Below are 56,528 nucleotides of genomic sequence, written 5' to 3'. Positions count from 1 at the left end.
GCGTCGGATTGCCGCGCCGGTCGTCCGCCATCAGTAACTCATCGGGTTTCTCGGCCCGGGCCAGGAAACGCCCGAGGGTGCCGTCGACGCTGTCATCGAGCAGCCAGCCAAACCGCAGCAGCACATGCTGCGGGCACGTAGCGCGCACGCTTTGTTCGATACGCCACAACGCCTGGCCGCGCAGGCCCAGGGGCACCGGCTCGTCTTTCTCGCTGTAGGCCGTGGCGCGGGAGCCATCGAACACACGATAGCTGGACGGTTGCAGCAGGGTGATGCTGTGGTGCTGGCACAGTTCGGCCAGGCGCTCGATGGCGAATTCCTGGCCGGCCAGGCGGGTTTCGCTTACGGCTTCGGCCTGGAACCAGTCGAAATAGTAGGCGAGGTTGATCAACGCATCGGGACGGGTGTCGTCGAGCAATTGGGTGAGGCTTGCGGCATCCCAGCCGTCTTGGGGCGGTTTGGGGGCGAGGAAACCGATGTCTTCCTCCGCACCGAGGCGAATCAGCGCCTGCCCGAGGGCATTCCCGCCGCCCAGTAACATAAGGCGCATTCGCATAGATTGAGCAGGCCCGGTCTGTTTGGAACGATGGTTATTAACGACAGGCATGTGCGCCTTGCCGTAGGTAGTTGCCAGAATCGTTGCATTTTGCGGGTTTGTAGCGCAACCGTCACGGATAAAGTGCGGGGGTTGCAACTTGGCCCCGCCGGTTGCATATAGGGTGAATGAACCTTCCCGAATCAACGGACAAGGGTTTGCACGGCTTTCACCCCGCCGTCAGCACTTGGTTCCGTAGTACCTTTCCTTCGGTGACCAACGCCCAGGCCCAGGCGTGGCCGTTGATCCGCCAGCGCCGCTCGACGCTGATCGCCGCGCCCACCGGCTCCGGCAAGACGCTGACGGCCTTCCTGGCAGTGCTGGACGACCTGGTGCACCAAGGCCTGGCCAACGGCGGCGAACTGCCGGACCAAACCCTGGTGGTGTATGTGTCGCCGCTCAAGGCGCTATCCAACGATATCCAGATCAACCTGCAAAACCCGCTGGCCGGCATTACCGAACATCTAGAGAAGCGGGGGCTGCCGCCGCTGGTAATCCGCACCGCTGTGCGCACCGGCGACACCCCGCAAAAAGACCGCGCCCAGATGCGCAAACGCGCACCGCATATCCTGGTAACCACTCCTGAATCGCTCTACGTGCTGCTCGGCTCGGATTCCGGCCGGCACATGCTCGCCAGCACACGTACGGTGATCGTCGATGAGATCCACGCCATCGCCGCTGGCAAGCGCGGCAGCCACTTGGCCTTGAGCCTGGAGCGCCTGCAAGGGCTGTGTGCCGAGCCATTGACCCGTATCGGCTTGTCGGCCACGCAAAAACCCATCGAAGCCGTCGCGCGCTTTTTAGTCGGCACCGAACGTGATTGCGCCATTGTGGATATCGGCCACGCCCGCCCCCGTGACCTGGCGATCGAAGTGCCGCCGGTGCCGCTCTCGGCGGTGATGGCCAACGACGTGTGGGAGTTGGTCTACGATCGCCTCGCGCAATTGGCCCGTGAACACCGCACCACCCTGGTATTCGTCAACACCCGGCGCCTGGCCGAACGCCTGGCCCGGCACTTGAGCGAGCGCCTGGGCAAGACCGCCGTGGCCGCTCACCACGGCAGTCTGGCCAAGGAGATGCGCCTGGAGGCCGAACAGCGCCTCAAGGCCGGCGAACTGCAAGTGTTGATCGCCACGGCGTCCCTGGAGCTGGGGATTGATATCGGCGAAGTGGACCTGGTGTGCCAGATTGGCTCACCCGGTTCCATCAACGGCTTCCTGCAACGGGTCGGCCGTTCCGGGCACCAGGTCGGCGGCACGCCCAAGGGGCGCCTGTTTGCCACCACCCGCGACGACCTGATCGAGTGCGCCGCGCTGCTCGACTGCGTGCGCCGTGGCGAGCTGGATACCTTGCATATTCCGGTGGCACCGCTCGATGTACTCGCCCAGCAGATCATCGCCGAGGTCAGCGCCCAGGAATGGCCGGAACAGGCGCTGCTGGCGCTTATCCACCGCGCCGCGCCTTATGCCGAACTGGATGAACGCCACTACCAGGCCCTTTTGCAGATGCTCAGCGAGGGCTACAACGGCCGCCAGGGCATGCGCAGCGCCTACCTGCACCGCGACGCCGTGGCCCACACCCTGCGCGGCCGCCGTGGCGCCAGGCTCACGGCGGTAACCAGCGGCGGCACGATCCCCGACAATGCCGACTACAGCGTGTTGCTGGAGCCGCAAAGCCTGAATATCGGCAGCGTCAACGAAGACTTTGCGGTGGAAAGCATCGCCGGGGATATCTTCCAGCTCGGCAATACCTCCTATCGCATCCTACGGGTCGAAGCCGGCAAGGTGCGGGTCGAAGATGCCCAGGGCCAACCCCCGACCATTCCGTTCTGGTTGGGTGAAGCCCCCGGGCGCAGCAACGAGTTATCGGTGGCCGTGGCCCGCTTGCAAGGGCAATTGGACAGCTTGCTCGGCGCCACGCCCGGCGACCTGCAACCGGCCCTCGACTGGCTTACCGGCACCCTGGGTCTCAATGTCGCCAGCGCCGACCAACTGTTGGATTACCTCGCCCGGTCGCGCCAGGCCCTGAGCGCCTTGCCGTCCCAGGACACATTGATCATGGAACGGTTTTTCGATGCGTCCGGCGGCACCCAACTGATCATCCACACGCCGTTTGGCAGCCGCATCAACCGCGCCTGGGGCCTGGCCTTGCGCAAGCGCTTTTGCCGTACCTTCAATTTCGAGCTGCAAGCGGCGGCCAGTGAAAATGCCATCGTGCTGTCGTTGTCCACCAGCCACAGCTTCGCGCTGGATGAGGTGTGGCGTTACCTCAACAGCAACAGTGCCGAGCACATTTTGATCCAGGCCGTGCTGGATGCGCCACTGTTCGGTGTGCGCTGGCGCTGGAATGCCGGCGTGGCCCTGGCGCTGCCGCGTTATACCGGCGGGCGCAAGGTGGCGCCGCAGATCCAGCGTATGAAGAGCGAAGACCTGATCGCCAGCGTATTTCCCGACCAACTCGCCTGCCTGGAAAACCTCGCCGGCGAACGCGAAATCCCCCACCACCCGCTGGTGGAGCAAACCCTCGACGACTGCCTGCACGAGGCCATGGACAGCGACGCCTGGCTGGCGCTGCTGCGGCGCATGGAACGCGGCGACGTGCGGTTGATTAGCCGCGACCTGCCCGCGCCCTCGCCCATGGCCGCAGAAATCCTCAGCGCTAAACCCTATACCTTCCTCGACGACGCCCCCCTGGAAGAGCGCCGCACCCAGGCCGTGCTCAACCGCCGCTGGAGCGACCCGCAGAGCACTGACGACTTGGGCGCCCTGGATGCCGACGCCATCGCCGGTGTACGCGAAGAAGCCTGGCCGGCGCCCAATGGCCTGGATGAAATGCATGAAGCGTTGATGAGCCTGGCGTGCATCGCAGCGGGCGAAGTTACGCCGCAATGGGCCCAATGGTTGCAGGCCTTGCGCAAGGCCGGGCGGGCCTATCAGTTGCCCAACGGAATGTGGAGCGCCGTAGAGCGCTTGAACTGTTTGCAGGCGCTGTATCCCAACGATCTGCCGTTGCTGCCGGGGTTCGATGAGCCCTGGTCCTTTGATGAAGCGCTGGTGGAAGTGCTACGTGCGCGCCTCAGTGGTTTTGGCCCACTGACCCTGGTCGAGATCGCAGCGCCCCTGGCATTACCGGTGGTGGCGCTTACCCAGGCCCTGGCACGCCTGGAACAAGAAGGCTACGTGCTGCGCGGTCACTTCAGCCCCGGCGTGGGTGAAGAACAATGGTGCGAACGTCATTTGCTGGCGCGCATTCATCGCTACACGGTCAAGCGCCTGCGCCGGGAAATCGAGCCGGTGGCATTGCAGGATTTCATGCGCTTTCTGTTCGATTGGCAGCACCTGTCCGACAGCACACGCGGCCAGGGCAGCGCCGTGTTGCCGCAAATCGTCGGCCAGTTCGAAGGCTATGCCGCCGCCACGTCAGCCTGGGACACAGACCTGCTCAGCGCCCGCATCAAGGATTACTCATCGACCTGGCTCGATGACCTGTGCCGCAGCGGCAAGCTGGTCTGGACGCGCCTGAGCAACAAGGCCGGCGCCATGGCGTTGCGCAGCACCCCGGTGGTTTTGCTCCCCCGTAGCCAGGTAGCGTTGTGGAGCGGGCTGACCGAGCCTGCCGACAGCACCACCTTGTCGCCCAAGACGCAGAAGGTCCACCTGGCCCTGCGCGAACATGGCGCGCTGTTTTTCGATGAACTGGTACACGAGGCCCATTTGCTGCGCAGCGAGCTGGAGACAGCCTTGCAGGAATTGGTAGGCGCCGGCTTGGTGAATGCTGACAGCTTCGCCGGCCTGCGCGCCTTGACCACCCCCGCCAGCAAACGCCAGGCGCGCAGCAGTCGACGTGGGCGCGGGGCGTTTGTCGGCGGTATGGACGACGCCGGGCGTTGGGCCTTGGTTCGCCGCTCGGCGACCGCCGCCGGCGCGCATACGGCCGAGACCCTGGAGCATGTGGCGATGACCCTGCTGCGCCGCTATGGCGTGGTGTTCTGGCGGCTGCTGGAGCGCGAGGCGGATTGGTTACCGAATTGGCGCGAGTTGCTGCGCACTTTCCATCGGTTGGAGGCGCGAGGCGAGATCCGTGGCGGGCGGTTTGTCAGTGGGTTGGCGGGAGAGCAGTTTGCATTGCCGGAGGCGATACCGTTGCTGCGCGAGGTGCGGCGACGGCCCCATGACGGGAGTTTAATCGCGGTGTGTGGGGCGGATCCGTTGAATCTTGTCGGCACGCTGTTGCCGGGAGCCAAGGTGCCAGCGGTAAGCGGTAACCGGGTTGTGTACCGTGATGGGGTGCCGGCGGCGGTGATGGTAGGGGGCAAGCAGCAGGTTTTGTTGGAGGTGGATCAGCAGGCGGTGCAGGAGAAGTTGATCAGGCGCTGACCTTGAGGGCCTCATGATTGAGACCTGGGCTGCTCCGTCAACACCACCGCATCCTGCTCATGCTCCTGCGCCACACGCTTAGGCAACAACACCTGCTGTGGATAAGTTTGCGCAAAATGCACCTCATCACAGTTATCCACAAGCTTTTTCAAGCGCTGATTAAACGCCCGGCTGACTGCGTATTGGCCACCCGAAACCGTGCGGAACTGCGCGGTGAGCACCACGCCATTGAGGTCCATCTTGTCCACGCCAAATACTTCAAGCGGCCCTTGCAGGTTGTACTTGAGGAACACGTCGTCGCGGATCGACTGGCCGGCCTCGCGGATCAGCTCCACGGCCCTGTCCACGTCGGTGTCGTAAGTGAACTGCACTGAGAAGAAGGCATAGGCGAATTGACGCGACTGGTTGGTGACCGCCTTGATCTGCCCGAACGGCACCGAATGCACAAACCCCTTGCCGTCACGCAGGCGCAGGGTGCGGATGGTCAGGCCCTCCACGGTGCCGGCGTGACCAGAGTCGAGCACCACCCAATCGCCGATGGACAGGGTGTCTTCGATAATGATGAACAGGCCAGTAATCACGTCCTGCACCAGTTGCTGGGAACCGAAACCGATCGCCAGTCCCACCACGCCGGCGCCCGCCAGCAAAGGCGCGACATTGATGCCCAGGTTGGCCATGGTGGTAATCGCGCAGATCACCACCAGGATGATCTTCACTGCATTGCGCAGCAGCGGCAGGATGGTTTTGACCCGGGTGCTGGGCTGGCGACTGGAGCGTTTATTCACCGGTGGTTTGAGGGCTTCCTGAATCGCGGTGTCGAGCACCACCCAGAACAGCCAGGTCACCAACAGGATCAGGCCGATGCTGCTGAGGGAGTCACTGATGGCCCGCCCCACCGAGTTGCGCTGGGCGAATTCGAACAGCGAAACGCCCCAGATACGCCCGAGTATCTCGATAAACGCGATGGCCATGACGATACGCAAAATCGCGTGCAGCAAACTCAGAAAGCGTTCCTTGTAGGCGCTGCTGCGTTGGATCGATACCTGGCTGCGGGACTTGAACAGGTGTTGCAGCACGGTGCTGAGAAACACCGTGCCGATCAGTAACAAGGTGGTGAGCAACGCGCAGCGCAGGGCCTCTTGGTTGTCGTCACCGGCGCCAATCAGGTTGACCGCCGACACCAGCACCATCAACAGAATCGGCCAGTACCAGAGCCCGGAAAACACCCGCAGCGACTGTTGCAATGCTGGATGTTTGAGACGCTGGGCCAACGGCCGATTGCGGATCAAATGGGCCACCGGCCGCCGCAGGCGTACCACCAGTACGCCAAAGATGACCGCGGCAAACAGGCCGGTAAACACGGCGATGCTGCTGGTGATATTGCCGCCCAACTGACGAGCGATTTGCGGGCTGGTCAGTGCATCACTGAGGGCCGCGAGAAAGCCGATCAGGAATAGAGGCTTGGGGCAATAGTCACGAATGATCCGCACGGCAGGCCGCTTGTGGCCGACGTTGAACATGACAATGACGCACAGCAACAGCGAGGTGGAAAAGATGCCACTACTGGTGGCGTAGGCAAAACACAGTGCCAGGGCTCGGCCGACAGACGTGGGTAAAAAGTGACTGACATAAAGGGTCAGCGGCAGGCAGATCAGCGCTGGAATCGTGTAGGGAACTACATAGCCCAGCAAGCCTTGCAGCCGTTGGCGCCGCGCGAGGAATGGGCGGCGGCTCGAGCGTTGCACAACCAGGCGCCCAAGTATCGTCAAGACCGCAAAGGCACCGACCCACACCCCAGACAACAGCAGGAAATCGCCCGCCACGCTCCACGGCGAGCGTGCGGCTGTCTGGTCTACCAGGCGCCCTACTTCGTCCGCGGCGCGATCAGCACGCAGGCGCCAGGCGTCGATGAGGTTCTGGTCGAGGTCGAGCTTGTTCTGCACGTCGTCGATGCTTGAACTGATGGCCCCGAGCAGCCCGCCTTCTACCAGCAGTTCCGGCTTGGCCGGCGTTTCGGCAGCGGGCGCCGTTGCCGCGGCTTGCAGGGCGCCATTGCCGCAGAGCAGCAGCGCGACGAGCAGTAATGCAGTCTTTGGATTCAGCAAAACAGCAAGCTCCTTCAGCAGGGTCTGTAAGGAACTGACGAGCTTGGGCCCTTATCGTTCCCTGCGTTTGCAATGCCCCTCCCACATTTCACCCCCTGTACCGCCTGTAGGAATGTGGAAACTTTCAGCCAAACAGCGCAGTCATCCCATAACGGAGGTCACCTCACCCACCATCCACGGGAGCACACATGGCGGCGATTCACATCGGCATTTCCGGCTGGCGCTACACGCCCTGGCGCGGGGACTTTTACCCCGAAGGGCTGACCCAGAAACGCGAGTTGCAGTTTGCGTCACGCGCCGTCAACAGCATCGAAATCAACGGTTCGTTCTACGCGCTGCAAACCCCCAAGCGCTATGCCGAGTGGTATGCCGATACGCCCGAAGGTTTCCTGTTCAGTGTCAAGGCGCCCCGTTTCATCACGCATATCCTGCGCCTGCGGGACGTGCACAAGCCGATGGCAAATTTCTTCGCTTCCGGGGTGCTGGAACTCAAAGAAAAACTCGGCCCCATCCTCTGGCAGTTTCCGCCCAGCTTCAAATTTGACGCCACGCTGTTCGAAACCTTCCTGGCCCAATTACCCACCGATACCCAACAGGCGGCGGCCCTCGCCCGCCAGCATGAGCCACGCCTGAACGGCAAGGCGAGCATGAAGGCCTATGCCAAGAAACCTTTGCGCCATGCCGTGGAGATTCGCAACATGAGTTTTGCCGTACCGGAGTTCATCCAGATGCTGGATAAACACGGAGTGGCCCTGGTGGTCGCGGACACCGCAGGCAAGTGGCCGTACATGGAAGACGTGACCGCCAACTTCATGTACCTGCGCTTGCACGGCGATAAGCAGCTATATGCCAGCGGTTATAGCGCCGAAGCGCTCCAGCGCTGGGGTGACCGCATCGAACGCTGGGCCCAGGGCAAGCAGCCTGCCGATGCACACCTGGTCGACCCGCACCACACACCCCGCAGGCGTAAACAGCGCGATGTGTTCTGTTTTTTCGACAACGACATCAAAGTTCGCGCCCCCTTCGATGCACGCCAATTGCTGCAACGCTTCGGACTGGACGAACACCTGCTCACCGAGCCTGGCCGACTGCCGGAACCAGGAGTATTGCCATGACGCATCCAGAGCTGATCCCCACCCCGCCGACCACCGCCATCACCCGTTTCACGGTGCTGACGGTCAATATCCACAAGGGTTTCACCGCACTGAATCGCCGCTTCATCTTGCCCGAACTGCGTGAAGCGGTGCGCAGCGTGGGCGCCGACATGGTGTTCTTGCAGGAGATCCATGGCACTCACGAACGCCATCCCCAGCGCTACAGCGACTGGCCAAAAATGCCGCAGTATGAGTTCCTGGCCGACAGCATCTGGCCGCAGTTTGCCTATGGGCGCAATGCGGTGTACCCCCATGGCGACCATGGCAATGCACTGCTGTCAAAATTCCAGATCATCCGCTACGACAACCTCGACATTTCGCAAAGCGGCCATGAAAACCGCGGCCTGCTGCATTGCGTGTTGCGCCTGCCGGGCGGCGGCCAGCAGGTGCACGCGATCTGCATCCACCTGGGCTTGCGCGAGGTGCATCGCCAACAACAATTGCGCTTGCTGGAACAACGTATCAGCGAGATTCCGGCCGATGCGCCGTTGGTGGTCGCTGGCGATTTCAACGACTGGCGGCAAAAAGCCGACCTGAGCCAAAGCGGTTTGCAGGAAGTGTTCATGCACACCCTTGGCAAACCGGCGCGCACCTTCCCGGCACGCCTGCCGTTGCTGCCGCTGGACCGCATTTATGTGCGTAACTTGACGGTGCACAACCCGCGCGTACTCACCACTCGCCCTTGGTCCCATCTCTCAGACCATGTGCCGCTGTCGGTGGAGGTTGAGCTATGAACGTCGCGGTAGACCATATCGCCACAGACCAACCGCCAGATGACAGCAAAGCGCGGGATCTGGATTACGGCTGGCAGAGCGGCAACCAGGTGGCGTTGCTGGAGAACGGCGAGGCGTACTTTCCCGCTGTGTTCGAGGCTTTGCGGGCGGCAGAGCGCGAGATCCTGCTGGAGACCTTCATCCTCTTTGAAGACAAGGTCGGCTTTGAGCTGCACAGCATCCTCATCGAGGCGGCCAAGCGTGGGGTAAAGGTGGTGGTCAGCCTCGACGGTTTTGGTTGCGGCGAGCTGAGCCCGGGCTTCCTGCGGGAGTTGGCCGAAGCCGGGGTGATGGTGCAGATGTTCGACCCGGCGCCCAAGACCTTCGGCATACGCACTAACTGGTTTCGCCGCCTGCACCGCAAGATTGTCGTGGTGGATGCCCGCGTGGCGTTTATCGGCGGGATCAATTTTTCTGCTGACCACTTGGCGGATTTCGGCCCCGAAGCCAAGCAGGATTACTCAGTACAGGTGATCGGCCCGGCCGTGGCCGACCTGCACCATTTCGCCCTCGCCCAAAGTGGCCGCCAAGTGCGCAGCCGTCGCGGTTGGCGACGGCGCCAGCAACGGCCTTCGCCCTGGACGAGCGAGCCAGGCGACGGCCTGGTGCGCCTGATTTATCGCGATAACATTCAGCATCGTGACGATATCGAAGACGCGTATATCCACGCCTTGAGCCAGGCTCGGCGGCGCGTGGTGATCGCCAACGCGTATTTCTTCCCCGGCTATCGCCTGCTTCGCGAGATCCGCAACGCGGCGCGCCGTGGCGTGCAGGTGCAGTTGATCATGCAAGGCCAGCCGGACGTGCTGTTGGCGAAACTCGCTGCGCGCATGCTCTATGACTACTTGCTCAAGGATGGCGTGGTGATTCACGAATACTGCCAACGCCCGCTGCACGGCAAGGTGGCGCTGGTGGATGACGAATGGAGCACCGTCGGTTCGAGCAACCTGGACCCACTGAGCCTGGCATTAAACCTGGAAGCCAATGTGCTGATTCGCGACCGGGCTTTCAATCAGCAGCTCTACGAACGCCTGGAAGCCCTCGCCCACAATCATTGCCAGACCATTCCGGAAAAGCGCAAGCCACGTCTGTGGCTCTGGCGCTTGACCGTGGGTTTCCTGGTGTTTCATGTGATGCGCCATTTCCCGGTACTGGCCAGTTGGTTACCGGCCCACAAACCGCGCTTGAAACCTTTTGAGGCCACGCCCCATGACGTCTGAAGCCCGCCCCCAAGCGCAAGCCTCTGGGTTCAAGCGCTGGAAGAAACCGCTGACGATCGCGTTCTTCGTGCTGCTGATCGTGTTGTTTACCCTGCTGGCCCGGCGCATCGACTGGAGCGAAGTGTTCCAGACCCTGAGCGAGTTCAAGCTGCGCACATTGTTCATCGCCGGCGCGCTGACGCTGTGCAGTTTTATCGTCTATGCGTGCTTCGACTTGATCGGCCGCACCTACATTCGCCAGCCGTTGCGTTGGAAGCAGATATTGCCGGTGGGTTTCATCAGCTACGCGTTCAACCTCAACCTCAGCGCCTGGGTCGGTGGCATCGCCATGCGGTATCGGCTGTATTCGCGCCTGGGCGTGAGCACCAGCAATATCGCCAAGATCCTCGGCCTGAGCCTGGCCACCAATTGGTTTGGCTATATGGCGTTGGCCGGAGTGGTATTCAGCAGCGGGTTGGTGACCCTGCCGCCGGGCTGGAAGCTCAGCAGCGGCGCCTTGCAAGGGGTCGGGGGGTTGTTGGTGCTCGCGAGCCTGGGCTACCTGGCGGCGTGCCGGTTTTCGAAAAAGCGCGCGTGGTCGATCCGCGGTATCGAGATCAACTTGCCGTCGCTGCGTATGGCCTGTTTGCAACTGGCCCTGGGTGCGTTGAACTGGTCGTTGATGGCGGCGGTGATATTTGCCTTGTTGCCCGCCAAACTGGATTACCCCCTAGTGCTGGGGGTGCTGTTGATCAGCGCAATTGCCGGGGTGGTCACCCATATTCCCGCCGGCTTGGGGGTTTTGGAGGCGGTGTTCATTGCGCTGTTGCAGCATGAGGCGTCGCGGGGGAGTTTGCTGGCCGGGCTGATCGCGTACCGGGCGATTTATTTTATCTGCCCGTTGTTGATTGCACTGGTGATGTATTTGGGGGTGGAGGCCAAGGCCAAGGCGTTGCGGGTTAAGAAAACTGCCTGATGAGACGGTGGTGACGGTGGAATCGCTTTCGCGGGCAAGCCCGGCTCCCACAGGGGAATGCATTCCCAGATGGGAGCCGGGCTTGTCCGCGAAAGCGATCATAAGGGCAACGACTATCGAGCCTGAATGATGCTCAACCGCTCCCCTACCACCATCTCGGTAATCCAGTCCACCAGGATCGAGGTGTAGGCCTGTTGCGACACCGGGTCGCTCAAGGAATGGTCGGCGCCGTCGATGATGCGGTGGGTCAGGGAGTGGGTTTGCTGGCACGCCGCGCGGTAACTCATGATGGTGGCGTGGGGCACATGGTCGTCGGTTTCCGATTCGACAATCAGCACATCGCCGGTAAATTGCGCGCAGGCATGCAGGGCACGGTTGGTTTCGGCGTGCACGAGGGTGCCGCGGTAATCCATCAGGTCGGCTTTATCCAAGTCGCGCTTGGGCTTGAGCCATTCCTGATCGCGGTACAGCGCCGGCACTCGCAGCGCCAGCCAACGTACCGGGCGCAATGAGGTGAGGATCGCCGCGAGGTACCCGCCATAACTGGTGCCCACCACTGCCACCGCCGAGGTGTCGATAGCCGGGTGGGACAGCAGGCGATCGTAGGCGGCCAACAGGTCGCGCAGGTTGTCTTCGCGGGTGACGCGCGACAAAGGGATGCCGGTGCCAGCATGGCCACGCAGGTCGAAGGTCAGGCATACACATCCAAGGCCTGCGATACCTTTGGCCCGCTCCAGGTCGCGCTCCTGGCTGCCGCCCCAGCCGTGCACGAACAACACGCCGGGCACTTTGGACTTGGGACTGAGGAATGTCCCGCTCATCTGTTCGTCGTCTATATCGATGGTGATGCTCTCGCTTCTAGCCGTCATAAGTCTTGACCGTCACATACTTGAGTAGAAAGTCGCTGTTTTCGGCCGGGCCTCGGTATACCTCGATGGCATCCGCCGGCAGCGCCTGGTCTACATAGGTTTCTACCGAGGACACACGGATGGCCTTAAGGCCCGGATGGTTTATAAAACTCTGCAACGCCGCGACTTCCGCGCTGCTGGCCCCGCCCATGCGCCAGGATTGTTCGAGCACACCACTGCGGCGCTGGCCTGTGCTGTCCAGGCCTTGGGCGATGTCGTAGTTGCGGCGCGAGGCGAAGAAGCTTGGGTAGGCTTCGTCCGCAGCACGGTCGAAAACCAGCGCCTGTTCAATGGCCTCACGCACGTCTTCACGCAGATCCAGTTTGAGCAGGGCAGCATAATCACCGGGGACGACCAGCAGATCGGAACCGCCGTAGACCTCTTCCCCCTGCCCGTCTTGGGTCAGGTGCTGCTCGCCGCAGTAGCTAATGAGGTGATCGCCAATAAAACTCTGGCCCACGCTGTGGGTGACCACCGCGTGCAGGTCTTGTTCCAGCACCACGCCTTCATTGAACATTCGGGCCGCTTCCGGGCGCGCCACTATCGCGTCGAACTCATCCAGGCTGTGGATAACTTCCTGCCCGCGCCCTGCACAGGCGTTCACGGGTTTCAGACGAATCGGGCCACTGTAGAGCAAGCGGGTCGCGGCAGGCCGCGCGTCCTCAAGGGCGAACACACTCACGCCGTCCAACACTACGTCACGCACGCGCTCGCAGAATGTCGGCGACCAGCCTTCGGGCGCCTTGGCCTCGGGACTCAGCAGGCCACGCGTGATGGCCTTGGTGCAGATAAAAGCGTGATCGACATAGCCGCCCCACAGATCGCCAGGCCCCTTGATATTGAGCTGGCGCGCTTGGGCTGGCCCGACCAGGGTTTGCGTGGGCAGCAGATACAATTCCCGGCCCGCATGCAAGGCCGGGTCGTAACTGCCACCGAACTTGAGCCCCAGCATCTGCGCCAGCCAGCGTGCGAGGGCGCGGTTGGTTTCGATTTCATGCAGGGGCGCCCCCTCTCGCATGGAGTGGGCGACCACCAACTTCTTGCGACTTATGGGGGTCATGCGGTCCCCTTTTCCATCAACCTTTGTGTAGCAATGAGGTTGCATGGATCAGGCCAACGCTGTGATTGAGCGGATAGTTGTTAAATCAATCAGTTGCGCAAAAAGTGATGGCCGTTAGCCTGTTTTATTCTGCACGACCCGGGGGCGAACCCTGCGGCGTTCTGCACGATTCAAACCCCAAAGCGGTTGCGGTAATCGCTGGGGGACAGGCCGGTGATTTTCTTGAAAATGGTACGAAAGGCACCGGGGTCTTGATAGCCCACGGTCCAGGCAATGTGATCGATGGTGCCGTTGGTGAACTCCAGCATCTGCCGCGCCTTGCCGACCCGCAGGTGTTGGCAGTACTCGGTGGGTTTCAATCCCGTGGCGTTGCGAAAGCGCCGCAGAAAGGTGCGCTCTTCCAGGTTCGCCTCCTGCGCCATCGCTGCCACGGACACGTCCACCGCGCCACTGGCTTGCAGCCAATGCTGGACCTTGAGGACCGCACCATCACCGTGCCTGAGAAGCGGCGCAAAGTTACTACCACATTGGCTGGCGCTGGCGCTGTGTTCGATCACCAGAAAACGCGCCGTATCGGCCGCCACGCTCGGGCCCATCAGCCGGTCGACCAGGCGCAGGCCCAGTTCGGACCAGGCCATCAGCCCCGCGGAAGTGATCAGGTCGCCGTCATCGACAATGGGTTTATCCGCTTCCAGGCGCACCGCCGGGTAACTGGCCGCAAAAGACTTCGCGGAGGACCAGTGGGTGGTGGCGCTGCGGCCATCCAACAGGCCGCTGCGCGCCAGCATGATCGAGCCGATGCACACGCCGCCAAGCACGGTGCCGCCCGCATGTTGCAGGCGCAGCCATTCCAGCAGCGCCGGCGGCGCCTGGTCTTCGGTGAACTCTGCAATCGAGGGCGGCACCAACACGGCCATCATCGGTTGGTCGGGGCCTGGGTGGCTGTCGAACGTGCGCGCGGGCGTGCCGTGGGCATCTACCTGCCAGTGGCTGACCCGCAGCAGCGGCAGTTGCGCAGAGTCATGCTCGGCGGCGATGCGGTTAGCGACCCCGAACAGGTCAGTCAGCCCGTGGACTGCGGCGAGTTGCGCACCTTGGTAGATCAACACACCCAGCTCGACAGTGCTGCGTTGCGCGGCCATTGTCAGTTTTCCCCCTGTTATTGTCGGTGCGGCCAATTCTCGGCGTGATCGCCAGCTAAGATACTAGGCCCATCAACCCATCACGAGGCAACACACATGGCCAAGCAGGCGCTCATCCTAATCGATATCCAGAACGACTACTTCCCCCAGGGCAAGTGGCCGCTCGACGGCGTGGAAGCCGCAGCGGACAAGGCAGCGCAGGTGCTACAGGCGTTTCGACAAGCAGGCGATGCGGTGATTCATGTACGGCATGAGTTCGCTGGCGACGACGCACCGTTCTTCACACCGGGCTCCGAAGGCGCGCACTTGCATGCCAAGGTGCTCAACGAGGGCGAGGAACCGGTGGTGCTCAAACACTTCGTGAATGCGTTTCGCCAAACCAACCTGCGCGAACTGCTGGAACAGCGCAGCATCACCGACGTGGTGGTGGTAGGCAGCATGAGCCATATGTGCATTGACGCCGTGGTACGGGCGGCGGCGGACCTGGGCTACAAGGTTACGGTGATCCATGATGCCTGCGCGACCCGCGACCAGGAATTCAACGGGCAGGTGATTCCGGCGGCGCAGGTGCACGGGGCGTACATGGCCTCCCTGGCCTTTGGCTATGCGGGTGTGGTGTCGGCAGAGGAATATTTGAAGGCCCAAGCAGCGGCCGCGTGACCGCCAATCAGGCCGATCGCTTTAGCGTGTGGCGATGATGAACAGGCGCGGAAAGGGCAACAACACCGTGCCATCGGCCAGGGCGGGATAAGCCTGGGTAATTCGCGCCTGGTATTGCTGCAGGAAGGCGGCTTTTTCATCGTCGGTCAACGGCGCAAGAAAAGGCCGCAATGCCGAAGCCTTGAACCACTCCACCACCGCCGTGTGGTCCGCCAACGGGTGGTGATAGGTGGTGCGCCACACATCCACGGTGCTGCAATGCTTGCTCAGCAGCTCGTAGTAGTAACTGGCGGTGTGCCGCTCATTGTGTTTGACCGCCGCTATCTTCGCCGACCACGGGCCATCGGCCGCAACTTCACGGGCCAGGCGATGGGCGGGCTCGTCAAGGTTGTCCGGGGTTTGCACCGCCAGCGTACCGCCTGGATTCAGTTGGTGGACCAAATGCGGGTAGAGCGTGGCGTGGTCGGGCAGCCATTGCAGCGAGGCATTGGCCAGAATCACATCCAAGCGTTGCGCAGGGTGCCAGGCGCCGATGTCCGCCAGCTCGAAGTTCAACCTGGGCAGGCGCTTGCGGGCGTCTACCAACATATCATCGGAGCTGTCCATGCCAGTGACGTGCGCTTGGGGGAAACGCTCGGCCAGCACTTCGGTGGAGTTTCCCGGCCCGCACCCCAGGTCGACTGCGGTGCCCACGTCGGTGTTGGGAATTGCCGCAATCAGGTCACGGACAGGGCGAGTGCGCTGCTGTTCGAACATCGTGTACTGCTTGGCGGACCAAGTCATCACAGCTTTCCTTCTTTCTTAGAGGTGGCGACAGCCTAAATCTTGTGAGCCATGAGAACAAATGCTGGGGTTGGTGTGCTGCCTGCAAAAAGGCAGCGCGTGCACCGACGCCTGTTCATCGCCCATAAAAAAACCCCGATGCTTTCGCTATCGGGGGTTTTGTTTGTTCAGGGTCGGTCTTGGACCTTAGAACGGGATATCGTCATCAAAGCTGTCGAAATCCGGAGCCGGTTGCGGAGCAGCCTGTTGTGGTGCTGGGCGCGACTCACGCTGTGGCTGCTGGCTTGGCTGCGGACGCGACTGCTGTGGGCGCGGTGCCGAGTTGGACATGCCGCCCTGGCCCTGTTGGTCGCCCTGTGGACGGCCGCCCAGCAGTTGCATGGTGCCTTGCATGTCGACCACGATTTCGGTGGTGTAACGCTTGATGCCGTCTTTTTCCCACTCACGGGTTTGCAGTTTGCCTTCGATGTAGACCTGCGAACCTTTGCGCAGGTATTCACCGGCGATCTCTGCGACCTTGCCGAACATCGACACGCGGTGCCATTCGGTCTTCTCGACCTTCTGGCCGGTCTGCTTGTCGGTCCATTGTTCGCTGGTCGCCAGGCTCAGGTTGGTCACGGCGTTACCGTTAGGCAAGTAGCGAACTTCGGGATCCTGGCCGCAAGTACCGACCAATATGACTTTGTTAACCCCACGGGCCATAACGTTCTCCTAGGCTGGGCGCGCTGTCGGCACTGGGTTGACCAGTTGCTCGAGCGTCGCGCGATCCAATAATTCGGTGTCCAATTTGATGTAAATGGCCGCCTCTTCAGCGACCACGACTGCATCCGTTACCCCTACGACAGCCTTCAGGCGCTCTACCAGGCCGGCTTCGCGGATCGCCTCGGGCGATAGCGGCAAACGCAGACTGGTGACGTAGGGAGGTTCGCGCATGGTAACAGCAAAGACCAGCCAAAGTGCAGCCAGCCCGGCGCATCCGAGGAACACAACCGACAAACCGCCATGCTGGAACATCCAGCCGCCCATGATGCCGCCCAACGCGGAACCCAGGAACTGGCTGGTGGAATATACCCCCATGGCCGTGCCCTTGCCGCCTGCCGGTGAAACTTTACTGATCAGTGACGGCAACGACGCTTCGAGCAGGTTGAAGGCGGTGAAAAACACCACCGTACCGATCACCAATGCTCGCAGGCTGTCGCCGAACTGCCAGAAGAATAGTTCAGTGAGCATCAATGTCGCGACGGCGCCGAGTAAAACTCGTTTCATTTTGCGTTTCTTCTCGCCATAGATGATGAACGGGATCATGGCGAAGAACGAAATCAACAGCGCAGTGAGGTAGACCCACCAGTGCTGTTCCTTGGGCAGGCCGGCTTTTTCCACCAGGGCCAGGGGCAAGGCGACGAAGCTGCACATCAGCATGGCGTGTAATACGAAGATACCTAAATCCAGGCGCAGCAGGTCCGGGTGCTTGAGCGTCGGCAGCAACGCCTTGCGTGCGACGCCCGATTCACGATGCTGCAGGGTGCCGGTGGAGCGCGGCACCATAAAAGCCACGATCAGGATGCCGAACAACGCCATGCCGCCCGTGGCCAGGAACAGCCCATGCAAGCCGAACGCGCGCGTGAGCAAGGGGCCGACCACCATGGCCACGGCAAACGACAGGCCGATGGTCATGCCGATCATCGCCATGGCCTTGGTGCGGTGTTGTTCGCGGGTCAGGTCCGACAGCAGCGCCATCACGGCGGCGGAAATCGCACCGGCGCCCTGCAGGATGCGTCCGGCGATCACGCCCCAGATCGAATCGGACTGGGCCGCTAGCACACTGCCAAGGGCGAATACGATCAGCCCGAGATAGATCACCGGGCGACGGCCAATGCGGTCGGAAATAATCCCGAACGGAATCTGGAAAATTGCCTGGGTCAGGCCATAGGCGCCAATCGCCAGGCCGATCAAGGCGGGGGTCGCCCCTGCGAGATCCATCCCATAGGTGGCCAGCACCGGCAACACCATAAACATGCCCAGCATACGGAAGGCGAACACCAGGGCCAGACCGCTTGCCGCTCGGGTCTCGCCGCTACTCATGCGTTCGCTGTGGGGATCGTGCATGGAAAAACCTCGTGTGAACCGGCGGCGATTCTACCAGTCCCATCGATTGAGAGGGTATATGCGGCGCTTTGCCGCGCAGCTTTCATGTAAGGCTGCAAGCGGCGTTTTGACAGTGTATATTCATCCAGTCTTTAGCCGTATACTCCGGCATCATTTACGCCCGCCGTGCGAGGCCATCTTGGACAAGATCCTGATTCGTGGGGCTAGAACCCACAACCTGAAGAACATCGACCTGACCCTGCCCCGGGACAAACTGATCGTCATCACCGGCTTGTCCGGCTCCGGCAAATCGTCCCTGGCGTTCGACACGCTGTATGCCGAAGGTCAGCGTCGCTATGTGGAATCCCTGTCGGCCTACGCCCGGCAGTTCCTGTCGATGATGGAAAAGCCCGATGTCGACACCATTGAAGGCCTGTCGCCGGCTATTTCCATCGAGCAGAAATCCACGTCCCACAACCCGCGCTCCACCGTGGGTACCATTACCGAAATCTACGACTATCTGCGCCTGCTGTATGCGCGCGTGGGCATTCCGCGCTGCCCGGACCACGATATTCCCCTGGAAGCCCAGACCGTCAGCCAGATGGTCGACCTGGTACTGGCCCAGCCAGAGGGCGCCAAGCTGATGCTGCTGGCGCCCGTCATTCGCGAGCGCAAGGGTGAACACCTGTCGGTCTTCGAAGAACTGCGTGCCCAGGGCTTCGTGCGGGCGCGCATCAACGGCAAGCTCTATGAGCTGGACGAAGCGCCGAAGCTGGACAAGCAGAAAAAGCACTCCATTGATGTGGTGGTCGACCGATTCAAGGTGCGCGCCGACTTGCAGCAGCGTTTGGCGGAATCGTTCGAAACCGCGCTGAAGCTGGCCGATGGCATTGCCCTCGTAGCGCCGATGGACGACGAGCCGGGCGAAGAGATCATCTTCTCCGCGCGCTTCGCCTGCCCCATCTGTGGCCATGCCATCAGTGAGCTGGAACCCAAGCTGTTTTCCTTCAACAACCCGGCCGGCGCCTGCCCGACTTGCGACGGCCTGGGTGTGAAGCAGTTTTTCGATATCAAGCGCCTGGTCAATGGTGACCTGACCCTGGCCGAGGGGGCGATACGCGGATGGGACAGGCGTAACGTCTACTATTTCCAGATGCTCGGGTCATTGGCCTCGCACTACAAGTTCAGCCTGGAAGTGCCGTTCAACCAGCTGCCGGCAGACCAGCAGAAGGTCATTCTGCATGGCAGCGGTTCGCAGAATGTCGACTTCAAGTACCTGAACGACCGTGGCGACATCGTCAAGCGCTCGCACCCGTTCGAAGGCATCGTGCCGAACCTGGAGCGTCGCTACCGCGAGACCGAATCGGCAAGCGTGCGTGAAGAACTGGCAAAATTCCTCAGTACTCAGCCTTGCCCGGATTGCCGTGGCACCCGCCTGCGTCGTGAGGCACGTCACGTGTGGGTAGGCGAAAAGACCCTGCCAGCAGTAACCAACCTGCCAATCGGCGATGCGTGTGAATACTTTGGCGTACTCAAGCTCACCGGGCGACGCGGGGAAATTGCCGACAAGATCCTCAAGGAAATTCGCGAGCGTCTGCAGTTCCTGGTCAACGTTGGCCTGGATTACCTGTCGCTGGACCGTAGCGCCGATACCTTGTCGGGCGGTGAAGCACAGCGAATCCGCCTGGCCAGCCAGATTGGCGCGGGCCTTGTGGGCGTGCTGTATATCCTCGATGAGCCGTCGATTGGCTTGCACCAACGGGATAACGACCGCCTGCTGGGCACGCTGAAACACCTGCGCGATATCGGCAATACCGTGATCGTGGTCGAGCATGATGAAGACGCTATCCGCCTGGCGGACTACGTGGTCGATATCGGCCCGGGCGCGGGTGTGCATGGTGGCCATATCGTTGCCGAGGGCACGCCTGCCGAAGTGATGGCACATCCGGACTCGTTGACCGGCAAGTACCTGTCTGGCCGGGTGAAGATCGAAGTGCCCGCCAAGCGTACGCCGCGCAACAAAAAGATGGCTCTGCACCTCAAGGGCGCGCGCGGGAACAACCTGCGCAATGTCGACCTGGAGATTCCGCTGGGCCTGCTGACCTGCGTGACCGGTGTTTCCGGTTCGGGCAAGTCGACGCTGATCAACAACACCTTGTTCCCACTGAGTGCCACCGCCCTGAACGGCGCGACCACTCTGGAAGCTGCGGCCCACGACAGCATCAAAGGCCTGGAGCATCTGGACAAGGTCGTCGACATCGACCAGAGCCCGATTGGACGCACACCGCGTTCCAACCCAGCCACCTACACCGGGCTGTTTACGCCTATCCGCGAGCTGTTCGCTGGCGTACCCGAGTCGCGCTCACGAGGTTATGGGCCGGGCCGGTTCTCGTTCAACGTCAAGGGTGGGCGCTGCGAAGCCTGCCAGGGCGACGGCCTGATCAAGGTGGAGATGCACTTCCTCCCCGACATCTACGTGCCGTGCGATGTGTGCAAGAGCAAGCGCTACAACCGCGAGACCCTGGAGATCAAGTACAAGGGCAAGAGCATCCATGAAACCCTGGAGATGACAATCGAGGAAGCTCGCGAGTTCTTCGACGCCGTGCCGGCGTTGGCGCGCAAGCTGCAGACGCTGATGGATGTAGGCCTGTCGTACATCAAGCTGGGGCAATCAGCGACCACGCTGTCGGGTGGTGAAGCGCAGCGGGTCAAGCTGTCTCGCGAGCTGTCCAAGCGTGATACCGGCAAAACCTTGTACATCCTCGATGAGCCGACCACTGGCCTGCACTTCGCGGATATCCAGCAGTTGCTGGACGTACTTCACCGCTTGCGGGACCACGGCAATACCGTGGTGGTGATTGAGCACAACCTTGATGTGATCAAGACGGCCGACTGGTTGGTAGACCTGGGGCCGGAAGGTGGTTCGAAGGGTGGCCAGATCATCGCAGTGGGCACGCCAGAGCAGGTTTCCGAAATGCCGCAGTCGCACACCGGTTACTACCTGAAACCATTGCTGGAACGCGATCGGGCCTGATCTTTTCATCGTCCAATAAAAAGCCCCTGCCACTTTGCGGTGACAGGGGCTTTTTTATAGCCGGGAATCAGAACTGCGATTGCAGGTAATTCTCCAGGCCGATCAGCTTGATCAGGCCCAACTGCTTTTCCAGCCAGTAGGTGTGATCTTCTTCGGTGTCATTCAACTGCACCCGCAGTATTTCCCGGGTGACATAGTCGTTGTGCTGCTCACAAAGCTCGATGCCCTTACAGAGTGCAGCACGGACCTTGTACTCAAGGCGAAGATCGGCAGCGAGCATGTCAGGCACTGTGGTACCCACGTCCAGATCATCAGGACGCATACGCGGCGTGCCTTCGAGCATCAGAATGCGGCGCATCAGGGCATCAGCGTGCTGTGCCTCTTCTTCCATTTCGTGGTTGATACGCTCGTAGAGCTCGGTAAAGCCCCAGTCTTCGTACATACGCGAATGGATGAAATATTGGTCACGAGCTGCCAGTTCGCCCGTCAGCAACGTGTTGAGGTAATCGATTACGTCGGGGTGACCTTGCATCGCCCTACATCTCCCTGCTTGAAAGACTGTAGTTTGAACCATGCTGACTTGAAGGTCACGGGACAAACGGCAGAAAAGTGAAGATTTCCGGAGAAAAGTAGCTGAAATAACGCAAAAACCGCCCAAATGAGGGCGGTTCTGCTTATCGTTTAGAGTCAGTTAAGCGATACACCCAGTGCCTTTGCGATTGCTTCTCCATAAGCCGGGTCGGCCTTATAGAAGTGCTGCAGTTGACGCTGGACCACATCGCTGGAAACGCCACCCATAGCACCGGCGATGTTATTGGTGAGCAGGGCTTTCTGCTCATCATTCATCAGACGGAACAGCGCTCCGGCGTGGCTGTAGTAGTCCGTATCTTCGCGATGATCGTAGCGATCAGCCGCGCCGCTCAGGGTCAATGCTGGCTCTGCATACTGCGGGGCTTGCTTGGGCGCATCGGCATAGCTGTTTGGCTCGTAGTTCGGAGCCGCACCGCCGTTACTACCGAAAGCCATGGAGCCGTCACGCTGGTAGCTGTTAACCGGGCTACGTGGTGCGTTCACCGGCAGTTGCTGGTGGTTGGTGCCCACACGGTAGCGGTGCGCATCGGCGTAGGCAAAAACCCGACCTTGCAGCATACGGTCCGGCGACAGGCCAACGCCTGGGACCATGTTGCTTGGGCCAAATGCGGCCTGCTCGACTTCGGCGAAGTAGTTCTGCGGATTACGATTGAGCTCCAACTCACCCACTTCAATCAACGGGAATTCTTTTTGCGACCAGGTCTTGGTCACGTCAAACGGGTTCTCGTAATGGGCGTTCGCCTGTGCCTCGGTCATGATCTGGATGCACACGCGCCACTTGGGGAAGTCACCGCGCTCGATTGCACCAAACAGATCACGCTGGGCGTAATCAGGATCGGTTCCCGCCAAGCGGGCGGCCTCGGCCGGCGCCAGGTTCTTGATGCCTTGCTTAGTCTTGTAGTGCCACTTCACCCAATGACGCTCACCCTGGGCATTGATCAAACTGTAAGTGTGGCTGCCGAAACCATGCATGTGGCGATAGCCGTCCGGGATGCCACGGTCCGAAAACAGAATGGTGACCTGATGCAGCGCCTCTGGTGAGTGCGACCAGAAGTCCCACATCATCTGCGCGCTTTTCAGGTTGCTCTGCGGCAGGCGTTTCTGGGTGTGGATAAAATCCGGGAATTTCAGCGGATCACGAATAAAGAACACGGGAGTGTTGTTACCCACGATGTCCCAGTTACCCTCTTCGGTATAGAACTTCAGGGCAAAGCCACGTGGATCACGTTCAGTGTCAGCAGAACCGCGCTCACCGCCTACAGTGGAGAATCGCAGGAATGTCGGCGTTTGCTTGCCAACAGATTCGAACAGCTTGGCGCTGGTGTATTGGGTGATGTCCCGGGTGACTGTGAACGTACCGTAGGCGCCCGATCCTTTGGCGTGCACGCGACGCTCAGGGATGTTTTCACGGTTGAAGTGAGCGAGCTTCTCGATCAGGTGGAAATCGTCGAGTAACAACGGACCACGAGGGCCCGCGGAACGGGAGTTCTGGTTATCCGCAACGGGAGCACCGCTGGCGGTGGTAAGGACTTTATTCTGGCTCATGCTCAATCTTCCTCAGGTCGGACTTGGAACTGCCGGCTAATCGGCTTGGAGGGAGTATTGATCATCAACACCACGCCTACAAATTCATTAAATTGCAGGCATCGATAGAGAATAACTAACAACACTCCGTTCGCTATAGTGCAGCGCCCGGCCTATGGAAGCTTGTATAAGTTGCGCTTTTGTTACGCGCACAAAAAACCGGGCACTAGGCCCGGTTCTTCGTTGCAGCTTGTCGTCTTACTCGGCGCTTACAGCTTCGCCGGCAGTAGCACGATCAACCAACTCGACGTACGCCATAGGCGCGTTGTCGCCAGCGCGGAAACCGCACTTGAGGATGCGCAGGTAGCCACCCTCACGGGTAGCGTAACGCTTGCCCAGGTCGTTGAAGAGCTTACCAACGATAGCTTTCGAACGAGTACGGTCGAAAGCCAGACGGCGGTTAGCCAGGCTGTCTGTCTTGGCCAAAGTGATCAGCGGCTCAGCAACGCGACGCAGTTCTTTAGCTTTCGGCAGTGTAGTTTTGATCAGCTCGTGCTCGAACAGCGACACCGCCATGTTTTGGAACATGGCCTTGCGGTGCGAGCTGGTACGGCTCAGGTGACGACCACTTTTACGATGACGCATGGTTCATTCCTTACCAAACTCACGTTCGGTGATTACGACGATCAGGCAGTCGCCTTGTCGTCCTTCTTAAGACTTGCAGGCGGCCAGTTGTCGAGGCGCATGCCGAGGGACAGACCGCGGGAGGCCAGAACGTCCTTGATTTCAGTCAAGGATTTCTTGCCCAGGTTCGGAGTCTTCAACAGTTCTACTTCGGTGCGCTGGATCAGGTCACCGATGTAGTAAATGTTTTCCGCCTTAAGGCAGTTAGCCGAACGTACAGTCAGTTCCAGATCGTCAACCGGGCGAAGCAGGATCGGATCGATCTCGTCTTCCTGCTCGATTACCACTGGTTCGCTGTCACCTTTGAGGTCGACGAACGCAGCCAACTGCTGTTGCAGAATGGTTGCAGCGCGGCGGATAGCCTCTTCAGGATCCAGGGTACCGTTGGTTTCCAGATCAATAACCAGCTTGTCCAGGTTAGTACGCTGCTCGACACGGGCGTTTTCCACCACGTATGCGATACGGCGAACCGGGCTGAACGAAGAGTCAAGCTGCAAGCGACCAATGCTGCGGCTTTCGTCTTCATCGCTCTGACGCGAGTCGGCCGGTTCATAACCACGACCACGAGCTACAGTGAGCTTCATGTTCAGGGCGCCGTTAGACGCCAGGTTAGCGATTACGTGATCGGGGTTAACGATCTCGACATCATGATCCAGCTGAATATCGGCAGCGGTAACCACCCCCGAACCCTTCTTCGACAAGGTCAGCGTAACTTCGTCACGGCCGTGCAGCTTGATAGCCAGACCTTTAAGGTTCAACAGGATTTCAATTACGTCTTCCTGTACACCTTCGATGGCGCTGTACTCGTGGAGCACACCGTCAATCTCGGCCTCGACTACTGCACAGCCGGGCATTGAGGACAACAGGATGCGGCGCAGCGCGTTGCCCAGGGTGTGGCCAAAACCACGCTCGAGAGGCTCGAGAGTAATTTTGGCGCGGGTTGGACTGACAACCTGCACATCAATGTGGCGGGGTGTCAGGAACTCATTTACCGAAATCTGCATGGATGCACCTATTTTCTAGCCCTTACTTGGAGTAGAGCTCGACAATCAGGCTTTCGTTGATGTCGGCGGACAGATCACTGCGAGCAGGAACGTTCTTGAAAACGCCCGACTTCTTCTCAGTGTCTACTTCTACCCATTCTACGCGGCCACGTTGGGCACACAGATCGAGAGCTTGGACAATGCGAAGTTGGTTTTTTGCTTTCTCGCGAACTGCGACCACGTCACCAGCACGAACCTGGTAGGACGGAACGTTTACGGTCTGACCGTTAACGCTGATCGACTTGTGCGATACCAGCTGACGGGATTCGGCACGAGTCGAACCGAAGCCCATACGGTATACAACGTTGTCCAGACGGCATTCGAGCAGTTGCAGCAGGTTTTCACCGGTTGCACCTTTCTTGCCAGCAGCTTCTTTGTAGTAGCCGCTGAACTGACGCTCGAGAACGCCGTAGATACGACGGACCTTCTGCTTTTCACGCAGTTGGGTGCCGTAGTCGGACTGGCGACCGCGGCGTTGGCCGTGGATACCAGGTGCTGCTTCAATGTTGCACTTCGATTCGATCGCGCGCACGCCGCTCTTCAGGAAGAGATCGGTGCCTTCGCGACGAGCGAGTTTGCATTTTGGACCAATGTAACGAGCCATTCTTTACAATCTCCTGGATTACACGCGGCGCTTCTTCGGCGGACGGCACCCGTTGTGCGGGATTGGCGTCACGTCGGTGATGCTGGCGATCTTATAGCCACAGCCGTTCAAAGCACGGACAGCAGACTCACGACCTGGACCTGGACCCTTGACGTTAACGTCGAGGTTTTTCAGGCCGTATTCCAGCGCAGCTTGACCAGCACGTTCAGCAGCTACTTGAGCAGCAAACGGGGTGGACTTGCGGGAACCGCGGAAACCCGAACCACCGGAGGTAGCCCAAGAAAGCGCGTTACCTTGACGGTCGGTGATGGTCACGATTGTGTTGTTAAAAGATGCATGGATGTGGGCGATGCCATCAACCACTGTCTTTTTAACTTTTTTACGAGGACGAGCAGCAGGTTTTGCCATGATAATTTTCCTGTCGATTCGCTGGGGCGATTACTTGCGGATCGGCTTACGCGGACCTTTACGGGTACGCGCGTTAGTCTTGGTACGCTGACCGCGTACTGGAAGACCACGACGATGACGCAGACCGCGATAGCAACCGAGGTCCATCAAACGCTTGATTTTCATGTTGATTTCGCGACGCAGGTCACCTTCAGTGGTGAACTTCGCCACTTCGCCACGCAGCTGTTCAATCTGCTCGTCGCTCAGATCCTTGATCTTAGCGGCTGGGTTTACCCCAGCAACTGCGCAAATTTTCTGCGCAGTAGTGCGACCAACACCATAGATGTAGGTCAGCGAGATAACAGTGTGCTTGTTATCTGGAATGTTAACGCCTGCAATACGGGCCATTCAGTGGGACTCCAATTGACAGCTACCTACGCCCCGGAAGCCAAGAAATAGGGCGCGAGATAATATCGCTGTAATAACAAATAATCAACCCGGCAGCGCACTAGCTGCCGGGCTTCAAGCGGATCACACTCAGCCTTGGCGCTGTTTGTGACGCGGTTCCGCGCTGCAAATTACTCGAACAACACCTTCGCGGCGAATAATCTTGCAGTTACGGCACAGCTTTTTCACCGATGCACGAACTTTCATCACCAACTCCTCGAACCTTATGGGGTACTCAGCGCAACATGCCGCTGCCGTAGCCCTTCAGGTTGGCTTTCTTCATCAGGGATTCGTACTGGTGCGAAACGAGGTGCGATTGTACTTGGGACATGAAGTCCATCACAACCACGACCACGATCAGCAACGAGGTCCCGCCAAGGTAGAACGGAACGTTTGCTGCAACCACCAGGAACTGGGGCAACAAGCACACGGCCGTCATATATAGAGCACCGAACAGGGTCAAACGAGTCAGAACGCCATCAATGTAGCGTGCCGACTGCTCACCTGGACGGATGCCCGGAATAAAGGCACCGGACTTCTTCAGGTTTTCCGCTACGTCTTTCGGATTGAACATCAACGCCGTATAGAAGAAGCAGAAGAAAATAATCCCTGCACTAAACAGCAGAATATTCAACGGCTGACCAGGAGCGATCGACTGAGAGAGGTCCTGCAGCCAGCCCATATTTTCAGACTGACCAAACCAGGTACCCAACGAAGCCGGAAACAGCAAGATGCTGCTCGCGAAAATTGCCGGAATAACACCGGCCATATTCACTTTCAGCGGCAAGTGGCTGGTCTGCGCAGCGAAGACCTTACGGCCCTGCTGACGCTTGGCGTAGTGAACAGCAATACGACGCTGGCCACGCTCAATGAACACCACAAAACCGATAATCGCTACTGCCAGCAAACCGATGGCAACCAAGGCGAAGATATTGATATCACCCTGACGCGCAGACTCGAAAGACTGCCCGATTGCTCTCGGAAGACCGGCGACGATACCTGCGAAAATCAACATCGAGATACCGTTGCCAACACCACGCTCAGTAATCTGCTCACCCAGCCACATCATGAACATCGCACCAGCCACAAACGTGGATACCGCGACGAAATGGAAGCCAAAGTCACCAGTGAACGCAACGCCCTGCCCCGCCAGGCCAACGGACATGCCGATAGCCTGAACCAGGGCGAGGACGACAGTGCCGTAGCGGGTGTACTGGCTAATCTTGCGACGGCCAGCTTCACCTTCCTTCTTCAACTGCTCCAGCTGCGGGCTGACGGCTGTCATCAGCTGCATGATGATCGATGCCGAAATGTACGGCATGATCCCCAGTGCAAAGATGCTCATCCGCTCCAGCGCGCCGCCGGAAAACATGTTGAACAAGCTAAGAATGGTCCCCTCATTCTGTCGAAACAGGTCTGCGAGTCGGTCCGGGTTGATACCTGGAACCGGGATGTGTGCGCCTATTCGGTAGACGATAATCGCCAGGAACAGAAAACGCAGACGAGCCCAAAGTTCAGACATACCGCCTTTGCCGAGCGCTGAGAGAGCACCTTGCTTAGCCATTTATTCCTCGAACTTGCCGCCAGCTGCTTCGATAGCCGAACGCGCACCTTTGGTGGCGCCGATTCCCTTGCCGATAGTGACAGCGCGAGTCACTTCACCGGACAGCATGATTTTCACACGCTGTACGTTGACGTTGATCACGTTGGCATCTTTCAGGGTCTGCACAGTAACGATGTCGCCTTCCACTTTAGCCAGCTCGGACAGACGCACTTCTGCGCGATCCATGGCTTTCAGGGATACGAAACCGAACTTAGGCAGGCGACGATGCAGCGGCTGTTGACCGCCTTCAAAGCCTGGAGCAATGGTGCCACCGGAGCGGGAGGTTTGACCCTTGTGGCCACGGCCACCGGTCTTACCCAAACCACTACCGATACCACGGCCCGGACGATGCTTTTCGCGACGGGAACCCGGCGCTGGACTCAGATCATTGAGTTTCATCGATTAACCCTCTACACGCAGCATGTAGTAAGCCTTGTTGATCATCCCGCGATTCTCGGGAGTATCCTGGACTTCTACAGTGTGACCGATGCGACGCAGACCCAAACCTTTAACGCACAATTTGTGGTTAGGGATGCGGCCGGTCATGCTTTTGATCAGCGTTACTTTAACGGTAGCCATGATCAGAAGATCTCCTTGACAGTCAGACCACGCTTGGCAGCGATGGACTCAGGAGATTGCATAGCCTTCAGACCCTTGAAAGTGGCGTGAACCACGTTTACCGGGTTAGTCGAGCCATAGCACTTGGCCAGAACGTTCTGAACGCCAGCAACTTCGAGGACAGCACGCATAGCGCCGCCAGCGATGATACCGGTACCTTCAGAAGCAGGCTGCATGTACACCTTCGAAGCGCCGTGAGCGGACTTCATTGCGTACTGCAGAGTGGTGCCGTTCAGATCAACTTGGATCATGTTGCGACGAGCAGCTTCCATTGCCTTCTGGATCGCGGCAGGCACTTCACGTGACTTGCCACGGCCGAAGCCAACACGCCCTTTACCATCACCCACCACGGTCAACGCGGTGAAAGTGAAGATACGGCCGCCTTTAACGGTTTTGGCTACGCGGTTAACTTGAACCAGCTTCTCAATGTAGCCTTCGTCGCGCTTTTGGTCGTTATTTGACATAACTTAGAACTCCAGCCCAGCTTCACGAGCAGCATCAGCCAGCGCTTTCACGCGGCCGTGGTACTTGAAGCCAGAGCGGTCGAAAGCCACTTGCGAGACGCCAGCGGCCTTAGCACGCGTAGCGACCAGCTGGCCAACCTTTGTGGCCGCGTCGATGTTGCCAGTGGCACCATCACGCAGTTCTTTATCCAAAGTCGAGGCGCTTGCCAGGACTTTGTTGCCGTCGGCCGAGATGACCTGGGCGTAGATGTGCTGCGACGAGCGGAACACGCAGAGACGCACGACTTCGAGTTCGTGCATTTTCAGGCGTGCTTTGCGAGCGCGACGCAGTCGAGTAACTTTTTTGTCGGTCATTTGCTATGCCCTACTTCTTCTTGGCTTCTTTACGACGGACGACTTCGTCCGCGTAGCGCACACCTTTGCCTTTGTACGGCTCTGGTGGGCGGAAGTCGCGGATCTCAGCGGCCACTTGACCTACCAGCTGCTTGTCGATGCCCTTGATCAGGATATCGGTCTGGCTAGGAGTCTCAGCAGTGATGCCCGCTGGCAGTTCGTAATCCACTGGGTGCGAGAAGCCAAGGGCAAGGTTCAAAACCGTGCCTTTTGCTTGCGCTTTGTAACCAACACCGACCAGCTGGAGCTTACGCTCGAAGCCTTGGCTTACGCCTTGGACCATGTTGTTTACCAACGCACGCGTGGTACCGGCCATTGCGCGAGTTTGTTGATCGCCATTGCGAGCAGCGAAACGCAGCTCACCAGCTTCTTCAACGATCTCAACGGACGAATGGATGTTCAGTTCAAGAGTACCCTTGGCACCCTTCACCGAAAGCTGTTGGCCTGCGAATTTGACTTCGACACCGGCTGGCAGCTTAACGGGGTTCTTAGCGACGCGAGACATGCTTATCCCCCCTTAGAACACAGTGCAAAGAACTTCGCCGCCGACACCGGCAGCGCGCGCAGCACGATCCGTCATCACACCTTTGTTGGTGGAGACGATAGACACGCCCAGACCGCCACGAACTTTCGGCAGATCTTCAGCGGACTTGTACTGACGCAGGCCTGGACGGCTAACGCGCTTCACTTCCTCGATGACCGAACGGCCTTCGAAGTACTTCAGCTCGATGGACAGCAGTGGTTTGATTTCGCTGCTGATCTGATAACCCGCAATGTAGCCTTCGTCTTTCAGGACTTTGGCAACAGCTACCTTCAACTTGGAAGATGGCATGCTTACGACGGACTTTTCAGCCATCTGGGCATTACGGATACGAGTTAGCATGTCCGCTAACGGGTCCTGCATACTCATGGGCTAGACGCTCCTAATACAAAAAAATTAGCCTTGCGGCTACATATGTCGCCGAGAATCTCCGAGCACAAAAAACACGGGCTCAGGCGAGCCGCGTATTTTAGACATACTCCAGAAATGAAACAAGCCCCAAAAGGGGCTTGATCCAGATTCAAGGTCACCGGCGGTCAGTATCTTGCGATTCCGACCACCTGGACGTTGAAAGTACTTACCAGCTGGCTTTAACCAGACCTGGTACGTCACCACGCATTGCCGCTTCACGCAGTTTGTTACGGCCGAGGCCGAACTTGCGGTAAACGCCGTGTGGACGACCGGTCAGGCGGCAGCGGTTACGCATGCGCGAAGCGCTTGCGTCACGTGGCTGCTTCTGCAGAGCAACTGTAGCTTCCCAACGCGCTTCTGGACTTGCGTTCAGATCAACGATGATTGCTTTCAGTGCTGCACGCTTCTTGGCGTACTTGGCAACCGTGAGCTGACGCTTCAGCTCGCGGTTTTTCATGCTCATCTTGGCCATGGTCCTACTCCAATCAGTTGCGGAACGGGAATTTGAACGCACGCAGCAGAGCGCGGCCTTCATCATCGTTCTTGGCAGTGGTGGTCAGGGTGATGTCCAGACCGCGGAGAGCATCGATCTTGTCGTAGTCGATTTCCGGGAAGATGATCTGCTCTTTCACGCCCATGCTGTAGTTACCACGACCATCGAAGGACTTGGCATTCAGGCCGCGGAAGTCGCGGACCCGAGGCAGGGAGATCGACAGCAGACGATCCAGGAATTCGTACATACGCTCACGGCGCAGAGTCACTTTGACGCCGATCGGCCAACCTTCACGGACTTTAAAGCCAGCGATGGATTTCCGAGCGTAAGTCACAACGACTTTTTGACCGGTGATCTTTTCCAGGTCAGCAACAGCGTGCTCGATGACTTTTTTGTCGCCGATCGCTTCGCCCAGACCCATGTTCAGGGTGATTTTGGTGACGCGCGGAACTTCCATCACGTTCCCGAGCTTAAGTTCTTCCTTAAGCTTAGGGGCGATTTCCTTCCGGTAAATCTCTTGTAGTCGTGCCATGGTCTAATCTACCTAGCAGTGTTCAAGCATCAACCGCTTTTTGGGTCGACTTGAAGACACGAATTTTCTTACCGTCTTCTACTTTGAAACCAACGCGGTCAGCCTTGTTGGTTTCGCCGTTGAAGATGGCGACGTTAGAAGCGTCCAGCGGAGCTTCTTTCTCGACGATACCGCCCTGCACGCCCGACATCGGGTTAGGCTTGGTATGACGCTTGACCAGGTTCAGACCACCGATAACCAGACGGTTATTGGCGAGAACCTTAAGCACCTTACCGCGCTTACCTTTGTCTTTGCCGGCGATCACGATGATCTCGTCGTCACGACGAATCTTTTGCATGTCGGATCTCCTTACAGCACTTCTGGGGCGAGCGAGACGATCTTCATGAACTTCTCAGTACGAAGTTCACGGGTCACTGGCCCAAAGATACGGGTGCCGATCGGCTCTTGCTTGTTGTTCAGAAGAACAGCAGCGTTGCCATCAAAGCGGATAATGGAGCCATCAGCACGACGTACGCCGTGACGAGTGCGGACTACAACAGCAGTCATCACTTGGCCTTTTTTCACCTTACCGCGAGGAATTGCTTCCTTCACGGTAACTTTGATGATGTCACCGATACCAGCGTAACGACGATGGGAGCCACCCAGCACCTTGATGCACATAACACGGCGAGCGCCGCTGTTATCGGCCACATCGAGCATGGATTGAGTCTGAATCATATAATTTCTCCGACCCCTAGTCCTTAGACTTCCACAGCGCGTTCGAGAACATCAACCAGTGCCCAAGACTTGGTCTTGGCCATCGGACGAGTTTCACGAATAGTGACCTTGTCGCCGATGTGGCACTGATTGGTTTCGTCGTGCGCGTGCAGCTTAGTCGAACGCTTAACATATTTACCGTAGATCGGGTGCTTAACGCGACGCTCGATCAAAACGGTGATGGTTTTGTCCATCTTGTCGCTGACAACACGGCCAGTCAGCGTACGGACAGTCTTTTCGGCTTCAGCCATGATCACTTACCTGCCTGCTGGTTGAGCACAGTCTTCACGCGAGCGATGTCACGCTTAACTTGCGAGAGCAGATGAGACTGCCCCAACTGGCCAGTTGCTTTCTGCATACGCAGATTGAACTGGTCGCGCAGCAGGCCGAGCAGTTGCTCGTTCAGCTGCTGTGCGGATTTTTCACGAAGTTCATTCGCTTTCATCACATCACCGTCCGTTTAACAAAGGAGGTGGCGAGCGGCAGCTTTGCAGCAGCCAGGGCGAAAGCCTCACGCGCCAGCTCTTCAGAAACACCCTCGATTTCATACAGGACTTTGCCTGGCTGAATCTGGGCTACCCAGTATTCCACGTTACCCTTACCTTTACCCATCCGAACCTCGAGAGGCTTTTTGGAGATCGGCTTGTCCGGGAATACACGGATCCAGATCTTGCCGCCACGTTTTACGTGACGGGTCAGAGCACGACGCGCTGACTCGATCTGACGAGCGGTGAGACGACCACGAGCTACAGACTTCAGCGCGAACTCGCCGAAGCTGACTTTGCTACCGCGCTGAGCCAGACCACGGTTGTGGCCTGTCATCTGCTTGCGGAACTTCGTACGCTTAGGTTGCAACATTTGGCGTACCCCTTACTTAGCAGCTTTTTTACGAGGCGCTGGTGCTTGTGGTTTCAGTTCTTCTTGGCGACCACCAATTACTTCGCCTTTGAAGATCCAAACCTTTACACCGATCACACCGTAAGTGGTGTGAGCTTCGTAGTTGGCATAGTCGATGTCGGCACGCAGGGTGTGCAGTGGCACACGACCTTCGCGATACCATTCAGTACGTGCGATTTCAGCACCGCCGAGACGACCGCTCACTTGGATTTTGATGCCTTTGGCACCAATGCGCATGGCGTTCTGTACGGCGCGCTTCATAGCGCGACGGAACATTACGCGACGCTCCAGCTGCTGAGCTACGCTCTGCGCAACCAGCATACCGTCGAGCTCCGGCTTGCGGATCTCTTCGATATTGATGTGCACAGGCACACCCATTTGCTTGGTCAGGTCCTGACGCAGTTTCTCAACATCTTCACCTTTCTTCCCGATAACGATACCTGGACGAGCGGTGTGGATGGTGATACGTGCAGTTTGGGCCGGACGATGGATATCGATACGGCTTACGGACGCGCTTTTTAGTTTGTCTTGGAGATACTCACGCACCTTCAGATCAGCGAACAAGTAGTCCGCATAAGTCCGACCGTCTGCGTACCAGACGGAGGTGTGCTCCTTGACGATTCCCAGGCGAATGCCAATGGGATGTACTTTCTGACCCATCTCTTCGACTCCGTTACTTGTCAGCAACCTTGACAGTGATATGGCAAGACCGCTTGACGATGCGATCAGCACGGCCTTTGGCACGTGGCATGATGCGCTTCAGCGAACGCCCTTCGTTGACGAAAACGGTGCTGACCTTCAGGTCATCAACGTCTGCGCCTTCGTTATGCTCGGCGTTGGCTACGGCCGACTCCAGCACTTTCTTCATGATCTCGGCGGCTTTCTTACTGCTGAAAGCCAACAGGTTGAGCGCTTCGCCCACCTTCTTCCCGCGGATCTGGTCGGCGACCAAGCGGGCTTTCTGGGCGGAGATTCGAGCGCCCGACAACTTAGCGGCTACTTCCATTTCCTAACCCCTTAACGCTTGGCTTTCTTGTCTGCCACGTGCCCACGATAAGTGCGGGTACCGGCAAACTCGCCCAGTTTGTGGCCGACCATGTCTTCGTTAACGAGAACTGGGACGTGTTGACGACCGTTGTGTACTGCGATGGTCAGACCGACCATTTGTGGCAGGATCATCGAACGACGCGACCAGGTCTTAACTGGTTTGCGATCGTTCTTTTCCGCCGCCACTTCGATCTTCTTCAGTAGGTGAAGATCAATAAAAGGACCTTTTTTCAGAGAACGTGGCACTGTCGTATCCCTCTATTTACTTGCGACGACGGACGATCATTTTGTCGGTACGCTTATTACCACGAGTCTTCGCGCCCTTAGTCGGGAAGCCCCATGGCGATACCGGATGACGACCACCAGAGGTACGACCTTCACCACCACCGTGTGGGTGGTCAACCGGGTTCATGGCAACACCACGAACGGTTGGGCGAACGCCACGCCAGCGTTTGGCACCAGCTTTACCCAACGAACGCAGGCTGTGCTCGGAGTTCGAGACTTCGCCCAGGGTCGCACGGCATTCAGCCAGTACTTTACGCATCTCACCAGAACGCAGACGCAGGGTCACGTAGACACCTTCACGAGCGATCAGCTGAGCCGAAGCACCAGCGGAACGAGCGATTTGCGCGCCTTTACCTGGCTTCAATTCGATGCCGTGTACGGTGCTACCAACTGGAATGTTACGCAGTTGCAGAGCATTGCCCGGCTTGATCGGTGCCAAAGCACCTGCGATCAGCTGGTCGCCAGCACTTACGCCTTTAGGGGCGATGATGTAGCGACGCTCGCCATCTGCGTACAGCAGCAGAGCGATGTGAGCAGTACGGTTTGGATCGTATTCAATACGCTCGACAGTGGCAGCGATGCCATCTTTGTCGTTGCGACGGAAATCGACCAGACGATAATGCTGCTTATGGCCACCACCGATGTGACGAGTGGTAATGCGACCATTGTTGTTACGACCACCAGACTTCGATTTTTTCTCGAGCAGCGGTGCGTGAGGAGCGCCTTTATGCAGCTCCTGGTTGACCACCTTGACCACAAAACGGCGGCCAGGGGAAGTCGGTTTGCATTTAACGATTGCCATGATGCACCCCTTCCTTACTCAGCACTGCTGCTGAAATCGAGATCTTGGCCTGGCTGAAGGGAGATAACTGCCTTCTTCCAGTCATTACGCTTGCCCAGACCGCGAGCAGTGCGCTTGCTCTTACCCAGAACATTCAGGGTAGTAACACGCTCTACTTTCACGCTGAACAGGCTTTCGACGGCCTTCTTGATTTCCAGCTTGGTTGCGTCAGTTGCAACCTTGAAAACGAACTGGCCTTTCTTGTCAGCCAGAACCGTAGCCTTTTCGGAAACGTGCGGGCCAAGCAGAACTTTAAATACGCGTTCCTGGTTCATCCCAGCAGCTCCTCGAATTTCTTCACGGCCGACACGGTGATCAACACCTTGTCGTATGCGATCAGACTAACTGGATCGGAACCTTGCACGTCACGTACATCAACGTGTGGCAGGTTGCGAGCAGCCAGGTACAGGTTCTGATCAACAGCTTCAGACACGATCAAAACATCGGTCAGGCTCATGTTGTTCAGTTTGCCCAGCAGATCTTTGGTTTTTGGACTTTCAACAGCGAAGTCCTGAACCACGACCAGACGATCAGTACGCACGAGTTCAGCAAGGATGGAGCGCAGAGCTGCGCGGTACATCTTCTTGTTGAGCTTCTGAGAGTGATCCTGTGGACGAGCTGCGAAAGTGGTACCGCCGCCACGCCAGATTGGGCTACGGATAGTACCGGCACGAGCACGGCCAGTGCCTTTCTGACGCCAAGGGCGCTTACCGCCACCACGTACGTCGGAACGGGTCTTTTGCTGCTTGCTACCTTGACGGCCGCCGGCCATGTAGGCCACGACTGCTTGGTGAACGAGCGTCTCGTTGAATTCGCCGCCAAATGTCAGTTCGGAAACTTCGATCGCTTGAGCGTCATTTACATTTAATTGCATGTCAGCTTCCCCTTAACCGCGAGCCTTGGCCGCTGGACGTACAACCAGGTTGCCGCCAGTAGCGCCAGGAACAGCACCCTTGACCAACAACAGATTGCGTTCAGCGTCGACGCGCACTACTTCGAGGGACTGCACGGTCACGCGCTCAGCGCCCATATGACCGGACATTTTTTTGCCCTTGAATACACGACCAGGAGTCTGGCACTGGCCAATAGAGCCCGGGACGCGGTGGGAAACGGAGTTACCGTGAGTGTTGTCTTGACCACGGAAATTCCAACGCTTGATCGTACCCTGGAAGCCTTTACCCTTGGACTGACCGGTTACATCAACCAGTTGACCAGCGGCGAAGATTTCAGCGTTGATCAGATCGCCAGCCTGGTAGTCGCCGTCTTCAAGACGGAACTCCATAACAGTACGACCAGCTGCAACGTTTGCTTTAGCGAAGTGACCTGCTTGAGCAGCAGTCACGCGCGAAGCACGACGCTCGCCGACAGTGACTTGCACTGCACGATAGCCATCGGTTTCTTCAGTTTTGAACTGGGTGACGCGATTCGGTTCGATCTCAATGACCGTGACCGGAATGGAGACACCTTCTTCGGTGAAAATACGGGTCATACCGCATTTACGACCGACTACACCAATAGTCATGTTGTAAACCTCATGAGTGTACGGGGCTTTCACCCGCTATGGCCGCCCATTTCAGAGCGTTACACGACTAAGACCCAAGTCTTAGCCGAGGCTGATCTGTACTTCCACACCGGCCGCCAGATCGAGCTTCATAAGTGCATCAACGGTTTTATCCGTTGGCTGGACGATGTCCAGTACGCGCTTATGAGTACGGATCTCGTACTGGTCACGCGCGTCTTTGTTGACGTGCGGGGAGACCAGAACGGTGAACCGCTCTTTACGGGTAGGCAGTGGAATTGGACCACGCACTTGAGCACCAGTACGTTTCGCGGTTTCCACGATTTCCTGGGTGGATTGGTCGATCAGGCGATGGTCAAAAGCCTTCAACCTGATACGGATTTGCTGATTTTGCATTGGATTTCAGACTCCGGCTGCTATTCCCACCGGGCGCAATACGCCCGTTAAAAGGAGGCGCAATTCTATAGACGCCCTAGATAGGTGTCAACCCAATAAAAAAGGCCCCCGCTAAGCGGGGGCCTTCTCAAAACATCAAAGCTCACTCGAAAGAGAGATTACTCGATGATTTTAGCTACAACGCCAGCACCAACGGTACGGCCGCCTTCACGGATTGCGAAGCGCAGACCGTCTTCCATTGCGATGGTTTTGATCAGGGTAACAGTCATTTGAATGTTGTCACCTGGCATTACCATTTCAACGCCTTCTGGCAATTCGCAGTTACCGGTCACGTCAGTAGTACGGAAGTAGAACTGTGGACGGTAGCCTTTGAAGAACGGAGTATGACGGCCGCCTTCTTCTTTGCTCAGAACGTAAACTTCTGCGGTGAACTTGGTGTGCGGCTTGACCGAACCTGGCTTAACCAGAACCTGGCCACGCTCAACGTCGTCACGCTTGGTACCACGCAGCAGAACGCCGCAGTTCTCGCCAGCACGACCTTCGTCGAGCAGTTTGCGGAACATTTCAACACCGGTGCAGGTGGTGACAGTAGTGTCACGCAGACCAACGATTTCCAGTGGATCCTGAACGCGAACGATACCGCGCTCGATACGACCAGTCACAACAGTACCGCGACCAGAGATCGAGAATACGTCTTCGATTGGCATCAGGAACGGCTTGTCGGTCAGACGAACTGGTTCTGGGATGTAGCTGTCCAGAGTTTCAACCAGTTTACGAACGGCAGTGGTGCCCATTTCGTTTTCGTCATTGCCTTCCAGAGCCATACGAGCAGAACCGATGATGATCGGAGTGTCGTCACCTGGGAAGTCGTAAGTGCTCAGCAGATCGCGCACTTCCATCTCAACCAGTTCCAGCAGCTCAGCGTCGTCTACCAGGTCAGCCTTGTTCAGGAAAACCACGATGTACGGAACGCCAACCTGGCGGGACAGCAGGATGTGCTCACGGGTTTGTGGCATCGGACCATCAGCGGCCGAGCAAACCAGGATCGCGCCGTCCATCTGGGCAGCACCAGTGATCATGTTCTTCACATAGTCAGCGTGACCTGGGCAGTCAACGTGAGCGTAGTGACGAATAGTCGAGTTGTACTCAACGTGCGCGGTGTTGATGGTGATACCACGAGCTTTTTCTTCTGGTGCGCTGTCGATCTTGTCGAAGTCAACACGAGCCGAACCGAAAACTTCGGAGCAGACGCGAGTCAGAGCAGCGGTCAGAGTGGTTTTACCGTGGTCAACGTGGCCGATGGTGCCAACGTTTACGTGCGGTAGGGAACGATCAAATTTTTCTTTAGCCACGACAATTAACTCCTTGCCTAAAGGACTGAATCAGCCTTGTTTTTTGGATACAGTTTCAGCGATGTGCGCCGGAGCTGTGTTGTATTTTTTGAATTCCATAGAGTAGCTTGCGCGACCCTGGGACATGGAGCGAACGTCGGTCGCATAACCGAACATCTCACCCAACGGAACCTCGGCGCGAATCACTTTGCCGGAAACCGTGTCTTCCATACCCAAGATCATGCCGCGACGACGGTTAAGGTCGCCCATGACATCACCCATATAGTCTTCAGGTGTAACAACTTCTACCGCCATGATTGGCTCAAGCAACTCACCACCGCCCTTCTGGGCCAGTTGCTTGGTTGCCATGGAAGCAGCCACCTTAAACGCCATCTCGTTGGAGTCGACGTCGTGGTAAGAACCGTCAAAAACGGTTGCTTTCAGGCCGATCAGCGGATAGCCGGCAACAACACCGTTCTTCATCTGCTCTTCGATACCCTTCTGGATAGCAGGGATGTATTCCTTAGGAACAACACCACCTACTACTTCGTTCACGAATTGCAGACCTTCCTGACCTTCGTCAGCAGGAGCAAAACGGATCCAGCAGTGACCGAACTGACCACGACCGCCGGATTGACGAACGAACTTGCCTTCGATTTCGCAGTTCTTCGTGATGCGCTCACGATAGGAAACCTGAGGCTTACCGATGTTGGCTTCGACGTTGAACTCACGGCGCATCCGGTCAACCAGGATGTCCAGGTGCAGCTCGCCCATGCCAGAGATGATCGTTTGACCAGTCTCTTCATCAGTTTTGACGCGGAAAGATGGATCTTCCTGAGCAAGCTTGCCCAGAGCGATACCCATTTTTTCCTGGTCATCCTTGGTTTTAGGCTCTACGGCAACCGAGATAACCGGCTCCGGGAAGTCCATGCGAACCAGGATGATTGGCTTGGCAGCGTCGCACAAAGTTTCACCAGTGGTGACGTCCTTCATGCCGATCAGGGCCGCGATGTCACCAGCGCGCACTTCCTTGATCTCTTCACGGGCGTTTGCGTGCATTTGCACCATACGACCCACGCGCTCTTTCTTGCCTTTAACCGAGTTGATCACGCCGTCGCCGGAGGCCAACACGCCCGAGTAAACGCGGACGAAGGTCAAAGTACCCACGAATGGGTCAGTAGCGATCTTGAACGCCAGAGCCGAGAACGGCTCGTTGTCGTCAGCATGACGCTCCATCTCTTCTTCCTCGTTATCAGGGTTGGAACCCTTGATAGCAGGAATGTCGGTTGGAGCAGGCAGGTAGTCGATAACGGCGTCGAGAACCAGGGGAACACCCTTGTTCTTGAACGAGGAACCGCAAACAGCCAAGACGATCTCACCAGCGATAGTACGCTGACGCAGAGCGGCCTTGATTTCCACGTTGGTGAGTTCTTCACCTTCGAGGTATTTGTTCATCAGCTCTTCGCTGGCTTCGGCTGCAGCCTCAACCATGTTGTTGCGCCACTCGTCAGCCAGCTCCTGAAGCTCTTCAGGGATAGGCTTGCGAACAGGAACCATACCTTTGTCGGAATCATTCCAGTAAACAGCTTCCATGTTGATCAGATCGATCTGACCCTGGAAGTTGTCTTCGGAACCGATAGCCAACTGGATAGGCACCGGAGTGTGACCCAGACGCTGCTTGATCTGACCAATCACACGCAGGAAGTTGGCACCAGCACGGTCCATCTTGTTTACATAAACAAGACGTGGAACGCCGTACTTGTTGGCCTGACGCCATACGGTTTCCGACTGAGGCTCAACACCCGAGGTGCCGCAGAACACAACGACAGCGCCGTCGAGTACGCGCAGGGAACGTTCAACTTCAATGGTGAAGTCTACGTGGCCCGGGGTATCGATTACGTTGAAGCGATGCTCATCTTTGTACTGCTTCTCGGAACCCTTCCAGAAGGCGGTAATAGCAGCAGAAGTAATGGTAATACCACGCTCCTGCTCCTGAACCATCCAGTCTGTGGTCGCGGCGCCGTCATGCACCTCGCCCATTTTGTGACTTTTGCCGGTGTAAAACAGTACGCGCTCGGTGGTGGTGGTTTTACCAGCATCCACGTGAGCGACGATACCGATGTTACGGTAGCGGCTAATCGGAGTAGTACGAGCCATAAAGCCCTCGCAAAATTAGTGAAGCTAAAATTAGAAGCGGTAGTGCGAGAAAGCTTTGTTGGCTTCAGCCATACGGTGCACGTCTTCACGCTTCTTAACAGCAGCACCTTTACCTTCAGCAGCGTCCAACAGTTCGCCGGCCAAACGCAGAGCCATAGACTTCTCGCCGCGCTTACGGGCGAAGTCTACCAACCAGCGCATTGCCAGAGCGTTACGACGGGACGGGCGAACTTCAACCGGAACCTGGTAAGTAGCACCGCCTACACGGCGCGACTTCACTTCGACCAGCGGAGCGATGGCGTCGAGAGCTTTCTCGAAGATTTCCAGGGGGTCGCTGTTCTTGCGTTCTTTAACCTTTTCCAGCGCGCCATAAACGATACGCTCGGCAACGGCTTTCTTGCCGCTTTCCATCACGTGGTTCATGAACTTGGCCAGGATTTGGCTTCCGTATTTTGGATCGTCAAGCACTTCGCGCTTGGCTGCTACGCGTCTTCTTGGCATGGATAAGCCCTCAAACGGTCTTCAGGTTCGCTCGGAATCGGTGCCCTTTCGGGACGCCTCCGACCTTACTCTTATCGACTCAGAAAATAAGATGATTCAGGTTTACAAAAAGCCGCTACTACTTAGGCTTCTTGGTACCGTACTTCGAACGACCCTGGTTACGACCTTTAACGCCGGAAGTATCCAAGGAACCGCGTACGGTGTGATAACGAACACCTGGCAAGTCTTTTACACGACCGCCGCGGATCAGTACCACGCTGTGCTCTTGCAGGTTGTGGCCTTCACCGCCGATGTACGAGGAAACCTCGAAACCGTTGGTCAGACGCACACGGCATACTTTACGCAGTGCCGAGTTAGGTTTTTTCGGCGTGGTGGTATACACACGGGTGCATACGCCACGACGTTGCGGGCAGTTCTGCAGCGCAGGTACGTCGGATTTCTCGACGATACGCTTACGCGGCTGACGTACCAGCTGGTTGATAGTTGCCATCTACTAGCTCCACTGTTGTCTTGCGACGCTATTGTCTTGCAAGAAAAGCAAAATGGCAGGAACGAATTCCCGCCAAATTTAGGGGTACAAGAGTCTAAAGAGGATCTTGTCCCCAGTCAAGGCAAGGCCCCGACCTCCCCTCGCGTCGAACCGGGGCAAAAATGCCTCGATCCGACGAACGGGAGTGTCAGGGCCCAGACTCATCTATCGCAGAACTCAGTTACCGCTTGAGTTCAGCGCTTCGGTCAGTGCAGCTTCCACTTCACTGGCGCTTACGCGCAGCGGCTTGTCAGCATCACGGCGACGCTTACGCTCGCTGTGATAAGCCAAACCGGTACCTGCCGGGATCAGACGACCCACGACTACGTTTTCTTTCAGGCCGCGCAGGTAATCGCGCTTGCCGGTTACCGCTGCTTCCGTCAGTACGCGAGTGGTCTCCTGGAAGGAGGCCGCCGAGATGAACGACTCAGTGGACAACGACGCCTTAGTGATACCCAGCAACACGCGAGTGAACTTGGAGACAAATTTCTCTTCGTTCGCCAGGCGCTCGTTTTCTACCAGTACGTGAGTCAGTTCCATCTGGTCGCCCTTGATGAAACTGGAATCGCCGGATTCAGCGATTTCAACTTTACGCAGCATCTGACGCAGGATGGTCTCGATGTGCTTGTCGTTGATCTTCACGCCTTGCAGACGGTAAACGTCCTGGATCTCGTTAACGATGTACTTGGCCAGCGCACTCACACCCAGCAGACGCAGGATGTCGTGTGGATCGCTCGGGCCGTCGGAGATAACTTCGCCGCGGTTTACCTGTTCGCCTTCGAACACGTTCAGGTGACGCCACTTCGGAATCAGCTCTTCATACGGATCGCTACCGTCGTTCGGGGTAATAACCAGACGGCGCTTGCCTTTGGTTTCTTTACCGAACGCGATGGTGCCGCTGACTTCAGCCAGAATCGACGCTTCTTTCGGACGACGAGCTTCGAACAAGTCGGCAACACGCGGCAGACCACCGGTGATGTCACGGGTCTTCGAAGTTTCTTGCGGGATACGCGCGATAACATCACCGATCGCGATCTTCGCACCATCCGCTACACCGACCAGGGCGTTGGCTGGCAGGAAGTACTGAGCGATTACGTCAGTGCCTGGCAGCAACAGATCCTTGCCGTTGTCATCGACCATCTTCACGGCAGGACGGATGTCCTTACCAGCAGCTGGACGATCTTTGGCGTCGAGTACTTCAATGTTGGTCATACCGGTCAATTCGTCAGTCTGACGCTTGATCGTGATGCCTTCTTCCATGCCCACGTAGGTCACGGTACCTTTCATTTCGGTAACGATTGGGTGAGTGTGCGGATCCCACTTGGCCACGATTGCGCCAGCGTCGACCTTGTCACCTTCTTTAACCGAAATCACAGCACCGTACGGCAGCTTGTAACGCTCACGCTCACGACCGTAGTCATCAGCGATGGCCAGCTCACCGGAACGGGACACAGCAACCAGGTGACCATCCACTCGCTCAACGTGCTTGAGGTTATGCAGGCGGACGGTACCGCCATTCTTCACCTGAACGCTGTCGGCTGCGGAGGTCCGGCTTGCCGCACCACCGATGTGGAACGTACGCATGGTCAGCTGGGTACCCGGCTCACCGATGGACTGGGCAGCGATAACGCCGACCGCTTCACCGATGTTCACCTGGTGACCACGAGCCAAGTCACGGCCATAGCACTTGGCGCAGATGCCGTAGCGGGTTTCGCAGCTGATCGGCGAGCGAACGATCACTTCGTCGATGCTGTTGAGTTCGATGAACTCGACCCACTTCTCGTCAACCAGGGTGCCGGCAGGAACGATAACTTCCTCGGTACCTGGCTTGAATACGTCACGGGCAATAACACGACCCAATACGCGCTCACCCAGCGGCTCTACAACGTCACCGCCTTCAATGTGCGGCGTCATCAGCAGGCCGTGCTCGGTGCCGCAATCGATTTCGGTTACAACCAGATCTTGTGCAACGTCTACCAGACGACGAGTCAGGTAACCGGAGTTAGCGGTTTTCAACGCGGTATCCGCAAGACCCTTACGAGCACCGTGAGTGGAGATGAAGTACTGAAGTACGCTCAAACCTTCACGGAAGTTCGCAGTGATCGGCGTTTCGATGATGGAACCGTCCGGCTTGGCCATCAGGCCACGCATACCGGCGAGCTGACGGATCTGCGCAGCAGAACCCCGTGCGCCCGAGTCGGCCATCATGTACATCGAGTTGAAAGACTCTTGATCGACTTCGACGCCATGACGGTCGATGACTTTCTCTTTCGAGAGGTTGGCCATCATCGCCTTGGACACTTCGTCGTTGGCCTTGGACCAAAGGTCGATCACTTTGTTGTACTTCTCGCCCTGGGTTACCAGGCCGGAGGCGTACTGGCTCTCGATCTCTTTCACTTCGTCAGTGGCAGCACTGATGATGCGGGCTTTTTCATCCGGGATAACGAAGTCGTTAACGCCGATGGAAACGCCGGAGATAGTCGAGTAAGCGAAACCTGTGTACATCAACTGGTCAGCGAAGATAACGGTCTCTTTCAAACCAACCACGCGGTAGCACTGGTTGATCAGCTTGGAGATCGCCTTTTTCTTCATCGGCAGGTTGACGACGTCGTACGACAGACCTTTTGGCACAACCTGGTACAACAGCGCACGGCCGACAGTGGTGTCGACGATACGGGTGTTGCTCACGCTGCCGCCGTCACGGTCGTTGACGGTTTCGTGGATCCGCACCTTGACCTTGGCGTGCAGTGCGGCTTCGCCGGCACGGAACACACGGTCAACTTCCTGCAGGTCAGCAAACACACGACCTTCGCCTTTGGCGTTGATCGCTTCACGAGTCATGTAGTACAGACCCAATACAACGTCCTGCGACGGAACGATGATTGGCTCACCGTTGGCTGGCGACAGAATGTTGTTGGTCGACATCATCAACGCACGCGCTTCCAACTGGGCTTCCAGTGTCAGCGGTACGTGCACGGCCATTTGGTCGCCGTCGAAGTCGGCGTTGTACGCGGCACAGACCAGAGGGTGCAGCTGGATAGCCTTACCTTCGATCAGCACCGGTTCAAACGCCTGGATACCCAGACGGTGAAGGGTCGGTGCACGGTTGAGGAGAACCGGGTGTTCGCGAATCACTTCAGCGAGAACGTCCCAAACCTCTGGCAGTTCGCGCTCGACCATTTTCTTGGCCGCTTTGATGGTGGTCGCGAGACCGCGCATTTCCAGCTTGCCGAAGATGAACGGCTTGAACAGCTCGAGTGCCATCTTCTTAGGCAGACCGCACTGGTGCAGACGCAGGGTCGGGCCTACAGTAATTACCGAACGACCGGAGTAGTCAACACGCTTACCGAGCAAGTTCTGACGGAAACGACCTTGCTTACCCTTGATCATGTCAGCCAGGGATTTCAGAGGACGCTTGTTCGAACCGGTGATAGCGCGGCCACGACGACCGTTGTCGAGCAGGGCATCGACCGCTTCTTGCAACATACGCTTTTCGTTGCGCACGATGATGTCCGGAGCGGACAGATCAAGCAGGCGCTTCAAGCGGTTGTTACGGTTGATCACGCGGCGGTACAGGTCGTTGAGGTCGGACGTCGCGAAACGACCACCGTCCAACGGTACCAGCGGACGCAGGTCTGGCGGCAGAACCGGCAGAACGGTCAGCACCATCCACTCTGGCAGGTTGCCGGAACCCTGGAAGGCTTCCATCAACTTCAGACGCTTGGACAGCTTCTTGATCTTGGTTTCGGAGTTGGTTTGCGGAATCTCTTCACGCAGACGACCAATCTCGTGCTCCAGGTCGATAGCGTGCAGCAGTTCGCGGACAGCTTCGGCACCCATGCGGGCATCGAAATCGTCGCCGAACTCTTCCAGCGCTTCGAAGTACTGCTCGTCGTTCAGCAGCTGACCTTTTTCAAGGGTGGTCATGCCTGGATCGATAACGACATAGCTCTCGAAGTAGAGAACGCGTTCGATATCACGCAAGGTCATGTCCATCAGCAAGCCGATACGGGACGGCAGCGATTTCAGGAACCAGATGTGGGCAACCGGCGAAGCCAGTTCGATGTGCGCCATGCGCTCACGACGAACCTTGGCCAGCGCAACTTCAACGCCGCACTTCTCGCAGATCACACCACGGTGCTTCAAGCGCTTGTACTTACCGCACAGGCACTCGTAATCCTTTACCGGGCCAAAGATCTTGGCGCAGAACAGGCCGTCACGCTCAGGTTTGAACGTACGGTAGTTGATGGTTTCCGGCTTTTTAACTTCACCGAACGACCACGAACGGATCATCTCAGGCGATGCCAACCCAATACGGATGGCGTCGAACTCTTCGACTTGACCCTGGTTTTTCAGCAAATTCAGTAGGTCTTTCAAGGCCTTTCCTCCTGGCGGAGCAGAGAGCGGGCCAAACGGCCACGCTCTCGATTCGCGTCACGTGTTATTCGGTTTCCAGATCGATATCGATGCCGAGGGAACGAATTTCTTTGATCAACACGTTGAAGGACTCGGGCATGCCCGGCTCCATACGGTGATCGCCGTCCACGATGTTTTTGTACATCTTGGTACGACCGTTCACATCGTCCGACTTCACTGTGAGCATTTCTTGCAGAGTGTATGCAGCACCGTATGCTTCCAGTGCCCAGACCTCCATCTCCCCGAAACGCTGACCACCGAACTGAGCCTTACCACCCAGCGGCTGCTGGGTAACCAGGCTGTACGAACCGGTAGAACGAGCGTGCATCTTGTCGTCTACCAAGTGGTTCAGCTTCAGCATGTACATGTAGCCAACAGTAACCGGGCGCTCAAACTTGTTGCCGGTACGGCCGTCGAACAGCTGCATCTGGCCGCTTTCCGGCAGGTCTGCCAGTTTCAGCATGGCCTTGATTTCGCTTTCCTTGGCACCGTCGAACACCGGGGTAGCCATTGGAACGCCGCCGCGCAGGTTCTTCGCCAGATCCAGGATTTCCTGGTCGGAGAAGGTGTCCAGCTCTTCGTTGCGACCGCCGATCTCGTTGTAGATCTCGTGCAGGAACTTGCGCAGGTCTGCGACCTTGCGCTGCTCTTCGATCATACGGTTGATCTTCTCGCCCAGACCTTTGGCCGCGAGGCCCAGGTGGGTTTCAAGGATCTGACCAACGTTCATACGCGAAGGTACGCCCAACGGGTTAAGGACGACGTCGACCGGGGTGCCATTGGCATCGTGCGGCATGTCTTCAACCGGCATGATCACGGAGACCACACCTTTGTTACCGTGACGACCGGCCATCTTGTCGCCCGGTTGGATGCGGCGACGGATTGCCAGGTAAACCTTGACGATTTTCAGCACGCCTGGAGCCAGGTCATCGCCCTGCTGCAGTTTGCGCTTCTTGTCTTCGAACTTGTCGTCCAGCAGACGGCGGCGATCAACGATATAGGCCTGGGCCTTCTCGAGCTGCTCGTTCAGAGCGTCTTCAGCCATGCGCAGTTTGAACCACTGGCCGTGCTCAAGACCGTCGAGAATTTCGTCGGTGATGTCCTGACCTTTCTTCAGACCTGCGCCGCCTTCAGCCTTGTGGCCTACCAGAGCGGAACGCAGACGTTCGAAGGTCGCGCCTTCAACGATACGGAACTCTTCGTTCAGGTCCTTGCGGATCTCGTCGAGCTGGGTCTTCTCGATGGACAGTGCACGAGCATCACGCTCAACGCCGTCACGGGTGAAGACCTGTACGTCGATGACAGTACCCTTGGTACCGGTAGGTACACGCAGGGAAGTGTCTTTAACGTCGCTGGCTTTTTCACCGAAGATGGCACGCAGCAGCTTCTCTTCCGGCGTCAGTTGGGTCTCGCCTTTCGGAGTGACCTTACCGACCAGGATGTCGCCAGCGCCAACTTCAGCACCTACGTAAACGATACCGGCTTCGTCCAGCTTGTTCAGTGCAGCTTCACCCACGTTCGGGATGTCTGCAGTGATTTCCTCTGGCCCAAGCTTGGTATCACGTGCCACACAGGTCAGTTCCTGGATGTGGATCGTGGTGAAGCGGTCTTCTTGAACCACACGCTCGGACAGGCAGATGGAGTCTTCGAAGTTGAAGCCGTTCCATGCCATGAACGCGATGCGCATGTTCTGACCCAGAGCCAGCTCACCCATGTCGGTGGACGGGCCGTCGGCCATGATGTCGCTACGCTGAACGCGATCACCCTTGCTCACCAGCGGACGCTGGTTGATGCAGGTGTTCTGGTTCGAGCGGGTGTATTTGGTCAGGTTGTAGATGTCGACACCGGCTTCGCCAGTTTCTACTTCGTCATCGGCAACACGAACCACGATACGGCTGGCATCAACGGAGTCGATCACGCCGCCACGACGAGCCACGACGCAAACGCCGGAGTCACGGGCTACGTTGCGCTCCATGCCGGTACCTACCAGCGGCTTGTCAGCACGCAGGGTCGGTACAGCTTGACGCTGCATGTTGGAACCCATCAACGCACGGTTGGCGTCATCGTGTTCCAGGAACGGGATCAGCGACGCTGCAACCGACACTACCTGCTTCGGAGAAACGTCCATCAAGGTGACGTCTTCCGGCGCCTTGACGGTGAACTCGTTCAAGTGACGAACAGCTACCAGCTCGTCGATCAGGACTTTCTTGTCGTTCATCGTGGCCGAAGCCTGAGCGATCACGTGATCAGCTTCTTCGATGGCGGACAGGAACACGATCTCGTCGGTGACCAGAGCGTCTTTCACCACACGGTACGGGCTTTCGAGGAAGCCGTACTGGTTGGTGCGCGCATAAGCGGCCAGGGAGTTGATCAGACCGATGTTCGGACCTTCCGGCGTTTCGATCGGGCAAACACGACCGTAGTGCGTCGGGTGTACGTCACGAACTTCAAAGCCTGCACGCTCACGGGTCAGACCGCCCGGGCCCAGTGCAGAAACACGGCGCTTGTGGGTGATCTCGGAGAGCGGGTTGTTCTGGTCCATGAACTGCGAAAGCTGGCTGGAACCGAAGAACTCTTTCACCGCCGCAGCCACTGGCTTGGCGTTGATCAGGTCTTGCGGCATCAGGCCTTCGCTTTCAGCCATCGACAGACGTTCTTTGACCGCACGCTCAACACGCACCAGGCCAACACGGAACTGGTTCTCGGCCATTTCGCCTACGCAGCGAACACGACGGTTACCCAAGTGGTCGATGTCATCGACGATGCCTTTGCCGTTACGGATGTCGACCAGGGTCTTCAGTACCGCAACGATGTCTTCCTTGCACAGCACGCCCGAACCTTCGATCTCGGTACGACCGATACGACGGTTGAACTTCATCCGGCCGACCGCAGACAGGTCATAGCGCTCAGGGCTGAAGAACAGGTTGTTGAACAGGGTTTCGGCAGCGTCTTTGGTTGGTGGCTCACCAGGACGCATCATGCGATAGATCTCGACCAGCGCTTCCAATTGGTTGCTGGTGGAGTCGATCTTCAGTGTGTCGGAGATGAACGGACCGCAGTCGATATCGTTGGTGTACAGGGTCTCGATGCGAACAACCTGGGCCTTGGCGATTTTGGCCAGGATCTCGGTGTTCAGCTCGGTGTTGCACTCAGCCAGGATTTCGCCTGTAGCCGGGTGAACGATGACCTTGGCGGTAGTGCGACCCAGAACGTAGTCCAGAGGCACTTCCAGCTCTTTGATACCGGCTTTTTCGATCTGGTTGATGTGGCGCGCAGTGATACGACGGCCAGCCTCAACGATGACCTTGCCTTTTTCATCCTGGATGTCCAGGACGGCAATTTCACCACGCAGACGCGAAGCGATCAGTTCCAGCTTGAGGGTTTCATCCTTCAGGCTGAATACGTTGGTGGTATAGAAAGCGTCCAGCACTTGCTCAGTGGTATAGCCGAGCGCGCGCAGCAGTACCGAGGCCGGCAGCTTGCGACGACGGTCGATACGCACGAACACGCAGTCTTTCGGGTCGAACTCAAAGTCCAACCACGAACCGCGGTACGGAATGATCCGCGCGGAGTACAGGAGTTTGCCGGAGCTGTGCGTCTTGCCGCGGTCGTGGTCGAAGAACACGCCCGGGGAACGGTGCAGCTGGGAAACGATTACACGCTCGGTACCGTTGATAACGAAGGTACCGTTCTCAGTCATCAATGGGATTTCGCCCATGTAGACTTCTTGCTCTTTGATATCCTTGATCGCTTTGTTCGACGATTCTTTGTCGAAAATGATCAGACGGACTTTTACCCGCAAAGGTACGGCGTACGTAACGCCACGCAACACGCATTCTTTGACATCAAATGCCGGTTCGCCCAGGCGATAACCGACGTACTCCAGCGCAGCATTGCCGGAGTAGCTGATGATCGGGAAAACGGATTTGAAGGCCGCATGCAGGCCCACGTCGCGGAACTGATCTTTGGTCGCTCCCGCCTGCAAGAATTCACGATACGAATCCAGCTGGATAGCCAGAAGGTACGGGACATCCATGACGTCCGGCAACTTGCTAAAGTCCTTGCGGATACGTTTTTTCTCAGTATATGAGTAAGCCATCAGCGTTCCCCAGCTTGGTCACCTGCTTGTTTGGCCCCTCCGACGGGAGCAGCCAGAAAATCTTGCAAACCCCATGGTTTGCACCACCGCTTCGGGTGGCTACAGCGCGTTAATGGCGGCGACCGAGTCGACAGCCAAGAACGGAAAAAGGCCGGTGGCAAGAGCCACCAGCCATCAGCCTTCAGCTTAACGCTTGGGCTGGAGACGCAAGGTCGATGCTTACTTCAGCTCGACTTTAGCGCCTGCTTCTTCCAGAGTAGCTTTGGCTTTGTCAGCTGCGTCTTTGGCAACAGCTTCCAGAACCATGGCAGGAGCGCCGTCAACTACAGCCTTGGCTTCTTTCAGGCCCAGACCGGTCAGTTCACGTACTGCCTTGATCACGTTTACTTTCTTCTCGCCAGCTTCGGTCAGCATGACGTTGAATTCGGTTTGCTCTTCAACAACAGCAGCAGCAGCAGCTGGGCCAGCGGAAGCAGCGGCAGCGGAAACGCCGAATTTTTCCTCGAAAGCTTTGATCAGCTCAACAACCTGCAGAACCGACATTTCAGCTACGGCGTTGAGGATATCGTCTTGGGAGATAGACATTGCTGTATTTCCTGAATTGGGGGACGGCCTACGCGGCCATCGAAATAAACAAAAATACGCGAGAGAATTTGCTCAGCCTTAGGCTGCGGCAGCTTCTTTTTGCTCGCGAACTGCAGCCAGAGTACGAGCCAGCTTGCTGGTAGCGCCTTGAATCACGCTCATCAGCTGCGAAATGGCTTCGTCGCGGGTCGGCAGTGTTGCCAGTACGTCGATTTGGTTAGCTGCGAGGAACTTGCCCTCGAACGCAGCTGCCTTGATCTCGAACTTATCCTGACTCTTGGCGAACTCTTTGAACAAACGGGCAGCAGCGCCCGGATGATCCTTGGAGAATGCGATCAGAGTCGGGCCAGTGAACACGTCGTTGAGAACACTGTATTCAGTGTCAGCAACGGCGCGCTTGAGCAGGGTGTTACGTACAACACGTACGTATACGCCAGCTTCACGAGCCTCTTTACGGAGTCCGGTCATAGCGCCTACTGTCACACCACGGGCATCAGCCACGACAGCGGACAGAGCAGCTTTGGCAGCCTCGTTGACTTCAGCGACGATGGCCTTCTTGTCTTCGAGATTAATTGCCACGGGTTTAACTCCTGCTTGTTACCGTTTCATCTGGCCGAGGCCGGATGTCGTTTTGGTGTCTGATTCGGTAAGGAACCGGGAGCACCATCTGCGTAGGCTTGTTGGTTTAAGACTTGCGTCGCCTACGGTCTTGGATAGCCCCCGCCAGGCAGGGACCCCAATCTTTCAATTGGCGCAATCGCTTGCGCCAACTTGTGTCTTATACGTCCAGCGAGCCTTGGTCGATGACCAGACCTGGGCCCATAGTGGTGCTCAGGGTAACGCGCTTGACGTAGATACCTTTCGAGGAAGCAGGCTTGATACGCTTCAGATCAGCGATCAGGGCTTCAACGTTTTCCTTCAGCTTGACGGCATCGAAGCCGACTTTGCCAACGGAGGTGTGAATGATGCCGTTTTTGTCGGTGCGATAACGAACCTGACCAGCCTTGGCGTTTTTAACCGCGGTAGCTACGTCTGGAGTTACGGTGCCGACTTTAGGGTTAGGCATCAGGCCACGTGGACCGAGGATCTGACCCAACTGACCTACAACACGCATTGCATCCGGGGAAGCAATAACGACGTCATAGTTCAGGTCGCCGCCTTTCATTTCGGCAGCCAGGTCGTCCATGCCAACGCGATCAGCACCAGCGGCCAGAGCAGCTTCAGCAGCTGGGCCTTGGGTGAAGACAGCAACACGTACAGTCTTGCCAGTGCCGTGTGGCAGCACAGTAGCGCTACGAACGACCTGGTCGGATTTACGTGGGTCAACACCCAGGTTCACAGCAACGTCAACAGACTCGCTGAACTTGACAGTCGACAGCTCGGTCAGCAGGGCAGCAGCGTCTACGAAGTTGTAGGACTTGCCTGCTTCGATCTTGCCGGCGATAGCCTTTTGGCGCTTGGTCAGCTTAGCCATTACACACCCTCCACGTTAAGGCCCATGCTACGAGCAGAACCGGCGATGGTACGCACGGCTGCATCCATATCAGCTGCAGTCAGATCCGCGTTTTTGGTTTTCGCGATTTCTTCCAGCTGAGCACGGGTTACGGTGCCAACCTTAACGGTGTTAGGACGAGCGGAACCGCTGGTCAGACCGGCAGCTTTCTTCAGCAAAACCGAAGCCGGGGTCGACTTGGTTTCGAAGGTGAAGCTACGGTCGCTGTATACAGTGATGATCACTGGAGTCGGCAGACCTGGCTCAAGACCCTGAGTACGGGCGTTGAAGGCCTTGCAGAATTCCATGATGTTCACGCCGTGCTGACCCAGAGCTGGACCGACGGGTGGGCTAGGGTTGGCCTGAGCGGCCTTCACTTGCAGCTTGATGTAAGCGGTAATCTTCTTGGCCATGAGGCACTCCAATTACGGGTTCAAACGCCTCGAAAGGCTCCCCGGTTACTTGCGCGTTTATCCCAGTGACGACAAAACCCCACAGCCTAGGCTGCGGGGTTGGGATGCTTGCCCAGCTAGACCTTTTCGACCTGGCTGAACTCCAACTCTACCGGGGTAGAGCGACCGAAAATGAGCACTGCCACTTGGATCCGGCTCTTTTCGTAGTTAACTTCTTCGACCGTACCGTTAAAATCAGCGAACGGACCGTCTGTAACGCGAACAACCTCACCCGGCTCGAACAATGTCTTCGGCTTGGGCTTGTCGCTACCATCAGCAACACGACGCAGAATTGCTTCTGCCTCTTTGTCGGTGATCGGAGCAGGCTTGTCGGCAGTACCGCCAATGAAGCCCATGACGCGAGGGGTATCCTTGACCAAGTGCCAAGTACCTTCGTTCATGTCCATTTGTACCAGCACGTAGCCAGGGAAGAACTTGCGTTCGCTTTTGCGCTTCTGCCCATTCCGCATTTCAACCACTTCTTCAGTGGGAACCAGAATTTCGCCGAAGCCATCTTCCATGCCTGCCAGCTTTACGCGCTCCAGCAAAGAGCGCATAACATGCTTCTCGTAACCCGAGTAAGCATGCACAACGTACCAACGCTTAGCCACGGGACACCCTTAGCCAACAATCAAGGAAACAAGCCAGCCGAGCAGGGAATCAAGCCCCCACAACAGCAACGCCATAACCAGAACAACAGCCACGACAATCAATGTGGTCTGAGTGGTTTCTTGGCGAGTCGGCCAAACGACTTTACGGATTTCGGTGCGAGCTTCCTTAACCAGTACCGCGAACGACTTGCCTTTGGCAGTCTGCAGGCCTACAAAGGCAGCTACAGCAGCGAGGGCAAGCAAAGCGAGTACACGGTACAGGATCGGCGAAGCAGAATAGTACTGATTGCCAACAACGCCTACGACCACCAAGGCGACTACAGCGAGCCACTTTACCAGATCGAAACGAGAGCTTTGAGCTTCAGCCTTAGGAGTCATCTATGAAGATCCTGTGAAAAGAAAGCCAGACACACCACGTGAATCTGGCAGGTCAGGAGGGAATCGAACCCCCAACCTACGGTTTTGGAGACCGTCGCTCTGCCAATTGAGCTACTGACCTAAAACAAAATCAGGCCGACCATTATGCAGGCCTGAAAAAGACTTTACAACAACCAACCCCACAAGACCTGAAACATCGAACAACATTCAAGCCGAGGCAGCTGTTAAAACAAAGGCAGATATTTTCATATCTGCCTTGTCATATGGAGCTCTTGAGCGGATTTGAACCGCTGACCTCACCCTTACCAAGGGTGTGCTCTACCAACTGAGCTACAAGAGCGAAACACCTTGCACAACCTGCAAACTTGGAGCGGGTAGCGGGAATCGAACCCGCATCATCAGCTTGGAAGGCTGAGGTTCTACCACTAAACTATACCCGCGGAGCTTGCAGCTCACGCTAAAAATGGTGGAGGGGGAAGGATTCGAACCTTCGAAGTCGTAGACGTCAGATTTACAGTCTGATCCCTTTGGCCGCTCGGGAACCCCTCCTAAGCGAGCCGGCATTTTACATCACGCCGACCTTCTGTCAAGCATTTTCTCATTTAAATTATGAGGTTAGCTGCATTGACGGTCGCTTTGCACTGTAGCCCTTAAAGGTCTTCACTGCGAAGCGGGCGCCATTCTATGCAAACTATTCGAGAGTTGCAATGCCTTCACACAGCATTATTTTATGTTTTAACTCATTGAATTCATTAGCAAGGCTTTCAAAGGGCAGATCGTCAGCCAGGCGACGGCTCTCAGGGGCTACACGCAACCAATAACCCGAGGCGTCCGGCGCATTCAGCAACTGTACCTTGACCTTGATATCCAGGCTGGTGAGCCTCTGCTCGAGAGAGGAGGCTTGGCGTCGATCAGTGAACCCACCGATGTACAAGCAGGTATTCTGCGCCTCTGCCGGCCTCGCTCGATCACGCCGCGCCACCGCATCTGCCGACTCACTCAGGAGGCGAATATCTTGTTGTGCCCCCCGATGGAGACTCAAGGGCGTGACATCCTTGGCCCGCAATGGCGCCTCTTGCTGATGCCAGACGTAATAGAAAACATTGAGGACCAGTAAAAGTAAAAACAGCCAGCGCATAATCACCTCAAGACAAAGGACACGCTATTGCCAAACCAACAAACACCAGATCCGGGACCAGCCGAGCCTGAGGCGCAGCATCCCTCACCAGGTCAGCATCGCCGCCAGTGAGGAAGACCGTGAAATCCTCTCCCCAATAGCCTCGCGCCAACTCGAGCTGGGTCAGCACAAACCCTCTAAGCATGAGCGTACACCCACGCTCGACGGCCTCTACGGTCGTACGTCCAGGAGAGAGACGCTCCACAGCCCGCTCAGCGGCCGCGTCGTCATAGCGTATCTTGCGGGTATGGGTTCGCAGTTGATTACGCATAAGCGGCATACCCGGGCAAATAAACCCACCCAGGTGCCCACCGTCCGGACCAATAAAATCTGCTGTCGCCGCTGTACCAAAGTCGAGTACCAGGCATGCACCTGACGCCAACTTGAACGCGCCTAGCATGGCCAGCCATCGATCCATCCCCAGGCGCTGGGAGTCTTCGTAGCCGTTGCGCACTCCGCCCATTTCTTGAGCAGAGGTTGCACAGGAAACAGCAACGCCAAATGCCGCTACCAAGGCAGCTATCAGCTTATCGGTCTCCTCAAGCGCGCGAACACTCACTAACCGACAACGCGTGAGCAATAGACCAGGCAAAGCCACCAAACTATCGATCAGCGCGATATCTGAACCTGCGATACCTTCCGCGCGAACAGTTGCCTCACTCAACTCAAGAACACGCCATTTGATAAAGCTATTTCCACAGTCGAGCTCAAGAATCATCACGCAACCTCAGGCTTAACTCACCACCGCTGTATATTTTCTCAACGCCACCGACATCCAAACGCAAGGCGCCCTGACGATCCACGCCCAGCACAACCCCATCAATCTGATTGACGCCCGCGATAAGCGACACGGACTTCCCCTGCCACGCGTGATGCTGCTCCCATTCGTCTTGCAACCCTGCAAAACCCGCAGCCTTGTGTCGATCTAGGTAGGCTTGGAGTTGCAAACCCAGTCGCGCCACCAGGTGATTGCGATCAACTGAAAAGCCCGTCTCAAGCTGCATCGAGGTCCACTGCTGATCAACATCAGCTGCCCTCTGCATATTCACATTGATACCTATCCCTAGCACAACGTGACAGATATCCGCGGGATCTCCCACCAGCTCAAGCAAGATGCCTGAGATTTTCTTGTGCCCAACCAAGACGTCGTTTGGCCACTTCAAAGCCGCGCCCTGCACACCCGACTCACGCAGAGCCTGCAGGACTGCCAGTCCTACCACCAGACTCAACCCTTCCAGTTGCCGCAGACCACCCTCAATACGCAATACAAGGCTGTAGTAAACGTTTTGCGCAAATGGGCTGACCCATTTACGGCCTCTGCGCCCCCTACCAGCCGTCTGCTGCTCCGCTAGCACAACAAAAGGTGCCGCACTACCCGCATCGACAAGACGTAAGGCCTCGGCATTAGTGGAGTCAATGGAATCGAAAATATGAACGGGCCAAGATAGGGAAGTCGCCTCCCGAGAAACCTCCTGCGCATTCAAAAATACCAATGGCGCAGCCAATCTATACCCACGACCCCGGACCTTATGGATAGGAAGATTCAATTCTGCCTCAAGATGCTGAAGCTGCTTCCACACGGCACTGCGACTAACGCCCAGGGCGGCGCCAAGCGCTTCTCCAGAATGGAACTGACCATCTTTCAGAAGTTTCAACAACGTCAGCATGCACATATCGCCTCAGAATGAGGCACGCATGATAGCCATGCGCAGGGTCATTGCATAGAAAGGGTGGATATCAGTATTGATCGACGCCCCACAAGATTTTCGAGCGTCCAAAACAAAACCCCAACTGCTTTCGCAATTGGGGTTTCGGAATTTAATCTTGACGATGACCTACTCTCACATGGGGAAACCCCACACTACCATCGGCGA

At 57.5% G+C, this 56,528-nt stretch carries 60 protein-coding genes and 4 tRNA genes (1 of these 64 running past the window's edge); 7 read left to right on the top strand and 57 right to left on the bottom strand.

What is annotated here, in order from left to right; genetic code table 11:
* On the bottom strand, positions 1–556 hold the 5' portion of the coding sequence (locus BOP96_RS05615) for a sugar nucleotide-binding protein (RefSeq protein ID WP_072435451.1). Its footprint begins 329 nt before the window's first position; the window shows 556 of its 885 coding nt (coding positions 1–556); it begins with the start codon at positions 554–556; its stop codon lies beyond the left edge, outside the window.
* A gap of 167 nt (positions 557–723) precedes the next feature.
* Between BOP96_RS05615 and BOP96_RS05610 the strand changes: the two genes are divergently transcribed.
* Positions 724–4,971 carry a DEAD/DEAH box helicase gene (locus BOP96_RS05610; protein WP_073452019.1) on the top strand — a complete coding sequence of 1,416 codons (4,248 nt, stop codon included), beginning with the start codon at positions 724–726 and terminating at the stop codon, positions 4,969–4,971.
* A gap of 11 nt (positions 4,972–4,982) precedes the next feature.
* On the opposite strand, the gene BOP96_RS05605 is transcribed toward BOP96_RS05610, so the two are convergent.
* Positions 4,983–7,076, bottom strand: a complete 2,094-nt coding sequence (locus BOP96_RS05605; RefSeq protein WP_019818870.1) for a mechanosensitive ion channel family protein — start codon at positions 7,074–7,076, stop codon at positions 4,983–4,985.
* Positions 7,077–7,264: 188 nt separating this feature from the next.
* Between BOP96_RS05605 and BOP96_RS05600 the strand changes: the two genes are divergently transcribed.
* The 4 genes from BOP96_RS05600 to BOP96_RS05585 are packed head-to-tail and all read left to right on the top strand — an operon-like array spanning position 7,265 to position 11,178.
* The gene (locus BOP96_RS05600; RefSeq protein WP_019818872.1) at positions 7,265–8,191 is read left to right on the top strand and encodes a DUF72 domain-containing protein; all 927 of its coding nucleotides are present in this window, start codon (positions 7,265–7,267) and stop codon (positions 8,189–8,191) included.
* Positions 8,188–8,964 carry an endonuclease/exonuclease/phosphatase family protein gene (locus BOP96_RS05595; protein WP_057975589.1) on the top strand — a complete coding sequence of 259 codons (777 nt, stop codon included), beginning with the start codon at positions 8,188–8,190 and terminating at the stop codon, positions 8,962–8,964. The genes BOP96_RS05600 and BOP96_RS05595 overlap by 4 nt, the downstream gene beginning before the upstream one ends.
* Entirely contained in the window at positions 8,961–10,223 is a 1,263-nt protein-coding gene (gene clsB, locus BOP96_RS05590) for a cardiolipin synthase ClsB (RefSeq protein WP_019818875.1), read from the top strand. The genes BOP96_RS05595 and clsB overlap by 4 nt, the downstream gene beginning before the upstream one ends.
* Positions 10,213–11,178, top strand: a complete 966-nt coding sequence (locus BOP96_RS05585; protein WP_014720143.1) for a lysylphosphatidylglycerol synthase domain-containing protein — start codon at positions 10,213–10,215, stop codon at positions 11,176–11,178. Before clsB ends, BOP96_RS05585 begins: the two co-directional genes overlap by 11 nt.
* Before the next feature lie 113 nt (positions 11,179–11,291).
* Here the strand turns inward: BOP96_RS05585 and BOP96_RS05580 are convergent, their stop codons facing one another.
* The 3 genes from BOP96_RS05580 to BOP96_RS05570 form a co-directional block, all read right to left on the bottom strand.
* Complete coding sequence (locus BOP96_RS05580) at positions 11,292–12,047, bottom strand: alpha/beta hydrolase family protein (protein WP_019818878.1); 756 nt, start codon at positions 12,045–12,047, stop codon at positions 11,292–11,294.
* Positions 12,037–13,146, bottom strand: a complete 1,110-nt coding sequence (locus tag BOP96_RS05575; RefSeq protein WP_073452017.1) for a DUF3182 family protein — start codon at positions 13,144–13,146, stop codon at positions 12,037–12,039. The genes BOP96_RS05580 and BOP96_RS05575 overlap by 11 nt, the downstream gene beginning before the upstream one ends.
* Positions 13,147–13,316: 170 nt before the next feature.
* Positions 13,317–14,288 carry a GlxA family transcriptional regulator gene (locus BOP96_RS05570; protein WP_073452015.1) on the bottom strand — a complete coding sequence of 324 codons (972 nt, stop codon included), beginning with the start codon at positions 14,286–14,288 and terminating at the stop codon, positions 13,317–13,319.
* A 96-nt stretch (positions 14,289–14,384) separates the two neighbouring features.
* On the opposite strand from BOP96_RS05570, the gene BOP96_RS05565 reads away from it, so the two are divergent.
* Positions 14,385–14,948, top strand: coding sequence for a cysteine hydrolase family protein (locus BOP96_RS05565; RefSeq protein WP_014720147.1), 564 nt, complete (start codon positions 14,385–14,387; stop codon positions 14,946–14,948).
* A gap of 21 nt (positions 14,949–14,969) precedes the next feature.
* On the opposite strand, the gene tam is transcribed toward BOP96_RS05565, so the two are convergent.
* From tam to BOP96_RS05550, 3 genes are all read right to left on the bottom strand, one after another.
* Complete coding sequence (gene tam, locus BOP96_RS05560; RefSeq protein WP_073452013.1) at positions 14,970–15,731, bottom strand: trans-aconitate 2-methyltransferase; 762 nt, start codon at positions 15,729–15,731, stop codon at positions 14,970–14,972.
* Between the two features lie 186 nt (positions 15,732–15,917).
* Entirely contained in the window at positions 15,918–16,433 is a 516-nt protein-coding gene (locus BOP96_RS05555; protein ID WP_003232445.1) for a single-stranded DNA-binding protein, read from the bottom strand.
* A 9-nt stretch (positions 16,434–16,442) separates the two neighbouring features.
* Positions 16,443–17,837, bottom strand: a complete 1,395-nt coding sequence (locus BOP96_RS05550) for an MFS transporter (protein WP_014720149.1) — start codon at positions 17,835–17,837, stop codon at positions 16,443–16,445.
* A gap of 178 nt (positions 17,838–18,015) precedes the next feature.
* Here BOP96_RS05550 and uvrA point away from each other — a divergent pair, with 178 nt between their 5' ends.
* Entirely contained in the window at positions 18,016–20,850 is a 2,835-nt protein-coding gene (uvrA, locus tag BOP96_RS05545) for an excinuclease ABC subunit UvrA (RefSeq protein ID WP_014720150.1), read from the top strand.
* A 67-nt stretch (positions 20,851–20,917) separates the two neighbouring features.
* Here uvrA and bfr read toward each other — a convergent pair whose 3' ends face one another.
* The 49 genes from bfr to birA form a co-directional block, all read right to left on the bottom strand.
* Positions 20,918–21,382, bottom strand: coding sequence for a bacterioferritin (bfr, locus tag BOP96_RS05540; RefSeq protein ID WP_003176400.1), 465 nt, complete (start codon positions 21,380–21,382; stop codon positions 20,918–20,920).
* A 155-nt stretch (positions 21,383–21,537) separates the two neighbouring features.
* On the bottom strand, positions 21,538–22,986 hold the full coding sequence (locus tag BOP96_RS05535; RefSeq protein WP_014720152.1) for a catalase: 1,449 nt from the start codon (positions 22,984–22,986) through the stop codon (positions 21,538–21,540).
* A gap of 237 nt (positions 22,987–23,223) precedes the next feature.
* Positions 23,224–23,610: a 50S ribosomal protein L17 gene (gene rplQ, locus BOP96_RS05530; RefSeq protein ID WP_003176402.1), complete on the bottom strand. Its 387-nt coding sequence runs from the start codon at positions 23,608–23,610 to the stop codon at positions 23,224–23,226.
* 41 nt (positions 23,611–23,651) lie between these two features.
* A complete protein-coding gene (locus BOP96_RS05525; protein ID WP_003176403.1) occupies positions 23,652–24,653 on the bottom strand; it encodes a DNA-directed RNA polymerase subunit alpha in 1,002 nt (333 codons plus the stop codon).
* Positions 24,654–24,675: 22 nt separating this feature from the next.
* Positions 24,676–25,296: a 30S ribosomal protein S4 gene (gene rpsD, locus BOP96_RS05520; RefSeq protein WP_003176404.1), complete on the bottom strand. Its 621-nt coding sequence runs from the start codon at positions 25,294–25,296 to the stop codon at positions 24,676–24,678.
* Positions 25,297–25,314: 18 nt separating this feature from the next.
* The gene (gene rpsK / locus BOP96_RS05515; protein WP_002555466.1) at positions 25,315–25,704 is read right to left on the bottom strand and encodes a 30S ribosomal protein S11; all 390 of its coding nucleotides are present in this window, start codon (positions 25,702–25,704) and stop codon (positions 25,315–25,317) included.
* A gap of 30 nt (positions 25,705–25,734) precedes the next feature.
* Positions 25,735–26,091, bottom strand: a complete 357-nt coding sequence (gene rpsM / locus BOP96_RS05510; protein WP_003194635.1) for a 30S ribosomal protein S13 — start codon at positions 26,089–26,091, stop codon at positions 25,735–25,737.
* 129 nt (positions 26,092–26,220) lie between these two features.
* A complete protein-coding gene (gene rpmJ / locus BOP96_RS05505) occupies positions 26,221–26,337 on the bottom strand; it encodes a 50S ribosomal protein L36 (RefSeq protein ID WP_002555468.1) in 117 nt (38 codons plus the stop codon).
* A 28-nt stretch (positions 26,338–26,365) separates the two neighbouring features.
* The gene (gene secY / locus BOP96_RS05500) at positions 26,366–27,694 is read right to left on the bottom strand and encodes a preprotein translocase subunit SecY (protein WP_003194637.1); all 1,329 of its coding nucleotides are present in this window, start codon (positions 27,692–27,694) and stop codon (positions 26,366–26,368) included.
* Positions 27,695–28,132, bottom strand: coding sequence for a 50S ribosomal protein L15 (gene rplO, locus BOP96_RS05495; RefSeq protein ID WP_003176407.1), 438 nt, complete (start codon positions 28,130–28,132; stop codon positions 27,695–27,697).
* Positions 28,133–28,135: 3 nt separating this feature from the next.
* Positions 28,136–28,312 (bottom strand): 50S ribosomal protein L30, encoded by a 177-nt coding sequence (gene rpmD / locus BOP96_RS05490; RefSeq protein ID WP_003176408.1) that lies wholly within the window; start codon positions 28,310–28,312, stop codon positions 28,136–28,138.
* A 2-nt stretch (positions 28,313–28,314) separates the two neighbouring features.
* Entirely contained in the window at positions 28,315–28,815 is a 501-nt protein-coding gene (gene rpsE, locus BOP96_RS05485) for a 30S ribosomal protein S5 (protein WP_003176409.1), read from the bottom strand.
* A 3-nt stretch (positions 28,816–28,818) separates the two neighbouring features.
* The gene (rplR, locus tag BOP96_RS05480) at positions 28,819–29,169 is read right to left on the bottom strand and encodes a 50S ribosomal protein L18 (protein WP_003186037.1); all 351 of its coding nucleotides are present in this window, start codon (positions 29,167–29,169) and stop codon (positions 28,819–28,821) included.
* A gap of 10 nt (positions 29,170–29,179) precedes the next feature.
* Positions 29,180–29,713 (bottom strand): 50S ribosomal protein L6, encoded by a 534-nt coding sequence (gene rplF / locus BOP96_RS05475; protein WP_003194640.1) that lies wholly within the window; start codon positions 29,711–29,713, stop codon positions 29,180–29,182.
* 12 nt (positions 29,714–29,725) lie between these two features.
* Positions 29,726–30,118 (bottom strand): 30S ribosomal protein S8, encoded by a 393-nt coding sequence (rpsH, locus tag BOP96_RS05470; protein ID WP_003176413.1) that lies wholly within the window; start codon positions 30,116–30,118, stop codon positions 29,726–29,728.
* A 208-nt stretch (positions 30,119–30,326) separates the two neighbouring features.
* Positions 30,327–30,632: a 30S ribosomal protein S14 gene (rpsN, locus tag BOP96_RS05465; protein WP_003176414.1), complete on the bottom strand. Its 306-nt coding sequence runs from the start codon at positions 30,630–30,632 to the stop codon at positions 30,327–30,329.
* A gap of 13 nt (positions 30,633–30,645) precedes the next feature.
* A complete protein-coding gene (gene rplE, locus BOP96_RS05460; RefSeq protein WP_003194642.1) occupies positions 30,646–31,185 on the bottom strand; it encodes a 50S ribosomal protein L5 in 540 nt (179 codons plus the stop codon).
* A gap of 22 nt (positions 31,186–31,207) precedes the next feature.
* Positions 31,208–31,522 (bottom strand): 50S ribosomal protein L24, encoded by a 315-nt coding sequence (rplX, locus tag BOP96_RS05455; RefSeq protein ID WP_003176416.1) that lies wholly within the window; start codon positions 31,520–31,522, stop codon positions 31,208–31,210.
* An 11-nt stretch (positions 31,523–31,533) separates the two neighbouring features.
* Positions 31,534–31,902, bottom strand: a complete 369-nt coding sequence (gene rplN / locus BOP96_RS05450) for a 50S ribosomal protein L14 (protein WP_002555479.1) — start codon at positions 31,900–31,902, stop codon at positions 31,534–31,536.
* 23 nt (positions 31,903–31,925) lie between these two features.
* Positions 31,926–32,192, bottom strand: coding sequence for a 30S ribosomal protein S17 (gene rpsQ, locus BOP96_RS05445; RefSeq protein WP_003194644.1), 267 nt, complete (start codon positions 32,190–32,192; stop codon positions 31,926–31,928).
* A 2-nt stretch (positions 32,193–32,194) separates the two neighbouring features.
* Positions 32,195–32,386 (bottom strand): 50S ribosomal protein L29, encoded by a 192-nt coding sequence (gene rpmC, locus BOP96_RS05440; protein ID WP_002555481.1) that lies wholly within the window; start codon positions 32,384–32,386, stop codon positions 32,195–32,197.
* The gene (gene rplP / locus BOP96_RS05435; RefSeq protein ID WP_003176421.1) at positions 32,386–32,799 is read right to left on the bottom strand and encodes a 50S ribosomal protein L16; all 414 of its coding nucleotides are present in this window, start codon (positions 32,797–32,799) and stop codon (positions 32,386–32,388) included. Before rplP ends, rpmC begins: the two co-directional genes overlap by 1 nt.
* Before the next feature lie 12 nt (positions 32,800–32,811).
* Positions 32,812–33,498: a 30S ribosomal protein S3 gene (gene rpsC, locus BOP96_RS05430; RefSeq protein WP_003176422.1), complete on the bottom strand. Its 687-nt coding sequence runs from the start codon at positions 33,496–33,498 to the stop codon at positions 32,812–32,814.
* A 13-nt stretch (positions 33,499–33,511) separates the two neighbouring features.
* The gene (gene rplV / locus BOP96_RS05425; RefSeq protein ID WP_003103908.1) at positions 33,512–33,844 is read right to left on the bottom strand and encodes a 50S ribosomal protein L22; all 333 of its coding nucleotides are present in this window, start codon (positions 33,842–33,844) and stop codon (positions 33,512–33,514) included.
* Positions 33,845–33,855: 11 nt separating this feature from the next.
* The gene (gene rpsS, locus BOP96_RS05420; RefSeq protein ID WP_002555486.1) at positions 33,856–34,131 is read right to left on the bottom strand and encodes a 30S ribosomal protein S19; all 276 of its coding nucleotides are present in this window, start codon (positions 34,129–34,131) and stop codon (positions 33,856–33,858) included.
* Between the two features lie 16 nt (positions 34,132–34,147).
* Positions 34,148–34,972, bottom strand: a complete 825-nt coding sequence (gene rplB, locus BOP96_RS05415; protein ID WP_003186055.1) for a 50S ribosomal protein L2 — start codon at positions 34,970–34,972, stop codon at positions 34,148–34,150.
* A 14-nt stretch (positions 34,973–34,986) separates the two neighbouring features.
* Positions 34,987–35,286, bottom strand: a complete 300-nt coding sequence (gene rplW, locus BOP96_RS05410) for a 50S ribosomal protein L23 (protein ID WP_002555488.1) — start codon at positions 35,284–35,286, stop codon at positions 34,987–34,989.
* Positions 35,283–35,885 carry a 50S ribosomal protein L4 gene (gene rplD / locus BOP96_RS05405; protein WP_003176424.1) on the bottom strand — a complete coding sequence of 201 codons (603 nt, stop codon included), beginning with the start codon at positions 35,883–35,885 and terminating at the stop codon, positions 35,283–35,285. Before rplD ends, rplW begins: the two co-directional genes overlap by 4 nt.
* Before the next feature lie 12 nt (positions 35,886–35,897).
* Positions 35,898–36,533 (bottom strand): 50S ribosomal protein L3, encoded by a 636-nt coding sequence (rplC, locus tag BOP96_RS05400; RefSeq protein ID WP_003194649.1) that lies wholly within the window; start codon positions 36,531–36,533, stop codon positions 35,898–35,900.
* An 81-nt stretch (positions 36,534–36,614) separates the two neighbouring features.
* Positions 36,615–36,926, bottom strand: coding sequence for a 30S ribosomal protein S10 (gene rpsJ, locus BOP96_RS05395; RefSeq protein WP_003186070.1), 312 nt, complete (start codon positions 36,924–36,926; stop codon positions 36,615–36,617).
* Between the two features lie 158 nt (positions 36,927–37,084).
* Positions 37,085–38,278, bottom strand: coding sequence for an elongation factor Tu (tuf, locus tag BOP96_RS05390; protein WP_005791980.1), 1,194 nt, complete (start codon positions 38,276–38,278; stop codon positions 37,085–37,087).
* A gap of 30 nt (positions 38,279–38,308) precedes the next feature.
* Positions 38,309–40,414, bottom strand: coding sequence for an elongation factor G (gene fusA / locus BOP96_RS05385; RefSeq protein ID WP_003194651.1), 2,106 nt, complete (start codon positions 40,412–40,414; stop codon positions 38,309–38,311).
* Positions 40,415–40,444: 30 nt separating this feature from the next.
* Positions 40,445–40,915, bottom strand: coding sequence for a 30S ribosomal protein S7 (gene rpsG / locus BOP96_RS05380; protein WP_002555493.1), 471 nt, complete (start codon positions 40,913–40,915; stop codon positions 40,445–40,447).
* Between the two features lie 118 nt (positions 40,916–41,033).
* Positions 41,034–41,405 carry a 30S ribosomal protein S12 gene (gene rpsL / locus BOP96_RS05375; RefSeq protein ID WP_002555494.1) on the bottom strand — a complete coding sequence of 124 codons (372 nt, stop codon included), beginning with the start codon at positions 41,403–41,405 and terminating at the stop codon, positions 41,034–41,036.
* A 216-nt stretch (positions 41,406–41,621) separates the two neighbouring features.
* Positions 41,622–45,821 (bottom strand): DNA-directed RNA polymerase subunit beta', encoded by a 4,200-nt coding sequence (gene rpoC / locus BOP96_RS05370; RefSeq protein ID WP_019819137.1) that lies wholly within the window; start codon positions 45,819–45,821, stop codon positions 41,622–41,624.
* 64 nt (positions 45,822–45,885) lie between these two features.
* A complete protein-coding gene (rpoB, locus tag BOP96_RS05365; protein WP_019819139.1) occupies positions 45,886–49,959 on the bottom strand; it encodes a DNA-directed RNA polymerase subunit beta in 4,074 nt (1,357 codons plus the stop codon).
* Positions 49,960–50,178: 219 nt separating this feature from the next.
* Positions 50,179–50,544, bottom strand: a complete 366-nt coding sequence (gene rplL, locus BOP96_RS05360; protein WP_005791984.1) for a 50S ribosomal protein L7/L12 — start codon at positions 50,542–50,544, stop codon at positions 50,179–50,181.
* Between the two features lie 78 nt (positions 50,545–50,622).
* The gene (gene rplJ / locus BOP96_RS05355) at positions 50,623–51,123 is read right to left on the bottom strand and encodes a 50S ribosomal protein L10 (protein ID WP_003232405.1); all 501 of its coding nucleotides are present in this window, start codon (positions 51,121–51,123) and stop codon (positions 50,623–50,625) included.
* A gap of 199 nt (positions 51,124–51,322) precedes the next feature.
* Entirely contained in the window at positions 51,323–52,018 is a 696-nt protein-coding gene (gene rplA, locus BOP96_RS05350) for a 50S ribosomal protein L1 (protein ID WP_003176434.1), read from the bottom strand.
* Complete coding sequence (rplK, locus tag BOP96_RS05345; protein ID WP_003176435.1) at positions 52,018–52,449, bottom strand: 50S ribosomal protein L11; 432 nt, start codon at positions 52,447–52,449, stop codon at positions 52,018–52,020. Before rplK ends, rplA begins: the two co-directional genes overlap by 1 nt.
* 116 nt (positions 52,450–52,565) lie before the next feature.
* A complete protein-coding gene (gene nusG, locus BOP96_RS05340) occupies positions 52,566–53,099 on the bottom strand; it encodes a transcription termination/antitermination protein NusG (protein WP_003176436.1) in 534 nt (177 codons plus the stop codon).
* Positions 53,100–53,108: 9 nt separating this feature from the next.
* Entirely contained in the window at positions 53,109–53,477 is a 369-nt protein-coding gene (secE, locus tag BOP96_RS05335) for a preprotein translocase subunit SecE (RefSeq protein WP_003194658.1), read from the bottom strand.
* Positions 53,478–53,522: 45 nt separating this feature from the next.
* Positions 53,523–53,598 (bottom strand) — tRNA-Trp (locus tag BOP96_RS05330).
* Positions 53,599–53,741: 143 nt separating this feature from the next.
* Positions 53,742–53,817 (bottom strand) — tRNA-Thr (locus BOP96_RS05325).
* A gap of 26 nt (positions 53,818–53,843) precedes the next feature.
* Positions 53,844–53,917, bottom strand: a tRNA-Gly gene (locus BOP96_RS05320).
* A 24-nt stretch (positions 53,918–53,941) separates the two neighbouring features.
* Positions 53,942–54,026 (bottom strand) — tRNA-Tyr (locus tag BOP96_RS05315).
* 142 nt (positions 54,027–54,168) lie between these two features.
* Positions 54,169–54,615: a hypothetical protein gene (locus BOP96_RS05310; RefSeq protein WP_014720155.1), complete on the bottom strand. Its 447-nt coding sequence runs from the start codon at positions 54,613–54,615 to the stop codon at positions 54,169–54,171.
* A gap of 7 nt (positions 54,616–54,622) precedes the next feature.
* On the bottom strand, positions 54,623–55,372 hold the full coding sequence (locus tag BOP96_RS05305; protein ID WP_073452010.1) for a pantothenate kinase: 750 nt from the start codon (positions 55,370–55,372) through the stop codon (positions 54,623–54,625).
* Positions 55,362–56,321 carry a bifunctional biotin--[acetyl-CoA-carboxylase] ligase/biotin operon repressor BirA gene (gene birA, locus BOP96_RS05300; protein WP_014720157.1) on the bottom strand — a complete coding sequence of 320 codons (960 nt, stop codon included), beginning with the start codon at positions 56,319–56,321 and terminating at the stop codon, positions 55,362–55,364. The genes BOP96_RS05305 and birA overlap by 11 nt, the downstream gene beginning before the upstream one ends.
* Between the last annotated feature and the right edge of the window lie 207 nt (positions 56,322–56,528).

The sequence above is a fragment of the Pseudomonas sp. FSL W5-0203 genome, assembly GCF_001896155.1.
In the GTDB taxonomy this organism is placed as follows: Bacteria; Pseudomonadota; Gammaproteobacteria; order Pseudomonadales; family Pseudomonadaceae; genus Aquipseudomonas; species Aquipseudomonas paracarnis.
This window is presented reverse-complemented; position numbering and strand designations above follow the sequence as displayed.

Bases quoted from the DNA above. Each gene is read 5' to 3' on its own strand.
- BOP96_RS05610 (WP_073452019.1), top strand. From the start codon at position 724: ATGAACCTTCCCGAATCAACGGACAAGGGTTTGCACGGCTTTCACCCC.
- BOP96_RS05600 (WP_019818872.1), top strand. From the start codon at position 7,265: ATGGCGGCGATTCACATCGGCATTTCCGGCTGGCGCTACACGCCCTGG.
- BOP96_RS05595 (WP_057975589.1), top strand. From the start codon at position 8,188: ATGACGCATCCAGAGCTGATCCCCACCCCGCCGACCACCGCCATCACC.
- clsB (WP_019818875.1), top strand. From the start codon at position 8,961: ATGAACGTCGCGGTAGACCATATCGCCACAGACCAACCGCCAGATGAC.
- BOP96_RS05585 (WP_014720143.1), top strand. From the start codon at position 10,213: ATGACGTCTGAAGCCCGCCCCCAAGCGCAAGCCTCTGGGTTCAAGCGC.
- BOP96_RS05580 (WP_019818878.1), bottom strand. From the start codon at position 12,047: ATGACGGCTAGAAGCGAGAGCATCACCATCGATATAGACGACGAACAG.
- BOP96_RS05575 (WP_073452017.1), bottom strand. From the start codon at position 13,146: ATGACCCCCATAAGTCGCAAGAAGTTGGTGGTCGCCCACTCCATGCGA.
- BOP96_RS05570 (WP_073452015.1), bottom strand. From the start codon at position 14,288: ATGGCCGCGCAACGCAGCACTGTCGAGCTGGGTGTGTTGATCTACCAA.
- BOP96_RS05565 (WP_014720147.1), top strand. From the start codon at position 14,385: ATGGCCAAGCAGGCGCTCATCCTAATCGATATCCAGAACGACTACTTC.
- tam (WP_073452013.1), bottom strand. From the start codon at position 15,731: ATGACTTGGTCCGCCAAGCAGTACACGATGTTCGAACAGCAGCGCACT.
- BOP96_RS05555 (WP_003232445.1), bottom strand. From the start codon at position 16,433: ATGGCCCGTGGGGTTAACAAAGTCATATTGGTCGGTACTTGCGGCCAG.
- BOP96_RS05550 (WP_014720149.1), bottom strand. From the start codon at position 17,837: ATGCACGATCCCCACAGCGAACGCATGAGTAGCGGCGAGACCCGAGCG.
- bfr (WP_003176400.1), bottom strand. From the start codon at position 21,382: ATGCAAGGTCACCCCGACGTAATCGATTACCTCAACACGTTGCTGACG.
- BOP96_RS05535 (WP_014720152.1), bottom strand. From the start codon at position 22,986: ATGAGCCAGAATAAAGTCCTTACCACCGCCAGCGGTGCTCCCGTTGCG.
- rplQ (WP_003176402.1), bottom strand. From the start codon at position 23,610: ATGCGTCATCGTAAAAGTGGTCGTCACCTGAGCCGTACCAGCTCGCAC.
- BOP96_RS05525 (WP_003176403.1), bottom strand. From the start codon at position 24,653: ATGCAGATTTCGGTAAATGAGTTCCTGACACCCCGCCACATTGATGTG.
- rpsD (WP_003176404.1), bottom strand. From the start codon at position 25,296: ATGGCTCGTTACATTGGTCCAAAATGCAAACTCGCTCGTCGCGAAGGC.
- rpsK (WP_002555466.1), bottom strand. From the start codon at position 25,704: ATGGCAAAACCTGCTGCTCGTCCTCGTAAAAAAGTTAAAAAGACAGTG.
- rpsM (WP_003194635.1), bottom strand. From the start codon at position 26,091: ATGGCCCGTATTGCAGGCGTTAACATTCCAGATAACAAGCACACTGTT.
- rpmJ (WP_002555468.1), bottom strand. From the start codon at position 26,337: ATGAAAGTTCGTGCATCGGTGAAAAAGCTGTGCCGTAACTGCAAGATT.
- secY (WP_003194637.1), bottom strand. From the start codon at position 27,694: ATGGCTAAGCAAGGTGCTCTCTCAGCGCTCGGCAAAGGCGGTATGTCT.
- rplO (WP_003176407.1), bottom strand. From the start codon at position 28,132: ATGAAACTCAATGATCTGAGTCCAGCGCCGGGTTCCCGTCGCGAAAAG.
- rpmD (WP_003176408.1), bottom strand. From the start codon at position 28,312: ATGGCTACCGTTAAAGTAACGCTGATCAAAAGCATGACCGGCCGCATC.
- rpsE (WP_003176409.1), bottom strand. From the start codon at position 28,815: ATGTCAAATAACGACCAAAAGCGCGACGAAGGCTACATTGAGAAGCTG.
- rplR (WP_003186037.1), bottom strand. From the start codon at position 29,169: ATGACCGACAAAAAAGTTACTCGACTGCGTCGCGCTCGCAAAGCACGC.
- rplF (WP_003194640.1), bottom strand. From the start codon at position 29,713: ATGTCTCGCGTCGCTAAGAACCCCGTTAAGCTGCCAGCCGGTGTCGAA.
- rpsH (WP_003176413.1), bottom strand. From the start codon at position 30,118: ATGAGTATGCAGGACCCGTTAGCGGACATGCTAACTCGTATCCGTAAT.
- rpsN (WP_003176414.1), bottom strand. From the start codon at position 30,632: ATGGCCAAGATGAGCATGAAAAACCGCGAGCTGAAGCGTCAGCTCACG.
- rplE (WP_003194642.1), bottom strand. From the start codon at position 31,185: ATGGCACGACTACAAGAGATTTACCGGAAGGAAATCGCCCCTAAGCTT.
- rplX (WP_003176416.1), bottom strand. From the start codon at position 31,522: ATGCAAAAGATTCGTCGTGACGACGAGATCATCGTGATCGCCGGCAAA.
- rplN (WP_002555479.1), bottom strand. From the start codon at position 31,902: ATGATTCAGACTCAATCCATGCTCGATGTGGCCGATAACAGCGGCGCT.
- rpsQ (WP_003194644.1), bottom strand. From the start codon at position 32,192: ATGGCTGAAGCCGAAAAGACTGTCCGTACGCTGACTGGCCGTGTTGTC.
- rpmC (WP_002555481.1), bottom strand. From the start codon at position 32,386: ATGAAAGCGAATGAACTTCGTGAAAAATCCGCACAGCAGCTGAACGAG.
- rplP (WP_003176421.1), bottom strand. From the start codon at position 32,799: ATGTTGCAACCTAAGCGTACGAAGTTCCGCAAGCAGATGACAGGCCAC.
- rpsC (WP_003176422.1), bottom strand. From the start codon at position 33,498: ATGGGTCAGAAAGTACATCCCATTGGCATTCGCCTGGGAATCGTCAAG.
- rplV (WP_003103908.1), bottom strand. From the start codon at position 33,844: ATGGAAGTAGCCGCTAAGTTGTCGGGCGCTCGAATCTCCGCCCAGAAA.
- rplB (WP_003186055.1), bottom strand. From the start codon at position 34,972: ATGGCAATCGTTAAATGCAAACCGACTTCCCCTGGCCGCCGTTTTGTG.
- rplW (WP_002555488.1), bottom strand. From the start codon at position 35,286: ATGAACCAGGAACGCGTATTTAAAGTTCTGCTTGGCCCGCACGTTTCC.
- rplD (WP_003176424.1), bottom strand. From the start codon at position 35,885: ATGCAATTAAATGTAAATGACGCTCAAGCGATCGAAGTTTCCGAACTG.
- rplC (WP_003194649.1), bottom strand. From the start codon at position 36,533: ATGACTATTGGTGTAGTCGGTCGTAAATGCGGTATGACCCGTATTTTC.
- rpsJ (WP_003186070.1), bottom strand. From the start codon at position 36,926: ATGCAAAATCAGCAAATCCGTATCAGGTTGAAGGCTTTTGACCATCGC.
- fusA (WP_003194651.1), bottom strand. From the start codon at position 40,414: ATGGCTCGTACTACTCCGATTAGCCGCTACCGTAACATCGGTATCGTC.
- rpsG (WP_002555493.1), bottom strand. From the start codon at position 40,915: ATGCCAAGAAGACGCGTAGCAGCCAAGCGCGAAGTGCTTGACGATCCA.
- rpsL (WP_002555494.1), bottom strand. From the start codon at position 41,405: ATGGCAACTATCAACCAGCTGGTACGTCAGCCGCGTAAGCGTATCGTC.
- rpoB (WP_019819139.1), bottom strand. From the start codon at position 49,959: ATGGCTTACTCATATACTGAGAAAAAACGTATCCGCAAGGACTTTAGC.
- rplL (WP_005791984.1), bottom strand. From the start codon at position 50,544: ATGTCTATCTCCCAAGACGATATCCTCAACGCCGTAGCTGAAATGTCG.
- rplA (WP_003176434.1), bottom strand. From the start codon at position 52,018: ATGGCTAAGCTGACCAAGCGCCAAAAGGCTATCGCCGGCAAGATCGAA.
- rplK (WP_003176435.1), bottom strand. From the start codon at position 52,449: ATGGCCAAGAAGATTACCGCTTACATCAAGCTGCAAGTGAAGGCCGCT.
- secE (WP_003194658.1), bottom strand. From the start codon at position 53,477: ATGACTCCTAAGGCTGAAGCTCAAAGCTCTCGTTTCGATCTGGTAAAG.
- BOP96_RS05310 (WP_014720155.1), bottom strand. From the start codon at position 54,615: ATGCGCTGGCTGTTTTTACTTTTACTGGTCCTCAATGTTTTCTATTAC.
- BOP96_RS05305 (WP_073452010.1), bottom strand. From the start codon at position 55,372: ATGATTCTTGAGCTCGACTGTGGAAATAGCTTTATCAAATGGCGTGTT.
- birA (WP_014720157.1), bottom strand. From the start codon at position 56,321: ATGCTGACGTTGTTGAAACTTCTGAAAGATGGTCAGTTCCATTCTGGA.